The sequence below is a fragment of the Collimonas sp. GW821-FHT02H07 genome (assembly GCF_059421505.1).
This window is the reverse complement of record NZ_JBWKVC010000001.1, coordinates 676,099-731,833: the sequence shown is the minus strand read 5'-3', so window position 1 is coordinate 731,833 and position 55,735 is coordinate 676,099. Positions and strand designations below refer to the sequence as shown.

54 protein-coding genes, 1 tRNA gene and 2 pseudogenes (2 of these 57 running past the window's edge) are annotated in these 55,735 nt (G+C 58.7%); 21 read left to right on the top strand and 36 right to left on the bottom strand.

Features of this window, described 5'->3' with window-relative positions; translation table 11 throughout:
- The 4 genes from AC07V8_RS03110 to AC07V8_RS03095 all read left to right on the top strand — a co-directional run.
- On the top strand, positions 1 to 2,571 hold the 3' portion of the coding sequence (locus AC07V8_RS03110; RefSeq protein WP_494676700.1) for an ABC transporter permease. 18 nt of this gene lie to the left of the window's left edge; the window shows 2,571 of its 2,589 coding nt (coding positions 19-2,589); its start codon lies beyond the left edge, outside the window; its stop codon occupies positions 2,569 to 2,571.
- Between the two features lie 47 nt (positions 2,572 to 2,618).
- Positions 2,619 to 3,662, top strand: coding sequence for a lipocalin-like domain-containing protein (locus AC07V8_RS03105; protein WP_494677222.1), 1,044 nt, complete (start codon positions 2,619 to 2,621; stop codon positions 3,660 to 3,662).
- A 274-nt stretch (positions 3,663 to 3,936) separates the two neighbouring features.
- Positions 3,937 to 4,314, top strand: a complete 378-nt coding sequence (locus AC07V8_RS03100) for a hypothetical protein (RefSeq protein ID WP_211441043.1) — start codon at positions 3,937 to 3,939, stop codon at positions 4,312 to 4,314.
- 23 nt (positions 4,315 to 4,337) lie between these two features.
- Positions 4,338 to 4,481, top strand: coding sequence for a hypothetical protein (locus AC07V8_RS03095; protein WP_494676701.1), 144 nt, complete (start codon positions 4,338 to 4,340; stop codon positions 4,479 to 4,481).
- Positions 4,482 to 4,536: 55 nt separating this feature from the next.
- Here AC07V8_RS03095 and AC07V8_RS03090 read toward each other — a convergent pair whose 3' ends face one another.
- The 6 genes from AC07V8_RS03090 to AC07V8_RS03065 form a co-directional block, all read right to left on the bottom strand.
- The gene (locus AC07V8_RS03090; RefSeq protein ID WP_494677223.1) at positions 4,537 to 5,151 is read right to left on the bottom strand and encodes a glutathione S-transferase; all 615 of its coding nucleotides are present in this window, start codon (positions 5,149 to 5,151) and stop codon (positions 4,537 to 4,539) included.
- 169 nt (positions 5,152 to 5,320) lie between these two features.
- Complete coding sequence (locus tag AC07V8_RS03085) at positions 5,321 to 5,545, bottom strand: hypothetical protein (protein ID WP_494676702.1); 225 nt, start codon at positions 5,543 to 5,545, stop codon at positions 5,321 to 5,323.
- Between the two features lie 75 nt (positions 5,546 to 5,620).
- Positions 5,621 to 5,806 carry a hypothetical protein gene (locus AC07V8_RS03080; RefSeq protein WP_211441039.1) on the bottom strand — a complete coding sequence of 62 codons (186 nt, stop codon included), beginning with the start codon at positions 5,804 to 5,806 and terminating at the stop codon, positions 5,621 to 5,623.
- A 473-nt stretch (positions 5,807 to 6,279) separates the two neighbouring features.
- Positions 6,280 to 6,840, bottom strand: a complete 561-nt coding sequence (locus tag AC07V8_RS03075; protein ID WP_494676703.1) for a hypothetical protein — start codon at positions 6,838 to 6,840, stop codon at positions 6,280 to 6,282.
- A gap of 118 nt (positions 6,841 to 6,958) precedes the next feature.
- Positions 6,959 to 7,726 carry an anti-sigma factor family protein gene (locus AC07V8_RS03070; protein WP_494676704.1) on the bottom strand — a complete coding sequence of 256 codons (768 nt, stop codon included), beginning with the start codon at positions 7,724 to 7,726 and terminating at the stop codon, positions 6,959 to 6,961.
- Positions 7,723 to 8,277 (bottom strand): sigma-70 family RNA polymerase sigma factor, encoded by a 555-nt coding sequence (locus tag AC07V8_RS03065; protein WP_494676705.1) that lies wholly within the window; start codon positions 8,275 to 8,277, stop codon positions 7,723 to 7,725. The genes AC07V8_RS03070 and AC07V8_RS03065 overlap by 4 nt, the downstream gene beginning before the upstream one ends.
- A 153-nt stretch (positions 8,278 to 8,430) precedes the next feature.
- Here AC07V8_RS03065 and AC07V8_RS03060 point away from each other — a divergent pair, with 153 nt between their 5' ends.
- Both AC07V8_RS03060 and AC07V8_RS03055 read left to right on the top strand, forming a co-directional pair.
- Entirely contained in the window at positions 8,431 to 9,351 is a 921-nt protein-coding gene (locus tag AC07V8_RS03060; protein WP_494676706.1) for a metallophosphoesterase family protein, read from the top strand.
- Positions 9,352 to 9,353: 2 nt separating this feature from the next.
- Entirely contained in the window at positions 9,354 to 9,719 is a 366-nt protein-coding gene (locus AC07V8_RS03055) for a cupredoxin domain-containing protein (RefSeq protein WP_494676707.1), read from the top strand.
- Positions 9,720 to 9,733: 14 nt separating this feature from the next.
- Here the strand turns inward: AC07V8_RS03055 and AC07V8_RS03050 are convergent, their stop codons facing one another.
- The 4 genes from AC07V8_RS03050 to AC07V8_RS03035 form a co-directional block, all read right to left on the bottom strand.
- On the bottom strand, positions 9,734 to 10,327 hold the full coding sequence (locus AC07V8_RS03050) for a YdeI/OmpD-associated family protein (RefSeq protein ID WP_494676708.1): 594 nt from the start codon (positions 10,325 to 10,327) through the stop codon (positions 9,734 to 9,736).
- Positions 10,328 to 10,594: 267 nt separating this feature from the next.
- Entirely contained in the window at positions 10,595 to 11,059 is a 465-nt protein-coding gene (locus tag AC07V8_RS03045; protein ID WP_494676709.1) for a transposase, read from the bottom strand.
- Positions 11,060 to 11,127: 68 nt separating this feature from the next.
- Positions 11,128 to 12,351 carry an AraC family transcriptional regulator gene (locus tag AC07V8_RS03040; protein ID WP_494676710.1) on the bottom strand — a complete coding sequence of 408 codons (1,224 nt, stop codon included), beginning with the start codon at positions 12,349 to 12,351 and terminating at the stop codon, positions 11,128 to 11,130.
- Between the two features lie 261 nt (positions 12,352 to 12,612).
- A complete protein-coding gene (locus tag AC07V8_RS03035) occupies positions 12,613 to 13,287 on the bottom strand; it encodes a haloacid dehalogenase type II (RefSeq protein WP_494676711.1) in 675 nt (224 codons plus the stop codon).
- Between the two features lie 82 nt (positions 13,288 to 13,369).
- On the opposite strand from AC07V8_RS03035, the gene AC07V8_RS03030 reads away from it, so the two are divergent.
- The 5 genes from AC07V8_RS03030 to AC07V8_RS03010 all read left to right on the top strand — a co-directional run bounded on the left by AC07V8_RS03030 (position 13,370) and on the right by AC07V8_RS03010 (position 19,283).
- Entirely contained in the window at positions 13,370 to 13,894 is a 525-nt protein-coding gene (locus AC07V8_RS03030; RefSeq protein ID WP_494676712.1) for a thermonuclease family protein, read from the top strand.
- Positions 13,895 to 13,971: 77 nt separating this feature from the next.
- On the top strand, positions 13,972 to 15,111 hold the full coding sequence (locus AC07V8_RS03025) for an NHL repeat-containing protein (protein ID WP_494676713.1): 1,140 nt from the start codon (positions 13,972 to 13,974) through the stop codon (positions 15,109 to 15,111).
- 420 nt (positions 15,112 to 15,531) lie between these two features.
- Entirely contained in the window at positions 15,532 to 16,023 is a 492-nt protein-coding gene (locus AC07V8_RS03020) for an Hcp family type VI secretion system effector (RefSeq protein ID WP_211441025.1), read from the top strand.
- A 373-nt stretch (positions 16,024 to 16,396) separates the two neighbouring features.
- Positions 16,397 to 17,257, top strand: coding sequence for a hypothetical protein (locus AC07V8_RS03015; RefSeq protein WP_494676714.1), 861 nt, complete (start codon positions 16,397 to 16,399; stop codon positions 17,255 to 17,257).
- A 67-nt stretch (positions 17,258 to 17,324) separates the two neighbouring features.
- The gene (locus tag AC07V8_RS03010) at positions 17,325 to 19,283 is read left to right on the top strand and encodes an exotoxin A binding domain-containing protein (RefSeq protein WP_494676715.1); all 1,959 of its coding nucleotides are present in this window, start codon (positions 17,325 to 17,327) and stop codon (positions 19,281 to 19,283) included.
- Positions 19,284 to 19,286: 3 nt separating this feature from the next.
- Here the strand turns inward: AC07V8_RS03010 and AC07V8_RS03005 are convergent, their stop codons facing one another.
- The 5 genes from AC07V8_RS03005 to AC07V8_RS02985 form a co-directional block, all read right to left on the bottom strand.
- Positions 19,287 to 21,374 (bottom strand): TonB-dependent copper receptor, encoded by a 2,088-nt coding sequence (locus tag AC07V8_RS03005; protein ID WP_494676716.1) that lies wholly within the window; start codon positions 21,372 to 21,374, stop codon positions 19,287 to 19,289.
- A gap of 123 nt (positions 21,375 to 21,497) precedes the next feature.
- Positions 21,498 to 21,911: a PPC domain-containing DNA-binding protein gene (locus AC07V8_RS03000; protein WP_494676717.1), complete on the bottom strand. Its 414-nt coding sequence runs from the start codon at positions 21,909 to 21,911 to the stop codon at positions 21,498 to 21,500.
- Between the two features lie 175 nt (positions 21,912 to 22,086).
- The gene (locus AC07V8_RS02995) at positions 22,087 to 23,691 is read right to left on the bottom strand and encodes a flavin monoamine oxidase family protein (RefSeq protein WP_494676718.1); all 1,605 of its coding nucleotides are present in this window, start codon (positions 23,689 to 23,691) and stop codon (positions 22,087 to 22,089) included.
- A 113-nt stretch (positions 23,692 to 23,804) separates the two neighbouring features.
- Positions 23,805 to 25,742 carry a thiamine pyrophosphate-binding protein gene (locus AC07V8_RS02990; protein ID WP_494676719.1) on the bottom strand — a complete coding sequence of 646 codons (1,938 nt, stop codon included), beginning with the start codon at positions 25,740 to 25,742 and terminating at the stop codon, positions 23,805 to 23,807.
- A gap of 427 nt (positions 25,743 to 26,169) precedes the next feature.
- A complete protein-coding gene (locus tag AC07V8_RS02985) occupies positions 26,170 to 26,646 on the bottom strand; it encodes an Lrp/AsnC family transcriptional regulator (RefSeq protein WP_494676720.1) in 477 nt (158 codons plus the stop codon).
- 196 nt (positions 26,647 to 26,842) lie between these two features.
- Between AC07V8_RS02985 and AC07V8_RS02980 the strand changes: the two genes are divergently transcribed.
- From AC07V8_RS02980 to AC07V8_RS02960, 5 genes are all read left to right on the top strand, one after another.
- Entirely contained in the window at positions 26,843 to 28,063 is a 1,221-nt protein-coding gene (locus tag AC07V8_RS02980; protein WP_494676721.1) for an amino acid aminotransferase, read from the top strand.
- A gap of 23 nt (positions 28,064 to 28,086) precedes the next feature.
- A complete protein-coding gene (locus tag AC07V8_RS02975; RefSeq protein WP_494676722.1) occupies positions 28,087 to 28,485 on the top strand; it encodes a RidA family protein in 399 nt (132 codons plus the stop codon).
- 77 nt (positions 28,486 to 28,562) lie between these two features.
- On the top strand, positions 28,563 to 29,681 hold the full coding sequence (locus AC07V8_RS02970; RefSeq protein WP_494676723.1) for a porin: 1,119 nt from the start codon (positions 28,563 to 28,565) through the stop codon (positions 29,679 to 29,681).
- 72 nt (positions 29,682 to 29,753) lie between these two features.
- A complete protein-coding gene (locus tag AC07V8_RS02965) occupies positions 29,754 to 30,899 on the top strand; it encodes a branched-chain amino acid ABC transporter substrate-binding protein (protein WP_494676724.1) in 1,146 nt (381 codons plus the stop codon).
- Between the two features lie 152 nt (positions 30,900 to 31,051).
- Positions 31,052 to 31,573 (top strand): anthranilate 1,2-dioxygenase, encoded by a 522-nt coding sequence (locus AC07V8_RS02960; protein ID WP_494676725.1) that lies wholly within the window; start codon positions 31,052 to 31,054, stop codon positions 31,571 to 31,573.
- Here AC07V8_RS02960 and AC07V8_RS02955 read toward each other — a convergent pair.
- Both AC07V8_RS02955 and AC07V8_RS02950 read right to left on the bottom strand, forming a co-directional pair.
- Entirely contained in the window at positions 31,560 to 31,931 is a 372-nt protein-coding gene (locus AC07V8_RS02955) for a hypothetical protein (protein ID WP_494676726.1), read from the bottom strand. The genes AC07V8_RS02960 and AC07V8_RS02955 overlap by 14 nt on opposite strands.
- A 318-nt stretch (positions 31,932 to 32,249) precedes the next feature.
- A complete protein-coding gene (locus AC07V8_RS02950) occupies positions 32,250 to 32,618 on the bottom strand; it encodes a LecA/PA-IL family lectin (protein WP_494676727.1) in 369 nt (122 codons plus the stop codon).
- Between the two features lie 249 nt (positions 32,619 to 32,867).
- On the opposite strand from AC07V8_RS02950, the pseudogene AC07V8_RS02945 reads away from it, so the two are divergent.
- Positions 32,868 to 33,200, top strand: a pseudogene (locus AC07V8_RS02945) (LysE family translocator); the annotation flags it as partial.
- Here the strand turns inward: AC07V8_RS02945 and AC07V8_RS02940 are convergent.
- Genes AC07V8_RS02940 through AC07V8_RS02920 form a run of 5 tightly spaced genes read right to left on the bottom strand, consistent with a single transcriptional unit; the run spans position 33,197 to position 43,712 of the window.
- Complete coding sequence (locus AC07V8_RS02940; protein ID WP_494676728.1) at positions 33,197 to 35,305, bottom strand: YehQ C-terminal OB-fold domain-containing protein; 2,109 nt, start codon at positions 35,303 to 35,305, stop codon at positions 33,197 to 33,199. The pseudogene AC07V8_RS02945 and the gene AC07V8_RS02940 sit on opposite strands and share 4 nt — an antisense overlap.
- Positions 35,302 to 36,423, bottom strand: a complete 1,122-nt coding sequence (locus tag AC07V8_RS02935; RefSeq protein WP_494676729.1) for a VWA domain-containing protein — start codon at positions 36,421 to 36,423, stop codon at positions 35,302 to 35,304. Before AC07V8_RS02935 ends, AC07V8_RS02940 begins: the two co-directional genes overlap by 4 nt.
- Entirely contained in the window at positions 36,420 to 38,867 is a 2,448-nt protein-coding gene (locus AC07V8_RS02930) for a DUF5682 family protein (RefSeq protein WP_494676730.1), read from the bottom strand. The genes AC07V8_RS02935 and AC07V8_RS02930 overlap by 4 nt, the downstream gene beginning before the upstream one ends.
- 14 nt (positions 38,868 to 38,881) lie before the next feature.
- A complete protein-coding gene (locus tag AC07V8_RS02925) occupies positions 38,882 to 40,018 on the bottom strand; it encodes an ATP-binding protein (RefSeq protein WP_494676731.1) in 1,137 nt (378 codons plus the stop codon).
- Positions 39,984 to 43,712: a DUF4132 domain-containing protein gene (locus tag AC07V8_RS02920; protein WP_494676732.1), complete on the bottom strand. Its 3,729-nt coding sequence runs from the start codon at positions 43,710 to 43,712 to the stop codon at positions 39,984 to 39,986. Before AC07V8_RS02920 ends, AC07V8_RS02925 begins: the two co-directional genes overlap by 35 nt.
- Positions 43,713 to 43,830: 118 nt before the next feature.
- On the opposite strand from AC07V8_RS02920, the pseudogene AC07V8_RS02915 reads away from it, so the two are divergent.
- A pseudogene (locus AC07V8_RS02915) lies at positions 43,831 to 43,982 on the top strand (IS21 family transposase); the annotation flags it as partial.
- Positions 43,983 to 44,026: 44 nt separating this feature from the next.
- Here AC07V8_RS02915 and AC07V8_RS02910 read toward each other — a convergent pair.
- The 9 genes from AC07V8_RS02910 to mltG all read right to left on the bottom strand — a co-directional run bounded on the left by AC07V8_RS02910 (position 44,027) and on the right by mltG (position 50,913).
- The gene (locus AC07V8_RS02910; RefSeq protein ID WP_494676733.1) at positions 44,027 to 44,968 is read right to left on the bottom strand and encodes a cupin-like domain-containing protein; all 942 of its coding nucleotides are present in this window, start codon (positions 44,966 to 44,968) and stop codon (positions 44,027 to 44,029) included.
- A 98-nt stretch (positions 44,969 to 45,066) separates the two neighbouring features.
- Positions 45,067 to 45,156 (bottom strand) — tRNA-Ser (locus tag AC07V8_RS02905).
- Positions 45,157 to 45,248: 92 nt separating this feature from the next.
- Entirely contained in the window at positions 45,249 to 46,505 is a 1,257-nt protein-coding gene (gene hemW, locus AC07V8_RS02900) for a radical SAM family heme chaperone HemW (protein WP_494676734.1), read from the bottom strand.
- Complete coding sequence (rdgB, locus tag AC07V8_RS02895; RefSeq protein ID WP_494676735.1) at positions 46,502 to 47,095, bottom strand: RdgB/HAM1 family non-canonical purine NTP pyrophosphatase; 594 nt, start codon at positions 47,093 to 47,095, stop codon at positions 46,502 to 46,504. Before rdgB ends, hemW begins: the two co-directional genes overlap by 4 nt.
- A gap of 96 nt (positions 47,096 to 47,191) precedes the next feature.
- Positions 47,192 to 47,704 (bottom strand): GNAT family N-acetyltransferase, encoded by a 513-nt coding sequence (locus AC07V8_RS02890; protein WP_494676736.1) that lies wholly within the window; start codon positions 47,702 to 47,704, stop codon positions 47,192 to 47,194.
- A 21-nt stretch (positions 47,705 to 47,725) separates the two neighbouring features.
- Positions 47,726 to 48,106 carry a PilZ domain-containing protein gene (locus AC07V8_RS02885; protein ID WP_098497988.1) on the bottom strand — a complete coding sequence of 127 codons (381 nt, stop codon included), beginning with the start codon at positions 48,104 to 48,106 and terminating at the stop codon, positions 47,726 to 47,728.
- A 20-nt stretch (positions 48,107 to 48,126) separates the two neighbouring features.
- Entirely contained in the window at positions 48,127 to 49,170 is a 1,044-nt protein-coding gene (locus tag AC07V8_RS02880; RefSeq protein ID WP_494676737.1) for a DNA polymerase III subunit delta', read from the bottom strand.
- A 28-nt stretch (positions 49,171 to 49,198) separates the two neighbouring features.
- A complete protein-coding gene (gene tmk / locus AC07V8_RS02875) occupies positions 49,199 to 49,828 on the bottom strand; it encodes a dTMP kinase (RefSeq protein ID WP_494676738.1) in 630 nt (209 codons plus the stop codon).
- A gap of 104 nt (positions 49,829 to 49,932) precedes the next feature.
- Positions 49,933 to 50,913 (bottom strand): endolytic transglycosylase MltG, encoded by a 981-nt coding sequence (gene mltG / locus AC07V8_RS02870; protein WP_494676739.1) that lies wholly within the window; start codon positions 50,911 to 50,913, stop codon positions 49,933 to 49,935.
- A gap of 120 nt (positions 50,914 to 51,033) precedes the next feature.
- Between mltG and ygfZ the strand changes: the two genes are divergently transcribed.
- The 3 genes from ygfZ to AC07V8_RS02855 are packed head-to-tail and all read left to right on the top strand — an operon-like array spanning position 51,034 to position 53,145.
- Positions 51,034 to 52,077: a CAF17-like 4Fe-4S cluster assembly/insertion protein YgfZ gene (ygfZ, locus tag AC07V8_RS02865; protein WP_494676740.1), complete on the top strand. Its 1,044-nt coding sequence runs from the start codon at positions 51,034 to 51,036 to the stop codon at positions 52,075 to 52,077.
- A 7-nt stretch (positions 52,078 to 52,084) separates the two neighbouring features.
- Positions 52,085 to 52,378, top strand: coding sequence for a DUF4936 family protein (locus tag AC07V8_RS02860; RefSeq protein WP_494676741.1), 294 nt, complete (start codon positions 52,085 to 52,087; stop codon positions 52,376 to 52,378).
- Entirely contained in the window at positions 52,369 to 53,145 is a 777-nt protein-coding gene (locus tag AC07V8_RS02855) for an NRDE family protein (RefSeq protein WP_494676742.1), read from the top strand. Before AC07V8_RS02860 ends, AC07V8_RS02855 begins: the two co-directional genes overlap by 10 nt.
- A 15-nt stretch (positions 53,146 to 53,160) precedes the next feature.
- On the opposite strand, the gene AC07V8_RS02850 is transcribed toward AC07V8_RS02855, so the two are convergent.
- The 5 genes from AC07V8_RS02850 to AC07V8_RS02830 all read right to left on the bottom strand — a co-directional run.
- Positions 53,161 to 53,586, bottom strand: coding sequence for a GNAT family N-acetyltransferase (locus tag AC07V8_RS02850; RefSeq protein WP_494676743.1), 426 nt, complete (start codon positions 53,584 to 53,586; stop codon positions 53,161 to 53,163).
- A gap of 27 nt (positions 53,587 to 53,613) precedes the next feature.
- Positions 53,614 to 54,042 (bottom strand): PaaI family thioesterase, encoded by a 429-nt coding sequence (locus AC07V8_RS02845; RefSeq protein ID WP_211440990.1) that lies wholly within the window; start codon positions 54,040 to 54,042, stop codon positions 53,614 to 53,616.
- Between the two features lie 9 nt (positions 54,043 to 54,051).
- Positions 54,052 to 54,363: a Dabb family protein gene (locus AC07V8_RS02840; protein ID WP_494676744.1), complete on the bottom strand. Its 312-nt coding sequence runs from the start codon at positions 54,361 to 54,363 to the stop codon at positions 54,052 to 54,054.
- A 104-nt stretch (positions 54,364 to 54,467) separates the two neighbouring features.
- Positions 54,468 to 55,067 (bottom strand): LysE/ArgO family amino acid transporter, encoded by a 600-nt coding sequence (locus AC07V8_RS02835; protein WP_494676745.1) that lies wholly within the window; start codon positions 55,065 to 55,067, stop codon positions 54,468 to 54,470.
- Positions 55,068 to 55,161: 94 nt separating this feature from the next.
- Positions 55,162 to 55,735 carry the final stretch of a putative bifunctional diguanylate cyclase/phosphodiesterase gene (locus AC07V8_RS02830; RefSeq protein WP_494676746.1) on the bottom strand. The gene runs 2,396 nt beyond the window's last position, so only the last 574 of its 2,970 coding nucleotides appear in the window; its start codon lies off the right edge, out of view — the gene reads right to left on this strand; it ends in the stop codon at positions 55,162 to 55,164.

The window sequence follows — 55,735 nt, the reverse complement described above, 5'->3', positions numbered from 1 at the left end:
GCTGCAGTCCCGCGCCAAGGCGGCAAGCCGCTGCGCACCCTGTCGCGCTGGCTCCTGCTGGGCGAATGGCGCGCACATCCGGTGCGGGCGCTGGTAGCGATTGCCGCCATCGCGCTCGGCGTCGCCCTCGGCTACGCGGTCGACCTGATCAACGATGCTGCCTTCAACGAATTTTCCGCCGCCACCCGCAGCCTGTCCGGCCAGTCCGACCTGCAGGTGCGCGGCGTCCAGGCCTGGTTCGACGAGGCGCTCTATCCGCAGCTGGCGCAACGGCCAGGAGTGGCTGTCGCCAGTCCGGTGCTGGAACTCAACGTCACCGTGCCGGGTCAGCAAAGCGCCCTGAAAGTGCTCGGCATCGACGTCTTTCGCGCCGCGCACATTGCGCCCGACCTGGTCGGCGTGCCAGCGCCGGAACGGCCCTTCGATACGCTCTCCGACGACGCCATTTTCCTGTCGACGGCAGCGCAGGAATGGTTGCAGGTGCGGCCGGGAGAGCAGCTGGCGCTGCGCAACGGCACCGGCCTGGTCCATCTGCGGGTGGCCGGCGGCCTGGCAAGTGCGCGCGCCGGACAGCGCGTGGCCGTGATGGATATCGGCGCCGCGCAATGGCGCTTCGACCGCATCGGCAAACTGTCGCACATCGATCTCAAGCTGCAGCCCGGCGTCAACCGCGCCGCATTCAGGGAACAGCTCGGCAAGCAGTTGCCGGCCAGCGTACAAGTAGCGGCAAGCCAGGATCAGGACAGCCGCAACAATAATATGTCGCGCGCCTATCGCATCAATCTGAACGTGCTGGCGCTGGTGGCGCTGTTTACCGGCGCCTTCCTGGTGTTCTCGACGCAGGCGCTGTCGGTCATCCGGCGCCGCCCGCAATTTGCCCTGCTGCGCGTGATGGGCTTGCGCCGGGCTCAGCTGCTGCGCCAGGTGCTGCTGGAAGGCGCTCTGCTCGGCTGTCTGGGGGCGTTGCTGGGGCTGGCGCTGGGATACGCTCTGGCCGCGGCCGCCCTGCATTTCCTCGGCGGCGACCTCGGCGGCGGCTATTTCCGCGGCGTGCAGGCCAGCGTCCGCTTCGACTTGCCGGCCGCGCTGGTTTTCTTTGCCCTGGGCAGCGGCATCGCCCTGCTCGGCAGCCTGGCGCCGGCGCTGGAAGCGGCCAGGGCTAAGCCCGCGGCAGCGCTCAAATCCGGCAGCGAGGAAAGCGCGCTGGCGCGGCTGGCGACGCCATGGCCGGCGCTGGCCTGCCTGCTGCTGGGCGCCCTGCTGACCCGCTTGCCGCCGCTGTTCGGCTTGCCGGTGTTCGGCTATCTGGCCGTGGCCCTGCTGCTGATCGGCGGCATCACGCTGATGCCGCGGCTCGCTGCGCTGGCGTTTTCCGCGCTGCAGAGATTCAGCCTGGGCCGCCGCATCGGCATCGTCCAGACGCTGGTGCTGGCGCGCCTGGCCAACGTCCCGGGGCAGGCTTCGATTGCGCTAGGCGGCGTGCTTTCCAGCTTTAGCCTGATCGTGGCGATGGCCATCATGGTGGCTAGCTTCCGCGTCTCGGTCGATGACTGGATGCAGCAGTTATTGTCGGCCGACCTCTATGTACGCTCCGCCAGCAGCGGCGAAACCGGCGCCATGCGCCCTGCCGAGCAACGCCAGCTGGCGGCGGCGCCCGGCGTCGCGCGCGCCGATTTCCTGCGCAGCTCGCCGCTGACGCTGGACCCGGCGCGGCCGCCGGTGATACTGCTCGCCCGCGGCATCGACGCTGCCGATCCCGGCCGCACCCTGCCGCTGATCGGCCCGGTGCTGCCAGCGTCTGCCGTGGCCGCGGCCATTGCCGCCAACGAGCTGCCGATATGGGTGTCGGAAGCCATGGTCGATATCTATCGCTACCGCTTGGGCCAGCGCCTCATGCTGCCGCTGGCCGGCCGCAGTTATCCGGCGGTGGTGGCCGGCATCTGGCGCGACTATGCGCGGCAATCAGGCGCGATCCAGTTGCGCCTGGCGGATTACCAGCGCCTCAGCGGCGATAACGACGTCACCGACGCCGCTCTCAGCCTGCAGCGCGGCGTCGATCCCGAGACCGTGATCGCGGCGCTGCGCAAACTGCCGTTCGGCGCGGCGCTGGAGTTTTCCCAGCCGGGAGAAATCCGCGCCCTCACCTTGAAGATTTTCGACCGCAGCTTCGCCATCACCTATCTGCTGGAAATCGTCGCCATCGTGATCGGCCTGTTCGGCGTTGCCGCTACTTTCTCGGCGCAGACCCTGGCGCGCGCCAGGGAATTCGGCATGCTGCGCCATGTCGGCGTCACCCGGCGCCAGATCCTGTCCATGCTGGCGCTGGAAGGCGGCCTGCTGACGGCGCTGGGCATGGCGGTGGGCTTTCTGCTGGGCTGGGTGATCAGCCTGATCCTGGTGTTCATCGTCAATCCGCAATCGTTTCACTGGACCATGGATTTGCATATGCCCTGGTTCGGCCTCGCCATCGTGGCGTTGCTGTTGCTGGTTTCCGCCGGCGCCACGGCTTTGCTGGCGGGTCTGCGCGCGGTGTCTATCGATGTATTGCAAGCGGTGCGGGAGGATTGGTGATGTTGCAGAGAATATTCACATGGCTGCCCGGCTGCCTTCTATGCGCCATGCTGTCGTGGGCGCCGCCGTCATTCGCCGCAGCGCCAGAGTTTGTTCAGGTCGTCCCGGAAAAGGCGTTGGCGCTGCCGCGAGATACCGGCGCCCATCCTGGTTTCCGCACCGAGTGGTGGTATGCCACCGGCTGGCTGGCCCTGCCCGACGGCAAGCCGCTCGGCTTCCAGATCACGTTCTTCCGCTCCGCCACCGAACATGACCGCGCCAATCCCAGCGCCTTTGCGCCCAGCCAATTGATCATCGCCCACGCAGCGCTGTCCGATCCGAGCCTCGGCAAACTGCTGCACGATCAGAAAAGCGCCCGCGCCGGCTTCGGCCTGGCGTATGCCAAAGAGGGCAACACCGACGTCGCCCTGGATGACTGGCGGCTGCTGCGCCAGGCCGACGGCAGCTACCTGGTCAGCGCCGCCGCCCGTGACTTCACGCTGGAGCTCAGCCTGGCGCCGACCCAGCCGCCCTTGCTGCAAGGCGACGGCGGCTATTCGCGCAAAGGGCCGCTGGCAGCGCAAGCCAGCTACTACTACAGCGAACCGCAGTTGCAGGTGAGCGGCAAAGTGAGCCGCGCCGGCCAGGCCCAGGCTGTCAGCGGCAGCGCCTGGCTGGATCATGAATGGTCAACCAGCGTGCTGGCGGCCGACGCCGTCGGCTGGGACTGGCTGGGCGCCAACCTGGACGATGGCTCCGCGCTGATGGGGTTCCAGATCCGCAGTCGCGGCGGCGACAAGGTGTGGGCGCATGCGGTCTTGCGCGATGCGCACGGCCAGGTCACCCAATACGGACCGGAGCAGGTCAGCTTCGTGCCGCAACGCAGCTGGCGTTCGCCACGCACCGACGCCAGCTATCCGGTGCAAGCCGTCTTGCACACCGGCGCAATCGCATGGTCGCTGCAGCCGTTGCAGGACGATCAGGAACTCGATTCGCGGCAATCGACGGGATCAGTCTATTGGGAAGGCGCGGTCACGGTAAACCGGGACGGCAAGCGCGCCGGCCGCGGCTACCTGGAACTGACCGGCTATCTCAAGGCCTTGAAATTCTGAAATAGCCGCCTGCCGTTCGCCTTCGGCGCCATCAACCTGGCTTATGGCGCTGCCGTACTGCTGGCGTGGCGCTTCATCAGGAATCTGGCGCAATCGCGCAGTGTGCGAGCCTGATGGCAATCGATCAGCCCGGCGCTTGGTCTCAATGCTGTCCGATCGGCGCCAGGCTTCCATTTCCGTCAACGCAGGCTACACTTAGAGCCAGGACCAAAAGATGATACATTTAACCTCGATAGCTTAAATTCAACTCGCAGCATTTTTTATCGGGAGACGCATGAAAAGTCCATTGACAGGTCCATTTCTATTTCTCGCCACCATCCTCCTCGCCGGCTGCAGCATGATGCAGCCCAACGTGCGCAGCTATACGCCACCGCCGCGCAGCGCCGCGCCGGCGCCCGCACCGGTGTCGCTGTCGGAATCGCTGAGCCCGTCGGAACAGATCGTCGACATGCCGCAAGCAAGCGCGGCGCCGAAACGCGGCGAATTGTCCGACGTGGTGGAACGCATGGCGCGCCGCAACGCGTGCGCACCGGCCGCCAATGCCACGCTGATCGCCAAGACCAGTGCGGTCGAAACCTACCAGGTCAGTTGCCAGGATGGCCAGCAACAGCTATACAAGTGTGAGCTGCGGCAGTGCCGCTTGATGAATTAAAACCAGACCGACAGGTGGTTTTCATGAAAACTGCACTAGGCGTACTTGCACTCATTTCATTGCTGGCCGGCTGCGCCTATCCGCATCTGAAATGCGACGATCCCGATGCGCGCCCTAGCTGGTGCGATGATACCGGCGGCATGCGCGGCGCCAAGCATCCACAATAAGGCGCGGCCGTTTCCTCATCCGAAAACGGCCACCTGCACGGATGGCAATCGGCAGCTATAGCGGCGGCGCGGCGATGAATTCGGCAAGATGCTCCGCTTTTTCCGAAAACGCCTGCAGCGCCGGATAATCCGAGGCGATGACGATTTCCGGCAGCATCATCTGCGTGAAATTCCAGGCAACCGCGGTCGTCAGCCCAGCCTGATTCATGGTCCGGCTCGTCACTGCCAGCGGCTTTTTGCGCAATTCAAGCTCCAGCGCCTGGTAAGCCGCGAACAGCTGGCCCTGGACCCGCGCCACCCACGGCTCATGCTGCTTTTCCGGCGGCCGCAAGTTGCGCTCGTAGACGATCTGCACGCTCTTCTCGCATGCCGCCAGACCCAGGCCGATAAGCCGCAAGGCATGCAGGCGTTCGCCGATCTCTGCCGGCATCAGGCTTTTTCCCGGCGCCGCCAGCGCTTCGGCGTATTCCAGGATCAGCGTGGAATCCATCAGCACTCCGCCATCGTCGCACACCAGCGAAGGCGCCTTGACTACCGGATTGATCTGGCGGAATTGTTCAAAAGTGCTGAATACCGAAATCGATTGATGCTCGAAGGGGATGCCAAGCAATTGCAGGGAAATCGAGACGCGACGGACGTACGGTGAATCAAGCATACCGATGAGCTGCATGGTTTCTCCTGTTGAAGATGCGATAGGGCCGACGGCCGCGTCCGGCAGGTCGCGTTGCGGCGATGGAAATCGTAGCATGAAACCGCGCCAGCGCATGACGCATACCGGCGCGATGTATACCAACTTGCGGGAATGTAGGTGGCCGGCAGGCGCATGCCGCCGGAGCGGGCTAGGATTGCGAGTCAATCCAGATCTTTGCCCATTCACTGCCGAGATATTGTGCTTCAGTCTCGCTGGCCGCCGCGATCGGGGGCTTGAAGACCACTTCGATTTCCCTGTCCGGACCTGATATCGCTACCATCAGAATCACTGCTTCGAAGCTGCCGTTGGCAAGGGCATTGATTTTCAGCGAGTACCTGAAATTACCGTATTCACGCTGTGCCGCAAATAACATAAAACCTTGATCAAGAAAAATTTCAAACGCGTTTGATGCCTACTGCTTTACAACACCATCCTCGGGCTCAGCGCCTCAAGCTTCTTCCACCTCGCGCTTGGCGGGCGTCGCATAGATGTCGATGCACTTGAAGATATCCGCATAGCGCTTCGGGTCACCGCCGGATTCCAGGACTTTCTTGAATTCCGCCGCTTCGGCAGTACTGTCGAACTCGTAAGCCAATCCTTTAAAAATAACGGTCGCCTCATTCAGTCTAACCATTGCAATCTCCTTGGATTTTATTTGAAAGGAAGTGCCATCCTAGCATCGCTGAAAGTATCCTTTTTCCCCTTATCGCAAGAAAAGGTAACGACACTTGTCTTGCCGCACACACTGCGGCAGGAACGCCAAAGTCAGCGCCGCCGGTACAGGCGGCCTGCTCGGATCAGATTGATATTACGCTTTTGAAGTTCCCTGATGAACTGTCAATAGTGGCAGCAATTCCCATCCGCGCGGCGACGTCTTCAGGACTGGCCGACAAGGTTCCGCGCTGCTACCGCCCCAGACTCATTCACTGTCGTCGACGAAACGGCATCTGTCAAACAGCCAAATGTTATGGAATTGTAGATTCCCATCAAAAAATGCTAATGAACGCTCTACTGTTCGAAAAATAATGCGCGGCAAAAGAAAAAGCCCCGACATCATCAGGGCTAGTTCTCTACCACTTGCTGCGCCGCAGCAGCACCGGTAACCGGTTACTGCATTTTTTCCGGCGTCACTTCAGGCGTGGCTACAGGCGCGGCCTCCGCCTCTTTCGGCGCCGCTTCGTCCACTATCTGATAGGACGGATCGTGCACCCAGCGGCTCAAGTCCTTGCCGATGGCGACTGCGCTGCGGTCAAGAATGGTGCAAGTGCCTTTGAAGGCGCCGAACATGCCGCCCATCGACCAGCGGTTGATCTTGGTATGACGCAACACCTTGCCGCTAGGGTCCAGCAGGTCAGCGTTAACGGTGATGGCTTTCGGTCCGCTGAAAGCGCCGCCGCCGACACCCAGCACATGGGTGATCTGCAAGCGCAGCAAGGTAGCGCCAGCGCTATCGGCGCCGGCGGCAATGGTGCCGTCGCCGCCCTTGTTCAGCTTGGCCAGCGCCGGGCCGACCCGGTGCTGCAACATGTTTTCAATCTGGCACTCTTGCTTGACTTTTTCCACCACGCCGGCCTCGGGGTGATAGGTGACTGGCACTTCCAGCAAGGTGGAGCTGGCAAAAGCCGCTGTGCCGTAGCTTAACAGGCCGATCAACAACAATTTTTTCATCAATATTTCCTGAAGGGTGAGAGAAAAGAGAACATCTTGCCGAGAAGACAGCGCCAGCATTGTACATTGTTGCAAGATGAACATTTGTTCCAAAAGGAAATAAAATCCCTCCCGCCCTTTATTGCCTCGCCATGGACCGCACCATGCCCGCGAACCGCTCCAGGTCTTTGGCCGCCAGGTCCGACACCGTCCAGTAATTCATGCCGTCCCAGGTCCAGCGCACCATGTGATAGCCTTGCCGGTTTTGCAACTGCGGCGCCACGTCCCTGTCAGTCGTGGGCCAGATGTACAGATTGATCGGATGCTGCGCATGCCGGTAGATCAGCGCCGCGACAGGCTGGCCGCCGAGATAGTCAAGGCGGCCGCCGATCAGCGGAAAGCCCTGTGACGCCAGGTCGACCACCGGCGGCGAAAAATTGAGCTTGCCGTTAAACCAGGGCTTGACCGTGTGCTGGTCGGTCGAGACCACGTCCGACAGATGATCGACCTGCAGCGAGCGCACATGGCTGGCGACCACTTCATCAGTGAGCTTGTCCTGGTCCGACGGCAGATTGAGATAGAGGCCGACGCTCCAGGCCAGCGCCAGCATTGTGGCCAGCGCCGCGCCGGCATGGCGCCAGCTGATGCCCCAGTTGAAACGCCAGAAACCAGCGCTGGCGGCATCCTGCGGCAAAGCATCGATGATGCGTTGCCTCAGATGCGCCGGCGCTTCGAAATAGACGGCGCCCTTCTTGAAGCGCGCGCTGACGATGCGCTGCGCCGCGTACTCGCGCTGGCAATCGGCGCAACCTTCCAGATGACGCTGGATCTCAAGCGTCTCGACGATGCCGAGTTCCTGGTCGGCATAGGCGGGCAACAGTTCCAGTACTTCCTGATGGTCCATCATCGCTCCTGCGGTGCAGTGTCCGGCGCCAGAACCGCCGCCAGCAATTTACGGCCGCGTCCGAGGCGCGACATGACGGTGCCGATCGGTATGCCGACAATGCCGGCGATTTGCTTGTAAGACAGTTCTTCCAGTTCGCGCATCACCATCACCTCTCGGAATTCCAGCGGCAAGGCTTGCAGCGCCTGTTGCAGCTGCCGTTCGCTGTCCTTGCTGATCAGCAGCGCCTCCGGATTGTTGTCCGCCGCCATCTGGCCGATGCAGTCGCCGGCCTCGGCTTGATGCAGTTCCTCGTCGAACGAGGTCTCCTGGCGCAGCTTCTGGCGCTCCTGATGCCAGTTGTAAAAGGTATTGCGCACGATCGTCAGCAGCCAGGCGCGGCCGTCATCGCCGTGAAAGCCGTCGAAAAACCTGTAAGCCCGCAAATAAGCCTCTTGCACTACATCCTCCGCATCTTGGTGGTTGCGCGTCAGCCAGCACGCCAGGTTGAACGCCGAGTTCAGGTGCGGCAGCACGACAGCTTGGAATCGTTTCTTTTTTATCGAATCGCTCATTCACGCGTTTCCATGGTTCATGCAACACTAGACCGCCGATATGCAGAATATATTCCCGAAAAGACGATTAAAACAAAAAAACGGGAATAAATAACAGGGTACACCGGTATAGGATTTTGTCGATCAAGTGATCGCGATAGTCACGGAGGGATCATGAAACAAGCCCATGCCGGCGCCCACGCCATCAACCGCCGCAGCTTTCTCCGGCTGGCGGGATTAGGCGGCGCCATCTATGTCTCCGGCCTGAGCGGCTGGTCCAGCGCCGCCGCCCTGCCAGGGGGGGCGAACGAAGACTTCTTTTTCGTCCAGCTGTCCGATACCCACTGGGGTTTTGAGGGAGCGCCCAATCCGGATGCCCGCGGCACCTTGCAGAAGGCGGTGACGGCAGTCAACAGCCTGGAGCAGATCCCGGATTTCATCGTCTTCACCGGCGACCTGACGCATACCACCGACGATCCGCAGGAACGCCGCCGGCGTTTGCGCGAGTTCAAGGACATCGCGGCCGGACTGAAGGTAAAGAATGTGCACTTCATGCCCGGCGAGCATGATGCTTCGCTGGACCACGGCGAAGCCTATCAGGAATTTTTCGGCAAAACCCACTACAGCTTCGCCCACAAAGGCGTCAACTTCATCGTCATCGACAATGTCTCCGATCCCACCGGCGCCATCGGCGAGACCCAGCTGGCGTGGCTGGCCGATGAGCTGCAGCAGCTGCCGCCGCAAGCCCGCATCGTGGTCTTCACGCACCGCCCCTTGTTCGATCTCTATCCGCAATGGGACTGGGCCACGCGCGACGGCGCCAAGGCCGTCGAGCTGCTGCAGGCACATGCCAACGTGACCGTGTTCTACGGCCATATCCATCAGGAGCATCACCACATGACCGGCCATATTGCCCATCATGCGGCGAAGTCGCTGATTTTCCCGCTGCCGGCGCCGGGTTCTCAACCCAAACGCACGCCCCTGCCTTGGGATGACGCTTATCCCTATCGCGGCCTCGGTTACCGCCAAGTGGCGACAGAGAGCGCCCGGCCGACGGACTACAAACTGACTGAACTGCCGGTACTGAAAGGCTAATCATGGATCTCCTCTACAAACGCCGCCTGCTGCTGGCAGGCGTAGCTGCCGGCAGCCTGGCCGCAGTCACCCGGCTGGCGCTGGCGCAAACGCCGGAACGGGTCATCAAGATCGTCGCCAAGAAATTCGACTACACGCCGAGCGTAATCCGCCTGAAAAAGAATGTGCCGGTGACGCTGGAGTTCACCGCGCTGGACGCCGTCATGGGCTTCAATCTGCCGGACTTCGCCATTCGCACCGATATTCTTCCCGGCGCCGCCTCGCGCCTGCGCTTCACGCCCGACAAGAGCGGTGAATTTGCCTTTCACTGCGATGTGTTCTGCGGCTCCGGCCACGAAACCATGACCGGTTCCGTGATCGTGACCTGAAGGCGGGAGCGCTGTCAGGGATGCAGCTTCTTGCGTTCGCTCAGCATCTGGGTGAAGGCCGCGATCCGTTTGGCGCGAGTTTCGGTCTTCTTCGCGGTCTGGATCCGGAACAGGACGGCATAGCGGTTCTGGGCATCGAGCGCGGCAAAAAATGCCCGCGCCGCGGGATTGGCGTCGAGCGCCGCCTGCAGATCATCGGGGATCGCTGAGGTGCGCGCCGAATCGTAGGCGGCCTCCCAGCGGCCATCGCTTTTTGCCCGGTCCACTTCCTGCAGTCCCGCCGGCTGCATCTGGCCCGAGGCGATCAGCGCCAGCGCCTTGTCCCTATTGATCTTGGACCAGATGCTGCGCGCCGAACGCGGCGTAAATCGTTGCAGCCAGTATTGCATGTCGTCGCTTTTCTTCTGGCCGTCGATCCAGCCGTAGCATAGGGCCAGCTCCAGCGCTTCCGGATGGGATATGGAGCTGCATTCAGCATTTTTCTTGGCGAACCTCAGCCATACGCCGGGCGACTTGCCGTGGTTCTTCTTCAACCATGCCGCCCAGGCCTTCCTGTCGTCAAACAGCAGTATCGATGCATCCTCAGTCGGCTTGCGATCCAGGCTCATGGGCTTTTCCGCGGCAAAAGAGAGGTGTCTATTATTGCCGCTCATTTCCCTTAAAGCAATATCCTCACAAAATCTCAGCCCTGACCGGACAGGACTTCGAAGCCTTGTTCTCGCTTCGTTGCCAGTTGCGAAAACTTATGAAGAACAAAAGCACGAACAGTCATTGCACGAATCTTGATTTGCCAGCATTTCATCGGCGAGTTGCCGCGCCAGCTTGCGTTTCATAGCAACACCCGGAGTTCGACTCCGTCATGCATGCGCCTCCTCTCATTTGCTGTTGACTCCTTGCTGCATGGATCCCATTATCAACCGCAGCCAGTCTGAACCCGCTTCAATCTTGCCGTTATATGGCTTTCCTTCGTTGCCGCCTTTCGGCGCGGGCAAGCCATGAGCATTACGCATGCTCTTTTTGTTTGCTTTTTTCTCTGCCTTCCGCCGGATATCATCGGCTTGGGCGACGATCTTTTCGAACTGCACCAACAATTCAGGATCGTCCTTCACTTCTTCCTTCAAGCGATGCCAGAGGCCGCTCAGATTCCAGCGCCGAAAGCGCATGTATGCCGTATTCCATTTGCCGAATTCAGGCGGCAGATTGCGCCATTGGCGCGCGTCGGCATACCAGAATACCGCTTCGACGAACAGCCTGTTGTCGCGCCCCCGCATGCCTGAATCCCCCTCTCTGCCAAGCAGCAGCGGCTCCAGCTTTTCCCATTGATCATCTCTAAGAATCATTTTTTACACCCGTGATGGTTATCAATAAAATTTCCCTGCGGCGGCGCTGGGAACGCCGCCCGTGCGCGCTAGGGCATCCCTGCCCGCGCCTCTGCCCTGAGCATCTCTACATAAGCGCCGGGGGACATTTTTTTCTGCTGGCGAAACACCCGGCAAAAATGCGACTGCTCGGCAAAACCGCAGCGCCAGCCAATCTCAGCCAAAGACATGGCCTGCACATCTTTTTCCGCCAGCAGGCGAATCGCGGCATCCAGCCGGATATCGCGCAACATGGAATGGAAACTGCTGTCATTGCCGGCATTCAGGAAAACATGATGAACATTGCGCACCGACATCCGGAACGCATCAGCCATGGTTTGCGCCGTCACGCTTGCATCGTGGTAGTTCTGCCTTAGCCACAACACCATGCCGCGGAGCAGTTCGCCGCGCTGCCGCAGATTGCGCGCCTGGCTGCTTTCCGCTTTTGGCAGACCCGCCTCCTTGAAAGCGAAACGCATGAGGGACGCGATATGGTCGGCGATCAATGCCTGTTCATAAAAACTTACCGGCGCTTGCAAAATTTCGGCGTTGAGATTGCGGAGATAGGCGGACAACACCGCACCCCAGCCACTGCTCCCTTTCAGTACATGGGCGACGCAATGCTCGACTTGCGGAATCCAGTGATTGACGAATGCTTCGGACAAGGAAATCACCCGCGCGTCAGTCACTTGTTCTTTCACGCTGGACGACAGCAGGTGCGAATCGATCAGCACCATGTCGCCGCTGGCTATGTCGACCGTGCGGCCCAGCTGGTTCAGCACGTGGCGCCCGTCCTCCGTCAGCACCAGATGGAAACGCAGCGACGGCACGTCCCGCAATAAAGTTTCAGTCCGCGCGATGGTGACCGCCGGCCCGAAATAGCGCGTCACGGCAATCGGCCCCATGGATATCGACTCGACGCCGCCGTAAAATTCCGCCTGCTGCTGGCAACTCACTTCCACCGCGTGCAGGCGGCGGCTTAGCTCCTTGGTCCAGTATTCAAGCTTAAGGTGCTCAGGCAGGTTCTCTGTCGTAAAAACATGGGTTTTTGGGTTTTCCATTTTTTCTCCAGCAATGCAGTAACGAATTTCGGCATGGTTGATCCAGGTTGGCAGTGATCGTAAAAATGCATGGTTGTCAAACTTGACAATACAAACTCGCCCCCAGAACCTGCCCTTCATACGCGTCGACCGGAGTTGCTGCGCCAGCGTCACGACAGGCAAACGCAGGCCGCTCCTTGAGTTGGCGCGAACAGGGAAGATCGGGTTTTGCATCCGGCAGGATTGCTCGTTATTCAGCGTGACGGGAGAGTTGCAGGAACACGACCAGCTGTGGCTCCTGCATCGGGTAACGAGGGCGGACAGAAGTCCGCCGCGTTACCGAAAGTAATCCTCACACAGATTCTGTGAGCGATACGTGAACGAGATGAAATTTGACATTGCCTTGACAATTCACGACAGGCGAATTGCCGCGCGCGCCGCTTCCGGCCGGCAATCGATACGGAAGGAAGTGATAGCTTGGTCGGGTATTTGACCCTAGGTTTCGACCCAGTCCGCCAGTTGCTCCAGTCCTTGCGCGACGTGATCAGGAGATTGGCCCAACTCGTCGAAGGTATTGCCTGCACGGTTGATCCAGCACACGGGATAACCGAAATGGCGCGCTCCCGATGCGTCCCAGGCGTTCGAAGAAACAAACAAGAGCTCGGAGCGGTGACGCTGCATCTGTTGTTCAGCCAACTGGTAAACGCTGTCATGCGGCTTGAAGATCCGGACGTTGTCGGCGCTGATCAGATGGGCGAAGCGATGTTCCAGCTGCGACGCCGCGACCACGCTGCGGATCGAATTGACCGAGCCGTTGGAAAGAATCGCGAGCGGTATCGCCATCGCCTGCAGCCTGGCGAGCGCGGCCGGCACCTCGGGAAAGGGCTGGATCCTGAGATATTCCCGGCACAGCGCGGAGCAGGCCGCCTGGTCCAGCGGCAGTTTCAAGTGGCGCGATGCAAACACCAAGGCGTCATGCGTGACCTGTTCGAAATCGACATATGCCCCCATCAGGCTGCGCAGCCAGGTGTATTCAAGCTGCTTTTGCCGCCACACGGCGCTCATCTCTCGACCTCGGCCAGGATGGTAGATGTCGCACGGCGCCGCGACCGAATGCACATCGTAAAGCGTGCCGTAGAGATCGAATACGATACCTCTTATATTTTTCATTGCCGTTCCTCTGTAAGCTCGTTTATGACAGCAATCCAGGCCGGCATCTCCTGCCGCCATAGAGATCACCTCTGCAGCGTAAATGAAAAAAATCCTTGCCGCTTTCCTTTTGCTCGCACCGCTGATCGTGCATGCGCACAAGATCGTCCACATAGCCGACGGCGACAGCCTGACGCTGCAGGCTGGCCGCAAACTGCTCAAGCTGCGCCTGGCCGGCATCGACGCGCCGGAGATAAAGCAAGCGTTCGGCCCGCAGGCCAGGCAATCACTGTACCAGCTGTGCTGGGGCAAAGATGTGCGATACACCGCCAAAGCGATCGATCAATTCGGCCGTACCGTGGGGACGCTGCGTTGCGACGGCATTGACGTCAGCCGGGCCCAGGTGGAACGCGGCATGGCCTGGGCTGCTCCGCGCAGCGCAAACGGCAGCCGTCTGAAGATACTGGAGACAGCCGCCCGCAACGCAAGGACAGGATTATGGTCAGACCCGCGTCCGCTCGCCCCTTGGCATTTCCGCCACGGAACAGCCACCGGCGCCACCTGCCAGGTCGGGCCACGCGGCGGCCGCTATCAATGGATTAACGGACGCAAAGTATACGGCTGCTAAATCATGTTAAATTTGCTTTGTCTTGAATCCGAATCTCGCTCGCCCGTTTCGCCCGGGCTCAACCGATGCAAATCTTAATGCGACTACAAAAACTGCCCGCCGGACTTTCCCTCTGCCTGCTTGGCCTGATGCTGGCCGGCTGCTGCAAGAATAATCAGACGACCTCCTGCGACAACGCCGCCAGCAGTAACACCAGCGCCGGCAGCAGCGATGGCAGCGGCAATCATGTGCGCTTTAACCAGCCCACCGGGATTGCAGTCGACGCCGGCGGCAACCTGTTCGTCAGCGACACCGGCAATAACACCATCCGCAAAATCACTGCAGCCGGCGTCGCCACTACCGTCGCCGGAAGCGCAGGCAATGTCGGCAGTACGGATGGCGCCGCTCTGAGCGCGTTGTTCAACCAGCCCGGCGGCATTGCGGTTGATGGCGCGGGCAACCTGTATGTGGCAGACACCCGGAACAACACCATCCGCAAGGTGAGCGCGACCGGCATCGTCTCGACCCTGGCCGGCAGCGCTGGGCAAAGCGGCCAGGCTGACGGCATTGCGGGAAATGCCCGCTTCAACCAACCTTGGGGCGTCGTGCTAGACCCGGCCGGCAACCTGTATGTCGCCGACACCGGCAACGATACCGTGCGCAAGGTCAGTCCGGCGGGCCAGGTCACGACGCTGGCGGGCGCCGCCGGCAACGCCGGCAGCCAGGATGGCGCCGGCAGCAATGCTCAGTTCAATTTACCGCAAGGCATCGCCATCGACAGCGCGGCGAATCTGTATGTCGCCGACACCAGCAACAACACGATCCGTAAATTGACCCAGGCCGGCGTCGTCAGCACGCTGGCCGGTACTGCCGGCAACAGCGGCGGCAGCGACGGCAGCGGCCAACGCGCCAGCTTCAGCCAGCCGAACGGCATCGTAGTGGATAGCTCGGGCAATATCCGTGTGGCGGACAGCGGCAACCAGCTGATACGCAGCGTCTCCGCTTCCGGCGTCGTCAGCACCCTAGCGGGGGCAGCCGGCAATGCCGGCGCCACGGACGGCAGCGGCAACAAAGCCCGCTTCAGCCTGCCCAAGGGCATCGCCAGCGATGCCGCCAACAACATGTATATTGCCGACACCGGCAACAACCTGCTACGCAAGGTGACGCCGGACGGCCAGGTCACCACCTTGCTATCCGGCGGCAACGGCTCGTCGTGCCTGTGCCTTTTCAATTTCTGATCTATATCGGCAAGCGCTGCGTACCCTGCGTCATTTCTTGCTATCCCGCTCAGTTACTTGCAATAAAACCATCCATCCTGTGAATTTGTGGAAAAATTGCCAAATGAACAGCGCAAGTCGGCGGGATTTATTGGACATTCGCTGAAATTGATGCGATAGTTGCATAATAGAAACTAATTAATTGCCCAAAAGATACAATTGTTTGCAATTGAACATGCCAGACTGATATAAAGTCAATGTTGCATGTGTGAATTAAACACTCAATCTGGCGCCGCTATCCAAAAGTCCCGGCAGTCATTTTAGTGACTGGAATTTTGTCCTGCGCTTGATCCTCATCAGACAGAACATTCTGTTTTAACTCGTCTGGCGGCGGCACGGCCAGCATCACTTAAGTCTCAATCTCAATAAGGGAGCATTACCATGGCAATCGACGTATACCTGCAAATCAACGGCATCAAAGGCGAATCGACCGACAGCGCCCACAAGGACTGGATCGAATGCAAATCGGTGCAATGGGAAGTGCTGCAGCCGAAGTCGGCTACGGCATCGACCGGCGGCGGCCACACAGCCGAGCGCTGCGAGCACAAGGACATCGTGATCACCAAGATCGCCGACCTGGCTACGCCTTTGCTGCTGCAGAACTGCTCGTCCGGCAAGACCATCGACAGCGCCAAGTTCGAATTCCTGCGCGCCGACGGCAAGGGCGACCGCATCAAGTATTTCGAAATCGAGCTGTCGAACCTGCTGATTTCCGATGTCACGCCATCCGTCACTGAAGGCGACGTGCTGAGCGAAACAGTCAGCCTGAAGTACTCCAAGGTCAAATGGAAGTACACCCAGCAAAAAATCGGCGGCGGCTCCGGCGGCAACACTTCCGGCGGCTGGGATCTGTCGACCAACAAGATCGTATAATTCCCGATACCGGCAAACAGAACCGCAGCATCTCGACGCTGCGGTTTTTTTTCGTCCATATTGCAAGGCGCACTTGCATCTCTTGCTGCCAGCGGCAACTCAGTCCGCTCTAGTTTCAAGTCCCACTACGCGTAACTTGCCATCGCGAGCAACTAGCGACGCTACGCCTTTAATCGAATTTATCGACATCACCATTGATAATGATTATCGTTTGCGATAAAATAGAGACAATTCGACTTCGCTGATTTATCCGCTTCTTGCCGGCGCTGCAGGTATCCGCCGCATCAACGCGCGCTACGCCGTTATCTGACAATCTCGCCGTTAGATAACGTGCCGCATGCACAGTGAGCATCACGCCAGATGCTCATCTTCGATGTTCATCCAAAATCATTTTTTGCCAGCCGCGCCGCCAGCAAGGACTTCACTCTGCGGCGCAGGCCCGCGCAACGACGCGCCCTTCCCCGCAAATATCGTTTCTTTTTTTACAGGGATTCCCATGAGAAAACGCTTGCCTTATTTTTTTCGCACAACATCCATTGTTGTTGCTGGATTACTCGTTGCGCCGGCATCGGCTATCGAAACAAATTCCGAATCTTCTGACACCGAAGACCAAGTGCACGTGAGGCGTGCATTCGATGCCTTGAGTCACTCCAAGGCAAGACGCGCTCTCGATGCCTTATCGCCCATGGAACGCAAGAAACTGTTTTCGTCGCGGACTGCAAAGATTGCACCGAAGCCGGCCAGGCGTTTTCTTCAGGACGACAGCGACGACTGCATCAGCGTAGAGGACTACAGCGAGAATAGCGTCGGATTCAGAATGGGAGTGCATCCTGACGGCGTGAAATTCAACGGCGGGATTGATAACAAAGGGAATGGCAGCGAATCATTCGGGTCTCCTGCACCGGCCTCCCGCAAGCACTCAGCCTTTTGCGCATTGTCATCTCCCGAAACAACATCGACACGCCAGCCAAATCCGCTTGAATATCCAGGTCACGTGCATGACCTGGATACCTTGCCACCTTTCAACGATCGTCATTTACCCGCTTCAGAACTGGGCGAATCACTGCGCAGGCAGCGATATGCAGACGACCAGCCGCGACAGCCGGCGCCCCCTCCCTCGATGCCGGTGACGGTGGACACCTATCGCGAAGGCAGGTCAAGCCGCAGCCCTGAGCTGCCTGGCAGAGTGATCGTCACCACCCCTGGCGGAGGTCTGAAAATGAAAATGCAGTAGCCGCGGTCCTGCCCTCCCTTCCCGGGCCGCTTGCTTTAACAATGTTTTCACCATGTGAGGTAATTCCATGTCCAAATTCATGTCGCAATACTGGATCTATCTGCTCGGATGGCTTTTCCTGCTCGGAACCGGCAGCGCCAGGGCGAATACGATAGAGGGAAATTTCAGGCTTTGGGACGATTGCAGCAGCTACTGCCTGGTTTACGCCGCCCCCCATGCAATCTATCAGTCCCCGTTGGCCCTGCAGGCTGCGCTGGATTCTCCCGGCAAGGAAGGCGTACTGCATTACTCCATGATGATGAAAGACTATGTGGGCGACGGCCAGGTTCTGGCCTTGCGCCTTGACGATGTCGCCACCGTCTTTGTCGAACAAGAAAACCTGAGGCTGAGCCTGGTTGGCTCCGACGGCAAGCCCAGGAATTTCAAGTATGCGCGCCAAGGCGCAAACCATTGGTCGCTTAACTGGCTGGTGCCCGTTGGCGATGATGCTCCCACCAGCATCAAGGTCTTCTTCAAGAATCTTGATGGCCAGAACAAGGTCCTCTCCATCTCGCCTCTTTACAGCGTGGAGGTGGACGACAAAACACTCGCGCGCTGGCCCGCATTCGCCACCTTCTCTGTCACTCAGGAGAATGTCACTCAGGGCCAGGGCCTGCTTGGGATACGACGCGCAGGCGTCAGTTACGTCGCCGCTCCTGCGAGCCATGACCGCCAAAAACGCTGGAGCGAGTGGCACAGCGGCAAGCTGCTCTGCCTGCTCGACCCGTTGGATGCCATTTACAACTACGTCACCCAGAACCGCTGCAGTCTGGGAGAAACCTGGGAAGGCGCAATCTATCAAACCCTGGCAGGCAGGCCTGTCGACCAGTACGCGCCACCGGCGAGCAAGCCGGCTATCAGCCAACGCATCCATTTTGCCAAGGGCAACGCTCTGGAAGCGCTGGCAAGCCACCGGGTATGCGGCATCCCTCTTGAGTCCTTGGCGCGCAGACGCAAGCCGAGAGGATGGGAAGAATGGTCTTCGTGCGGCAACCCCACGGCCAATTTGATAGCCCTTTACATCGCCACCCGCTTGCCGCTGGACCAATTCCGTCAGGTGATTCATAACCTGGTTCATGGGCAAGCGGTTGCCGCGCCTGATCCGGTGCCTCTGGATGCCCTGAGAAGCGCGGTCCTTGAACGCCCGGAACTGGCCCGCCAAAGCATCGCCCAGGCCGCCGACATCTTCAGGAACTACCAGGCAGCCAATCCTGGCGCCAGTGCCGCCAACGCACAACAGGCCGATGTGCTGGCCGTCACCTGTCCGGCCGACGCGCGCCCGTGCGGCTCCGGCGCAAGCAGCGGCGTGCTGGTCCAGCATGAAAGTCCCACCGGAGCGCACTTTTTGAATGACGGGGAGCCGCCAAGCTTTACCGTGCAAGGCACGCAAAACTGGAATTTGAACCGCCTGCAGGCTGCTCACCGGCGCCTGCTGGCGCAGGGATACGTTTTTGCGGGTTATCACGGCACCTCCCTGGAGGGCGCACAGAGTATCGTGTTTGGCGGAATCCACAACCGGCAGCAGGACCTGGAGGAAATCTGGAAAGGCCTGTACGTTGCCGGAGATCCCGCGGTTGCCTACGGCTACGCGCAGGATGCGGAAGGAGATGCGCGCGGCCGCATCCGCAACGGCACGATGTTGCGCATCTATGTCCCGCGCAACGCTCTCCCGCGACTCTTTGCCACCAGTCTGGCGCTGGATCATCCGGGCGCTTCGCAAGAGGTTGCGCGTTTGATCGGCCACCCGCTGCCCTTGCAGTATGAATCGATCACCGGACCGGAAGCAGCAGGCGGCAATCGCCTCGAAACGATCCTGGGCTGGCCGCTCGCTGAACAGGCCGTCGCGATTCCCTCGATGATCCCGACCAACAGCCGCACCGTCGGCAACCCCCTCGATCCCGCCACCGTCGCGCTTGAAGAAAAGCAGATCAGCAGCTTGCCGGGCTATGCCACAAAACCCGCGAAAGACGACAGGACGGAACTATGAGCCTTAGTACATTACCCCCAGCTTCACCCAGGCAGTACGGCCCTGGTCATTGATGGCAGTATTGGCCGCATAGCCAAAGCCGGTATTGCCCGCCAGATTGAGATGTTCTGCATACGCCTTGTTAAAAACGTTATCGATGCCGGCAACGATTTGCACCGATTTGGAAAATGCATAAGCTGCATTCATCGACAAGACGCCAAAGCCCGCGCTCGGGCCGAAATCCTTGCCGACGACATTGCCTTCATTGATAGCGACCCGGTTTTGCGCTGACACGAGGCGCCACAGCGCGCCGAACGACCAGCGCGCATCGTTGTAGTTCAAGGTAAGCCGTGCATCAAGCGGCGGCATTTGCGGCAAGGCCTTGCCATCGCTGCGGTTGCGGCCCCAGGCATAGGCCAGCGAACTGTCGATCTTCCAATGCGGAGCGAAACCATAGGATGCGCCGAGCTCGCCACCCATGATCTGTGCATCGATATTGTTAGCTTGCGATGTTGCGCCCATCGCTCCCGGCAGATAGGAAAACAAGATGTAGTCGTTGACCACGCCGACGTAGGCCGATGCCCAGGACTGCCATGCGCCGGCTTTATATTGCGCGCCTATATCAAGCTGCGTGGTTTTTTCCGGACGAATGCCGGCAAAGGCGTTGGGCGATCCGGCCGGCGCCATTTTCGGCGAGAACAATTCCCAATAGTCGGGAAAGCGCTCGGCATGGCCCAGTCCCGCGTAAAGCGTGCCAGCTTTCGACGGCAGATCGTATTCGTAACGGGCAAAGCCGCTAGGCAAGGTAACCCGGCGCACCATATCGGCGGTAGGATTGGGCGGCGCCATCATGCCCTGCCCCAGCGTGCCGCGCTCATCTTTTACCGTCGCGTAATCGATGCGCGCGCCGCTGATGACCCGCTGCCGCGGCGCTGCAGACCAGGTCGCCTCGCCAAACATGCCGACATTGCTGAAAGCGGCATCCTTGTTCCACGGTTTTTGCGCATAGGTGCCGATGCCCATGCCGCTGCGCGCGCGGTGCGCGTTCTGTTGCATGTCAAAGCCGGTGACCAGGCTCAGCGCATCGTCCCACGCCAGCGTCGCGGCAATCCTGGCGCCGACGGTACGCCGGTCGACTTCCGACGCCATCGGCATTTTCATCATGCCGGCTTTGGGATCCGGCTTGCGCAGGGTGTAGTTATCCATCAAGTGATCGGCATAGTTGTAATACGCCATCGCCTCGATCTTCGCGACGTGCTGGCTGATATTGCGCTTTTCGAACTTTGCGTTGAAACTGTGGCGCTTGAAACTGACGCCATCCATCCCGCGTCCGGCGTAAGCCGCCGAGCCGTCGCCAACGCCGGCGTTCAATTCCAGCAGGGTATCGGCATCCGGCGTAAAGCCGAGCGCAGCGTCTACATTCCACTTATCCCAGCGCGACGCCACCGTTTGATTGTTGCCATCCTTGTAGTCATTGGCCTTGCCGTGATTGGCGATGACACGCGCATAGACATCCGGCGTGCCGGCAGTCAGATCCGCTCTCTGCTCATTGCGGCCGTACGATCCGGTCGTCAGCCCGCCGTCAAAGCGGACGGGATTTTCAGTTTCTGAAAACCGTTCCGTCTTGCGTTCAAACAGCACCGTCCCGGCCGATGCTCCCGGTCCCCAGATCACGCTTTGCGGCCCTTTGATGACAGTCAGCTTGTCGAAACTCTCCGGCGAAATATAAGAAGTCGGCGCATCCATGCGGCCGGGGCAAGCGCCCAGGATGGTGGTGCCGTCGTTCAGAATATTGATGCGCGAGCCGAACATGCCGCGCAAGACAGGATCGCCATTGGTGCCGCCGTTGCGCACGGCGGAAAAGCCCGGGATGGTTTTCAGGTAATCGGCGCCGTCGCTGGCCGGTATCGGCTGCCGCGGCGCTTTCGGGTCGACTACGATGGTCAGAGGTGAAGTCTCTTGCGCAGCCGTGATGACGACTGTCGGCAGTACAGCTTCGTTCGTCGCCACATCGCTGGCAACGGCGCCGGCGGTCAGCGCGCTGGAACTGACGACGGCTGCATGGATCAGCGCAGGCAGGAATTGAGGGCGGGCGTTTGGAACATAAAGCATGGGCATCCTATAAATGGCTGAGAAAAATTCCCGCCGAGTATAGAAGCGCATCCCTTCAAAAAGAATGCGGCTAATTGTCGCACCCTGTGGCGGCAAGCGACTGACATTTGATGCCTGCTGGGCTCAAATGCCATCGGGACGTCGTTGCGGCGATATCACCAACTCGTCGAAACCTGAAACCGCATCCGGTTCGCGGACAAAACGATGCTCCGGCAATAACGCCACCAGCAGCTCGGCTGTCGTGCGCACAATGCATCCGGGCGCTACGTGGCCGCCCAGCACGCTACCTTGCGCATCGGCTACCGTCATGTGGAGATGAGCGCCATCGGCCGAGAGCGATCCGGCAAGTGTCAGCATCTCCAGGTCACCGCGAAGTTCGGTAGCTTGTTTTGCCCCGGCAAACCGCAGATGCGCATGGGATAAACTGCCAATACCCTGCAGCACAAAAGCGGCGCTGACGCCATGTTCGATCAGTACAGTTTCCAGAACCGAGCGTAGATCCTGTCCGGGAGTGAGACGTAGAGGTAGGGTTTGCATGGGGGATCATTAGGCTAGGCTTGGGAAAGATATTACATTGAATGGCGCATGACCGGAGAGCCCGCAACGCTGATCGAGCAGGACGTGTAATATTCAATCAATCAGCAATTCCCGCCCGCCCTCAGTCGCGTCCATGAAAAAAAACCCGGAATTTTCCGGGTTTTCCTTGCCTGATTTAGGGATTCTCTAATTTGTCCAGCCCAAATTTCTCCAGCATCATATCCGCGGTTTGCAACGCCCCCTCGACCCAACCCTGGGCATCGGAATAGGCCTCGCCGCAAATATACAAGGGCTGCCGGCCGATCGGCTGGATGATCTTTTGTTTCACTTCCCAGCTCTTTACGCCGATGTTCCAGCTATTCCAGCCGCCGCCGAAGGGATCATCGCCCCAATCGCGGAAACAGGCATCTTGCACCTTCGGGGTATAGCTCAAGCCGTGCATGGTCGCCAACTGGCGCGCCACTTCGGTCACCATGCGGTATGGCGCCTGGTGCTGGTCCCATTCCAGTTCCGGATTCGGTTTACGGTTTTCGGCAACGAACGGTTCACTCACTTTGGCGACATCCTGCCCCCTGGCCTTGTGTTGATGCCTCTGCGGCCGCAGGCCGTCCCAGAATCCGGTATTGTCGCCATCGTCATAACTGGCCAGTAACATCGCGGGGCCAGTCTTGACGGACGTGCCATCGCTTTTCGGCCAGTAATAGGTTTGCCGTACCGGAATATCAGTCACGCTGCGGCCGGCTTCTACCGGCACTACGCTGCCGTCAGGCTTGCTATATCCGGCTGCGCGCCACCATGGATTGGCATAGGTGGTAAATAATTTAAACAGCGGACGCGGCGTCACGGAAGCGATCAAGCCACTGGCCTCTTGCAAGATCGGGCTGCTGTCAGCCAGCAGATCCAGTGAGCGGCGCGGCATGGCCAGGATCACGGAATTGGCGCGGATCGACTTGCCGTCGGCCTGGAATTCAACTGCGCCATCCAGACTTGCAAGCGCCGACACGCTGCTGTTCAAACGTACCTCGCCGCCTGCCTCGGTGAATAATTTTGCCAAAAGCCGAGGCACTTCCTGGAAACCTTTGGTGAACCCTTTGTAAACCGGCTGAACGCCGAAGTCAGACAAATACCAGGGGATGGCGTCGGCGGCGTTCCAATTGCTCATGGTGGAGTCATACCCGCCCGCGTCCAATGAATATTGATACGATTCACCGTTAATGACGCGCATCAGCACATTCCAGAATCCCTGTTGATACAGAGGCTTGCCGGAGAAACTGGCTTGCTGCGCCATTTCGCGACGCTGGTCTTCGGTGAGATCCGGATTGGTAATGCCCGGCACAATCTGCTCAATTGCATTGATCATGACGGAACCGGCGGTTTGCCCGTGATTCGGAAAGCCGAGCCGGTACGGAACCTTGTCCGGATTGGTAGTGAATTCGGACAAGCGCAAATAAGTGCCGCGCAGATAAGCGATGTTTTGCGGTTCGTCAACAGGGAAAGGATACAGCTTGATTTTCTCGCTATCCGGCAGTAAATGATTCAGCACATCGATCAGGGTGCTGATCAGCGGTTGTACTTTGGGCAGAATCCGCATGCCGCCCAGTTCCGCCACCATGTCGGGAATCCCGGGTGGCGTCACCGACAGCAAGCGCCCGCCGATATGATCGCTTCCTTCGAACACCACGATTTTTTGTTTCGGGTTGGCTCGTTTCAGCCGCCATGCGCTATATACGCCGGAAACCCCGCCGCCGACGATGGCGATATCAATTTTTTCATCTGCCATGATGCGTAATCCCCTTTTTTGCAAGTAAGTGGAAGAACGAATCCCTGGACCTAGCCGGACAGCATGTCAAAACCCGGTTGCGCCCTGGGCACCGCATTTGCTGCCAACGCCGCTTAGAAAATCACCGGTGTATTCTGATTATCGCCAAGCCCTGCGGCAGCAAGCAGCGGTCCTTGCTGGTGGAAAAAATTCAAGGCAGGCTGCAGCGGGGCTCTTGCTTGTCTTGCTTGTTTGCCGGTGTCGTCATCCGTGCTGGGCGGCGGTGGCGGATTCTGGGCGGTACGCATATCCAGAACATAGGCTTGCTGATGCTGCAGGACATGATCCATGCCGCGCCGCACGGCTGCTTTGACGCCTTCCGGAGTGTCGACCACTTCACCGCTTAGGCCTCCCAGTGCTTTTGCAATGGCGACAAAATCCATCACCGGACTTTGTATGCGCAGATAGGACGGGTCCGTATTGTTGTCTTTGGGATGCCATTCATAGCCAGGCGCGGCTCCATACGCTGCGACCAGCTGTTGCAAGCCGTTTTGCAGGGTGTGGTATTCATGATTATTGGTGATGATGTACAGCACCGCCAATTTGCGATGCGCCGCGGTCCACCAGGTTTGCGGATAAAACAGCGACGAACCGTCGCCCACCGCCGCCACCACAAACTCGGCATCGATCTGTTGCCAGCCTTGCGGGCTAAGCTTGATGCCAAGCGACGCCGGCATCGACCAGCCCAGCGACCCGCCGCCAACGCAGTAATAACTGATCGGCGCGGCGCCTTCCGTGCCGAACGGCAGCAGGTACTGGAAAGGTGCAGGATCGGAAACCGCCTCGTGCACATAGACAAATTTCCGGTTCAGATTGCGTTGCTTGATTTCTTCACGCAAAGCCTGGGCAATGACTACCGCCAAAATATTCGGCGCCGCCAGTGCTTCAACAAAATACTTATCCCATTGCACCCGCCGCTGCGCCGCCAGCACGGCCAGCTTCGCATTGCGCGCCGCGGCCGGTGCAGACGGTTCGCTGCCTACCTGTGCATTGATCAGCGGCAGCGTTGCTTTAATGTCGCCAAACACTGCCGCTTCGCCATAATAATTTTTGCCTATATCCCACATATTATTGCTGAGGTAAACCTGCCTGACAGCTGGGGGAATCAGAGCGCCATCCGAATATTTGAAAATCGTGATCTGCGCCTGGTTGCTAAAACCGCACAGAAATGCCACGTCATGATCCTTGAATACACTTTGCACGCCGGCTTGCGTACCCGGCAGCTCACCCTGCCAATGGCTATCGTCATTCGGGAAATTCGCCACGGCGCTGAAGGTTTGCAGCAATACGGGCGCGCCGATCAACTCCGCCATTTGCTGCAGTTCCGGCCAGGCGTTGGCATAGCCGACCGCATCGCCAGCGATGATGATGGGGTTTCTTGCTTCCTTGAGCGCATTGGCAACCTGGGTAATCGACTCCGGTGCGCCGGTGAAATGCGGCGAAATGCGCGTTACGCCTTTGATCTTGTCGTCAGCGCCGATTTCGCGCATGGTGAATTCCCACGGAATCGATACGAACACCGGGCCGTTCGGCGCCGCCATCGCTTCTTTAAAGGCCCGTTGCAGCACCAGCGGAAGTTCTTCGGCAGCGCGTACTTCGTGCGCCCATTTGGTGTATTGCCTGGCTAAATCAACCAGATTGGATGCCAGCAGCGGCTCCTGGGTCACCAGTTCATTTTGCTGCTGGCAGCACAGAATCACCAGCGGCACCTGTGAGCGAGAAGCATTGAATAAATTGCCGATGCTGTGCGCAATACCCGGCGTGACGTGCACTACCAGCACCCCAGGCAAACCGGTCATGCGCGCGGACCCCATGGCCGCACCGAGCGCAATGTTTTCATGCAGGCACTCAATGTACTCCACCTTGTTTTCCGGATAGGAGGTGCCATCGATAATTGGAATCTCGTTGGTTCCCGGCACACCGAAAATATAGTGAATGCCAAGTTCGCTCAAGATATCGAAAACGTAGTCGCGCGCCCAGCGCGTCGGTGCCTGCCCAAGCTTATCCGCCATTTTCTCCCCCTATGTAGACCAAGTTATCCAGCTAAAAAAGACCGGACCGCACATGCATCTATTCCTACTGTTCAAGCGACGACAGCCTGCCCTGCTTCTTTGTCTCGATACCGTGATGAACTGTTGGCAAAGCTCCCCGCCGATCCGGGCCAGTGTCCGCGGATATCGGCAAACGCGGTCTTCTCGTTCGTCAACTACGCCGCTACCGCTGCGGAGATGTCGTCAGGCGATGAATGAAGGGAGCGGGAAGCGATGCAGACAATTGTATGCCGGTATTTCCGCAGGGAAACCTGCCACAATTGATAGGTGGACAATCTTTGATATTGTGCTTCTCCGAAGAGCAATCACGGACAGGCAATAGCAGCGGCAAGTAAAAGGACAATTGAGCCCTTATCTCAACACGTTCTTCAACGACATTGCCGATTTCTCATGAGGACGGCTTGATCAAGTCAAGCACCGATCCGTCCTTCTTCAGCGTCGCCAGCACGATGCTGGAATCCGTCGACATGACGCCAGGCGTCTTATGCAATTTGTGCTGCACAAAATCGGAATAATGATCGAGATTTCTGACGCGGACGGTCAACACATAGTTGGTGGTGCCGGTCACGATGCGCGCCTCCACCACCTCCGGCCAGCGGCTCAGCGAACTCACGAAATTCTCATGCCAGCGCTCAACATCATGCCGCATGGACACATTTACCAATGCCTCGAACTCCAGTCCGACTTCTTTCGACGAAATCACACATCGATACCCGGCAATTACGCCGGCGTCTTCCATTAATTTCACGCGCCTGAAGCAGGCGGAGGCGGACAAATTCACCGCTTCGGCCAGCTCCTGGTTGGTGATTTTTGCATTTTGTTCCAGGTGACGGAGGATGCGCAGATCTATGGGGTCAAGATTCATATTGAAAATTCCACCGAAAAACCAACGATAAACGGAATTATTTTGCGTATTCCGCTCAATTCGCGCTGCAAAGAGGAGAAATATTAAGCGCCCTCCTTGATACCATATTTTTCAATAAAAGACATGCCCGCAGACGGAAAAGAAGTCGATCCGAGCACGCGGCAGACACATCCATCATCCACGGAGACCGTAAGCAATGTTCAAGCACATCCCCCCATACCCGGGCGACCCGATCATGTCCCTGTTCGAGGCGTTCCAGGCCGATCCGCGCGCCAGCAAGGTCAATCTGAGCATCGGCCTGTATTACGACAACAGCAACAGCATCCCGGTGCTCGACAGCGTGCGCCAGGCGAAAGCCATGCTGGCGAACGAGGACAGGCCGCACGCCTACTTGCCGATTGAAGGCATGGCGCAATACAGGCAGCTGTTGCAGGAAATCGTGTTCGGCAAGGATAGCCAGGCGCTGCGCGACGGGCGTGTGGCCACCATCCAGTCAGTCGGCGGCTCCGGCGCTTTACGGGTGGGCGCCGAATTCCTGAAGACCTATTTTCCCGGCAGCGCGGTCTGGGTCAGCGATCCGACATGGGACAACCATCAAGTGCTGTTTGCCGGCGCCGGCCTGGAGATCCACAGTTATCCGTACTACGACGCCGTCACCAACAGCCTCAAGTTCGAGCAGATGCTGGCCTGCATAGCGACCCTGCCGGCGCATGCCATCGTACTGCTGCAACCTTGCTGTCATAACCCGACCGGGATCGATCTCTCGCGGGAGCAATGGCAGCAACTGATCCCGCTGCTGCAACGGCGCCAGCTGATCCCTTTCATGGACATGGCCTACCAAGGCTTCGGCGACGGTGTCGAGGAAGACGCCTGGGCGATCCGGGCGATGGCCGATGCCGGCCTGTCGTTCGTGGTCAGCAATTCCTTCTCGAAGAATTTTTCCCTGTATGGCGAGCGCTGCGGCGGCTTGTCCTTCGTCGCCGCCAACGCAAGCGAAGCAGCGACCGTGCTGGGACAGCTGAAGGCAACCGTGCGCAGGATGTATTCCAGCCCGCCGCTGTATGGCGCGCGGCTGATTGCGACCGTGCTCGGCAGCCCAGGACTGGCGGCCAACTGGAGCGCCGAAGTCGGCCAGATGCGGACTCGCATCAAGCATATGCGGAGCAAGCTTCAGGAACTGCTGCAACAACAGCTGCCGCCGGCCGAGCTCGCCTACCTGACTGCGCAGCGCGGCATGTTCAGCTACACCGGCCTGACGCCGGCGGAAGTCGATCTGTTGCGCGAACGGCAAGGCGTGTACCTGCTGCGTTCCGGCCGCATGTGCGTAGCCGGACTCAACGACGCCAATCTCGAACATGTCGCCGCCTCGCTTGCCGATGTACTGCGGACACGCGCGCAGCAGCGGGCGCTTGCCTGATAACGAAGCTGGAGAGAATTTACATGCCAGACACCATTGAAACCGGCTTGCCGAAGCCGGCACAGCCCTTCTCCTGGGCCACCCACGCCAATGGCGTGATGTTCACCACCCACGGCCCGGTCGACGCCGGCGGCAGAATTGCCGGCGCCGACATCAGCGCGCAAACCCGGCTGACGCTGGACAACCTGGCGACCACGGTCGCGGCCGCCGGCAGCAGCCTGGAAGACGTGCTGCAAGTCCTGATCTACATGGATTCCGCGCAAGACATGCCGGTCATCGACGCCATTTACCGCGAGTATTTTTACGCCCCGCATCCGAATCGCAGCAGCATCGCGGTCAAGGGCTTCGCCCATCCAGACATGCTGATCGAAATGGTTGCCTATGTACGGATACCGGACCAGGCGGCGCCCGCGGCGGGCTGACAACACCTTTTCCGTCTCTCCACACAAAAAAACATAGGGAGAGACTTTATTCGACGTAAACCAAGGAGGAGATAAATATGAGGAAATTCCCAATGCAGCTGGCGGCAGGCATGCTGATCGCCGGCAGCGCCACAGCGCAAACGTCCGTGACCATCTACGGCATCGCCGACATGTCGCTCGACCGCTTTTCCGGCAGCAACGGCGGCTTGCAATCCCATCCCGCAGTAGTCCGCCTCGACTCGAACGCCAGCAACAATCTGGCCGGCAGCCGCCTCGGCTTCAAGGGCAAGGAAGATCTGGGCGGCGGACTCAGCGCCGATTTCAAGCTGGAAATGGGGATCCGCATGGATACCGGCGCCTCTGAACAAGGCGGCGTGATGTTTGGCCGTGCATCCAACGTCGGTTTAAACGGCGGCTTCGGCTCGGTCCATCTCGGACGCCAGGATACGCCGGCATTCGAGCTGCTCAACAATGTCGACCCGATGGGCGTCGGCCTGGCCGGTTCGGCCGGCAATATTCAAATCGGCAACAAGGCATTGTTCCCGGTCGGCGGATTGAAAGGCGTACCGGAACAGGGCTGGATCGGCTTGGGGGCAATCCGCTCCAACAACAGCATCCGTTATGATTCACCGAACCTCAGCGGCTTTAGCGGCAGCCTGCTGTATAGCCTGGGCGAAGTGGCCGGGTCCAGCCAGGGCAACGTCGCCGTGGCCGGCTTGAGTTACAAGCACGGTCCGCTGTACCTCGGCTACGTCCACATCACCGATCACGGCGCCGGGGTCGTGAGTCCAGGCACGCTCGGCTTCCATCAACGGAGCGATGCCCTTGGCCTCACCTATGACTTCGGGCCAGCCAAGCTGTACACTTTAGCCGCAACCAAGACAGCCGACTCCGCAGGTATTGTCGACAAGGCCAACTATTATTTGCTTGGCGTTAGCGCTCCGCTTGGGCAGAGCGGTCAAGTGATGGCAAGCTGGAATCGCTCCGCCGGCCGCAACTCCAATGCGAACAGCGCTGATCAGTACGGCCTGGGCTATCTGTATTCCCTGTCGAAACGGACCACTTTCTATACTTCGGTCGCCAAGATCATCAATAAAGGCAGCGCCGCTTTCGGTATCGACGGCTACGACGGTCACGATGGCAGCGCTTTCGATTACTCAACGCTGTTCAACGTAGGCATCACCCATTCTTTCTAATTTTTGACGATAGCGCCGCAATGCACGCCCTTTTCAGCGGCCGGATATTTTTATAATTATCAGGAGACGTTTATGCAACGCAATACAAAAATGATTTCACTCTGCGGAACGATGGCATTTGCCTTGGCCGGCATGGCGTCGGCCCAGGAACAAGTCGTCAGGATTGGTCACGTTGGCCCGCTCACCGGCGCTATTGCCCACCTGGGAAAAGACAATGAAAACGGCGCCCGCATGGCGATCGACGAGTTGAATGCCAAAGGCATCGTGCTGGACGGCAAAAAGACAAAATTCGAACTGGCGTCGGAAGACGACAGCGCCGATCCCAAACAGGCAACCTCGGTGGCCCAGAAACTGGTCGACGCCCGCGTCAGCGGCGTGATCGGCCACATGACTTCGGGCACCACGATCCCGGCGTCGAAGATCTACTACGATGCCGGCATTCCGCAAATCTCGCCATCGGCAACCAATCCCAAATACACCCGGCAGGGTTTCAACACGACCTTCCGCGTAGTCGCCAACGACAGTCAGCTGGGCGGCGCCTTGGGCCGCTATGCCGCGCAATCCCTGAAAGCCAAAAGCGTGGCCGTCATCGATGACCGTACCGCCTATGGCCAAGGAGTTGCGGAAGAGTTCAGCAAAGCCGCAAAAGCCGCGGGGGTAACGATCGTCACAACCCAATTCACCAACGACAAGGCTACCGACTTTACCGCCATCCTGACTGCGATCAAAGCCAAGAATCCAGACATGGTGTTCTTCGGCGGCATGGATGCAGTCGGCGGTCCGATGCTGCGCCAGATGAAACAGCTGGGCATCAAGACCAAGTTCATGGGCGGCGACGGCTTGTGCAGCTCGGATCTGCCGAAATTGGCTGGCGACGGCCTGGAAGACGAGCAAGTCGTTTGCGCGGAAGCCGGCGGCGTGCCTGATTCCGAGAAAAAAGCCATGGATGACTTCAAGGCCGCCTACAAGAAGAAATTCAACCAGGACGTCGTGATCTACGCACCATATGTCTACGATTCGCTGATGACCATGGCCGATGCCATGCAAAAGGCCGGTTCCGCCGATCCGAAAAAATACCTGCCGATCCTGGCCAAGCTCAGTCACAAGGGCGTCACCGGCAATATTGCCTTCGATTCGAAAGGCGATATCAAGGATGGCTCCTTGACTTTGTACACCTACAAGGGCGGCGTGCGCACCAAGATCGCCACGGTCAAGTAGGGACTGCAAGCGGCGCTCCTGGCGCCTTTCATCCACCATGGAGCGACAGCCTTGCCGGCACGCGCAGGATTATCGGCAAGACGCCGGGAGCGGCAATATCAGCGCAGTAGATATAGATGAAAATTTGATGGGTATTTTCAGCATCCAATGACATGGACAAGACGACGTTGTGGTTCGAAATTTACCAATTGCCGCAAGGATGCGCCAATTCGGCGAACTATTACGGTCTTGAAGAATGGACCGAGTTTTTTACCGACGGTCATCTATACGAAATCATGCCACGTGATAATGCCGGCAATCCGCTGCCGATCGGAGTTCTCTATTTCGACAGCCAGTGCATGCTGCGCGACCGCTTGCTATCGCTGCAGCATGCCGATCCCCACGAGGCGCACGAAGCGCACGGGGACCGTCGCCCGGCTTCAGGGTTGATGATCAATACCGTCAATGCCGACGCCATCGATGCCGCGCCTAGCTATGTGGTGATAAGGACGCTGCAAAACGGAGAATCTTTTGTGTATAAGGCTGGACCTTACCTGGACCGGGTGGTCAAGGCTGCAGCGCGATGGCGCGGCGCAAAGCGCCGTGTGGGATATGACACGCTGCGTGGGGCGCCCGAGACGCCAACCGCGCCGATAGTGGCGCCGATGATGGTAACGGCACCTACCCCGCCATGACCTCGAGCGTCAGCTCAGGCGAAGTCAGCTCCGCCTTCATGGCGGCAATCACGCTGTAACTGAGCGTCAACGAACCGCCCGCCAGTCGATCCAGCAGATTCTTCGGCACCACAAAGCGCACCCGCCGATTGATGTCTGAACTCAAAACATCCCGGCTTTCGAAATAAGAATACGGCGTAGCGTCAGCCGCGCGCCCCAGCCAGCTCAGTCGTACTACGTCACCCGCGCTCATGCCTGGGTAGGCAGCGATCTCGATCGTCATGCCAGCAGCCGGCGTATGCGCCAGACCCAATTTCCCCTCCACGCCTTCCAGCACCAGCGGCTTGGGGAGCATGGACGACGTCGGGTAAAGATACATAGCGATGCTCCGGAAAAAAGGGACGGCCAACAGGATACGCGGGTCAAGCAAGCGGACCGGCTGCTACCGGGAGATTGACAGCGGCGACGATCGGCAAGCCGCGCAATTGTAAGTTGTTATTCATACCCTGAAACCTGTCGGAATTGATAGGTCGCGCTACGCATCCTACGGCCTGATGCGCCAGGCCCAAACCGGATATCGGGCGGTGATGGCGTCGTCGCCAGCGAGGAAAAGCAGTAGTCTTCCTACCAATGAAAACCTTGGAAAGGCCCTCGGCAAAGAAGGCCTTCTTGTCGCTCCAGCAGCTAGAGGGCGATATCAGGATGCATCTTTTCCAATGCTTACGGTGAACGAACCGGAGTTATTGCCGTAGGTATTCGGTACGTCGTTATACACGAATGTAATCAGCCCTTGCGTCTGCGCCGGAGCCGTCCAGCGGAATAATCCCGTGTTCACCGGAATGTAGCCGCTCGATCCGATTTTCATCACCAGCGCACCGCAATATGCGTCTCCGCATATCAAGCCTTGATTCGGATGAGTCTTGTCGCCTTGCGGTCCCCAGTTGGGTTGCGGACCATAGCCGGCCCATCCTGATGCAACAATCGTTATCACGTCCCCAGGATTGTAGGTGACGCTTGTTGCCTGTCCGTTTTGTGCGTTAGCAGCTACTGTGCCAGTCCAAGCCATGATTTACCTCCAGTTGTGGTTAAACATATTGGATGCATGCATTTTCGTACAATGGAACAATTGCTTTTTTTTGTCGTGGATAGCCTCCTTCTTTAACGATGGAAGGGAACAACCGGTCTGACAATTACATTAGAGCGCAATAGGAAAAGCGAGACAGCTGTCAACTTTGACGGGTACAGGCCTAGCTGTCAGCTTGCCTTCCCACGACATTGAATTCCAATCAGCCCGCGTGACTGATCTGTGGATATGGGAAGCGAGCAGCCATCTTGCCTTCAAGCTGCGGGGGACAGCGACCAGCCTGCAAGCGGCGGGAATGTGCGCAAATCGTTCTGGGTCAGCCTCAGTACGCAATTGAGCAATCCGAAGACGGCCGTTGCCTATGGCAGCATCTTTGCGGCGCTGCTTCCCCAGATCCGCCCTTGTGGTGTTATTTCGCCCTGCCGCCGCTGGTTTTTGCGGTCGAAGCCGGCTGGTACGCAGTCGTCGCCTTATGTCTTTTCAGAAAACGGCCGCGTCGCCGCCGGCGCGATCGCAACTCTTGGGCTTAGACTGTTATTTACGGCTTATAGAGCCGGCATTTAGGCATCTTCGATCAATCGCTCATACTGCATGCAAACATAATGAGCTCTCAATAATTGCGTTGTTACATGGCTATTGGGAAGCGCTACCTGGCGAAATGCCGTCAGACCCGCGGCATTGGCGCGCTCTTGCAATGCCGACCATTGATCTAGCGTCTGCGGCGCAGTCCCCTCCACCACACCACGCTCTGCCTGGCGCTGCAGCCAATGGCGACATTCCCGCAAAGCTGATGGCATTACCAAAATCGGTTTTGCGTGATCTGGCGCAGCCTTCTCAGTGCGCGCGGTAAGGCGTCGCAGCTTATCGAGCCATCCTGCCGCACGTTCCGGCTCGGGTGCAGCATCAAAATAAAGATTGTCTACCGGATTTTCGTCCGCGTCGGCATTTAGCCGCATCAGGCTCAAAGGCTCAGCAACCAGGCCGTTAACACTGCCGCGCATGCGAGCAACGAGCATGGTGCCGACCGGTAGCTGCCCTCGCTCAATCTGCTCTATACGTGCAATAGCATGCGCAGTCTGCTCGCTATAGACCAGTTCAACGTTGAGAGCTTGGTCGTTCTCGTCAAACACCGGCCATACCAGGGTCTGGCGCGCTTCGTCGAACTCGGCGTTGCCATATCTAGCTGGCTGCAATACAGCCCAATCCTTCATCGGCTGAGGCTCGGCTAGCAGACTACGCCGCACCAGGCTACGTGCTTTCATTAGTTCAGCCCAGTTCTTAGACGGCTTAAGCTGTTCGGCAAAACTAGCGCTCAACTCCAAAGTTTTCACCGACGCCGAAGTGGTTCCAGCCGCGGAGAGTCTGCCGGCGGCGTTAAGCTGGGCACCAGTCAACATAACACGTCGGCCCGTCGCCTGAGCCGGCGCCCCCAAACCATTCCAAGGTCCGACGGACTTATACCGCGCCACGGGATTGAAACTTCGCTGTTGCTCCGGGCGCGCATCGGTACAAGACAAAAACCCCTGGTCTTGCGGCGACCAGAACACCATCGTCAGTCCGACATAGCCGGAAGCCGAGCGCCACGTGTAGGCGCCAAGCCCCATCAATTCAAGCGTACCGGCTCCTTCATAGCGGCTACGAGCCTTGCCGATTAAATAACTGGGTAGCATTCCCTTTGCTTCGGCAGCATCGAGTGCGCTGACCAGACCAAAAGCCAGAGCCAGTTCGTCTAACAACCGGTGTTCATCGGCGCCGCCAGCACGTTCCAGCAACAACTCAACGTGATCAGCTAAACGACGCAGCAGGAGCGCGAGTCGATAAAACTCCGCTCCCTGCGCCCACACAGCCAGAGTCGCGTAACGGTCGCAAATGCTACGCGACAAATGCGACAAACCTAGAGCGATGCACTCCTCGATCAATTGTTTGATACTCTCTCGCAATCGGATGCGGGAATCTCTTAATGCATCTCCAACCAACTCAACCTCAGCATGATCTTTGCCTAGGTCTAAAGATGCTGAACGGTCTTTCCCAATAGATTCAGGTGCGGTGATACCGCCACCATGACTGCGTTGATATGCCAGCACAACTGCCACGCGGTATTTCTCGATCTGACTGATCTCTACATCAGCAATCAAGCTATCAAGGCCACCACCCATATACCTGAAACTCATGCGGGGATGTGTGAATTGAATGACAAGATGACGTTCGCCACTTATCCTCATCGCCTCCTCCCCCTCCAGATCATGCACAAACTGCCATGCCCAACGGTAACCGGGCTTTCCCGCATACCGAGTCAACTCATCACTTGTTACCTGCATGAGCGCTGCATGCAATTGCTCCAGGGTGTCCCCATCGGGTGCGGCGCTGGCGTTGGGGGCATCACTTGAAGTCAGCTGTTGCAGTCCGATTGCGGCAGCCAAGATATGTTGACAAATCCCTGCGGCTGGACAGCTGCATTGGGCCTGAGCCGGACCACGAATATCAAAGCGGATATTGAAGCTGTCAAAACCCAGCGTCAATGCATCAGGGGATTCGTTAACTATGCTGATATGCTGCTTTTCAAGATCCTTCTTCGCGCGCCGCAACAAGCCACGGTTGGCCAGTGCAGCAAAAGCCTCGTCGTCGAAACGACTCAACTGCATTTGCAATTGTTCCCGTAACGAATTCATGAAATCACCGTGAGCAGCCAGTGTGCGAGGCGTTGCGGTGTGAGCGCGGCAATTTCCATGCCGCAGGCTGCCAAGCGTTCGGCCATCTGACGGTCATACATCGGATGCGCCTGGCCGTCGAGAGCCGCCAAACCCAGCACTTTTACCCGCGCCTCGGCAAGTTTTGCGACAGCACGCACCAGTTCGGCAGGTGCTGCACCTTCACAAAAGTCCGTGACCAAGACCAACACCGTGCGATGGGGATTCTCCACTAATTGGGAGCAATAGCGCACTGCCTGGCCAATGTCGGTGCCGCCGCCGAGTTGCACACGCATCAGCATCTCGACAGGATCGTCGACATACTCAGAGAGGTCGACCACATTAGTGTCGAATACAACGATCTTGACCCGAAAAGCCGGCAAACCTGCCAGAATACCCGCCATTACAGCACTATGGATGACCGAGTCAGCCATGCTGCCACTCTGGTCAACGCAAAGGATGATGTCCCAAGGCAGGCGTCGCGTATTGCGCTCAAAAAACCGTAATTGCTCAATGACCAGCTGTTGACGTTGCCTATCGTAGTGTTTGAGGTTTTTCCGCAGCGTACCGATAGGATCGAAATTTCGTGCCGCCGCCATCGGCGAATGTCTAAAACGATTGAGACGACCGGATAACGTCCGCCGCACCTCAGGCTCAAGCTTGCGGCGAATTTCATCAACTACCTGCTTGACGATGCGGCGTGCCAGGTGCAGCACTTCACCGTGCAGGTGATTGCGCAAGGCAAGCAAGGTGCGCAGCAATTGTTGATTTGGTTCGAGCCGCGTCAAGGTCTGCGGGTCGGTCACCAGCTCAGTCAAGCCATAGCGGTCTAAAGCGTGCTTTTCAATGACTTCCACGGTGTCGTTAGGGAACAATTCCCGTACTTCTGACAACCAGGTCACAAGAGTCAGTTGTGAGGGATCGAGCGAGCCAGGAGCCAAATCATTGCGTAGTCCCCGCCCTTGATACTCGCGTCCATAGAGAAATTCCAGCGCCCGGTCCATGCGTCCGTACGCATCAGACAATCCGCTGCCAGATCCCTGCAAACGTTGATCGGCATACTTTCCCAGCACCAGACGCCAGCGGTCGAGCGTACTCATGCGCTTCCCCATGATTGCAAGCCGTCTGCAGTAAGGAGCTCGGACAATGCGCCCGACAAGATCAGATTAGCCTGGACCTCCGCGGCCGACAAATCATAACGAACCAGGCGGCCTAGATCCTCGGCACCATGCAACTGCGCCACGGATTCTGCGACGCGGTCAGTTTCCTTCGGCGTCATTTCAGCAAAAGCCAAACGCAACTCAGGCAATGTAGTAACAAAAGCACTCTCATCCCATTGCTGTAATAATTGATCAAGCACCCCAAGTATGGCTGGCTGCTGCCATGCCGCTTCGCGTGCCATGAATAGGAGACCACGTAAGAAGCTCACCGCCTCGGGTGGCGCCATCAAGCCGTTTACATGGCCATTCAATGCCATGCCCAATTCTGCTTCGGATAGCTTTCCTGCAGAGTACAGCAGTCCGGCGCAGGCACCGCGGACCAATGCCGCCTGGTGATGGGTGTATAACGCTAAGACCATATTCCAATAAAGATTGGCATCGAGGGTGCGACCGGCAGTGCTCAGCAATAGTTCACGCAACTGCGACAGCGCGGACAGTATCTTGCCGTCGTCACCGGGCGCAGCCGGCAATTCTCCGCCGAGGTAGACTGACCTCTCGTAGGCCGCCTGTAACAATGGCGGGATTTCAGCTACATCGCGTGTCTCCAGCGGTTCGCGCGACTCCAGCAACAGCCCTATACTGTTGGCGGCAGCCACAACTGAATCAAATGCCGCATCTTTGCCAATTGCTTCCCGTAGCGCCGTGACAACCCTTGGCAGATGGTCATGCAAACCCAATACGCAGGCATGCATCAGCAATGCGGCCGCAACCCGGGCATCACGCCTCTCACCCTGCGATTCCAGCCGTTCAATCCTGGCGCTAAAGCGATTCGCCACCGCCAGCGCTACCGTCACGCCATATACGGAATTTTCGACTAAAGCGGCTTCAGTCGATGGTGTGTACGTGTATTCCCAATGCTCTTGCAACCTCTCGAGCCCGGTGCCATTAACAAAATCAGGCCCAACCGTGCGCACGCCCATTGGCACACCCAATAAATTGAGACCATGCAAAAAACGGCTCGTAAGCCGATGTTCTGGCCGGCGGTAAATATCGAGCACGGCGCGCCTCGGCTGTGAATCGTCGATTTTCAGGCGCTGGCGACGGGCGCGATATTCAAAATCCTTGACCAGCGGCGGCGTGCCGGCACCGGGCGGCACCGTCCCCATCGCCTGGCCGCTAAAGACGCGTCGTGCTACCGCCAGCACAAGTGCGCCGTCGGCGTCGGCGTCGCCCTTGATGAAGCAACTGGTCACGGCATCGAGCACATCGTCGCGTGCTGGCGCCGGACGTTGCCGCAGGTTGGCCAACTGCAGCGCATGTTCGTATGCTGCAACCAGCGTCGGCATGGGCAGCGCCAGTTTGTGACGCTCGCGCAACTCAACGGCGATCTCGAAGAGCATCATGAGTGCCGCTTCATTCCGGATACGTGAAGCGTTCTCAGCGTCCGTCTTGCCGTATTTTAGTGTTTGTTGCCACAGCAGTTGCTGCCAGGCAGGCGATGTCATCCCCGCCGAATAACCACTCAAACGGTCAAGACGCTCGAAACTGTAGCGAATGATCGCCGAGGACTCGTCATTGATGTTGCTGCGAGAAATTGAAGGACGTATCACCGTCCCAGCCAATAAGGTTGGCATGGCAACCGCATGAAAGCCGCCAACGACTACCACCACCGGACCGTCGCCAGCCTGGCGTTGACTCAGCGCTTGTTGGATATGCCACGCCATCTCAGCTTCACGCTGCAGCGTGCCGTCTGCTCCGAGTTCGTCGTCACTGCATTCTATCCGGGCCAAATGGCAATATGCGGCCATATCCGCCACGTACGCTTCTAAGCTACGCGTCGTCGCCGGCACTTCGAATAAATGCTCCCACAACTCTTCGTGGTTACGGCAACCAAGCTGCTGCGCTAAAGCGCTCAGATAACGACTGCGCCGGAAATGATGTTCATCAAGCAAAGACTGGGCTTCTTCATCACGGCTTTGCCCATCTATTTGGCATTGCTCGGCGAAATCCAGATCGATAAACCGCACCGGCACGCCACGTCCCTGCGCCGTGCGCAAAGCGACGAGTTCCGGTGAATGATCACAAAAAGGATAGTAGGCAGCCCGGCGTAGCGCCTGCTCCTCTTTATCCACCTCCTTATTGCGTCGCACCGCATAGGTGTATATCGCCAATGGCATGCGTGCTTCGGCGTGGGTTAAGAGAGGTATGAGTGAAGTAAAGCTGCGCGGCCCCTCCACCAGCACGGCAGAGGGTGTGACGTCACCCAATAAGCGATGCAACTGCCACGCACAGGCCGGACTGTGATGCCGCACCGGAAAGACGATCAGCTCTGCGCTAACGAGCTGGGCGCCGAGGGCGCGGACGGCGTCCGAAGTCGGCAACATTTGTGGAGTATTGCTCAACGATCCAACTCGCGGCGTGCATCAAACATGCGCCGCCACTGTGCGCCGCGCTGCGCACGTTGTTTAACGACGACATCAAAGTAATGACGCAATTTCTTACCATCGTCCGGGTTATCTTTTAACACCGTACCAATCAATTGTCGTGCGATGTGCTCACCCGCCACAGCGCCATCACCGAAGTAATGGGCATCCAGGGCTGCAGCATAACCCACAGATACCGCTTCAGCCGAAGACATGACGGCGGTTGGTTTCTCTACTACGACACCGTCACTGGTGACTCCTTGGCGAAGGTCGTGAAACGCGGTCACTAGCAAATCCACTACATCCGAATGAAAATCAACGTCAACGTGCGCGCGCTTGAGTAGCGCGGCGGTCTGCTCACGCACCAGCTGCATTTCGAGTTTGCGATCCGTAATCGGGCGTACAGTCTCAAAATTGAAGCGCCGCTTCAGGGCGCTCGACATTTCGTGCACGCCCCGGTCGCGAATATTCGCAGTAGCCAGTACATTGAAGCCACGGGCTGCAAATACTGTGGCGGCCTCGCCATCAAGCTCAGGTACATGCAAGACCTTATCTGACAACAGGCTAATCAAGCAATCCTGGATTTCCGGCTGGACCCGCGTGATCTCCTCAAAGCGGCACAGGCAACCCCGTTGCATCGATTCGTAAATGGGTCCACGCACCAGTGCCCGCGGCGAAGGTCCCTCAGCCAATAGTAACGCATAGTTCCAGGTGTACTTGATCTGATCTTCCGTTGTACCTGCGGTCCCTTGGATGGTACATACCGATTGCCCGGACACTGCCGCTGCCAACAGCTCCGACAGCATCGACTTCGCTGTCCCTGGTTCACCTACAAGCAGCAAGCCACGATCACTCATCAGCGTCACAATACAACGGTCAATCAGAGCATCGTCCCCATAGAATTTACGCTTCACGCCAAGTTTCTCATCACCAAGGATGAAACTACGCACCGAGCGTGGCGATAGTTGCCAGCCGTTCGGGCGTGAGCCTTGGTCTTTCTCCGCCAAACGTGTCAATTCGTCGGCATGCACCTGCTCAGCTGGTGCACGTAGAATGGTGGTGTCATTTGCCATGATTTTAATACTCGCTTTTCTTTTGCCAGTCAGCGTCAAAGCCCGATCCTTCTGCAGCAATCAACCGCAGATCGTTATAGCATTCGGAGAGAAGGATTTTGGGCACTTTCGACAATGGCAAACAACCGCGCTGCCATGTTGTTGCGCCGGTTGTGCTGGAGAACGACAGCGACAATAAGGCTACCGTACGATTTTCTTCCGGCAGCGGATTACCTGTGAATTCAATGTCTGCGGCCAACCCCAGGGTGGGGAACCGTTTTTCAAACCTAAAATACCATCCCCCGTCCTCAGACGTGCCGCGCGTATAGCCAAGCTTGAGGGCGCGACCGCGCAAGGCATAGACTTCTAATAAATGACCTTCGAAATCCTTGATCTGCTCAGCGTTAGCCTGCCCGGTCGGCAACAAGTAAATACCCTTGCCCATCTGCTGGAACAAAGGCGTAATCTCATAATCGACCATATGTTGCTGCCACGCCGCAATTTCATCGGTACTCAGCAACGAATCGTGGGCAATACGAACCCGTGCATCAGCTGGCAGCTGCACTTCGTTGTCGTCGCAATCGGTCAGCGTACCGTCATCGAGTGGACGAAATACTTGCACTACCCTACCATCGGCCACCTGCACCCATACCAGACGCTGCACCAGGCGGCGCACGATGGCGTGTTGGTTCAGGTACAAATTCCAATCTTCAAATGGCCAGTCGCGTTCAGTACACAAAGTCTCGTACAAGCGGTCTGTCTGCAGATCGACAATGCTCTTGATTTCCTTCTTGGCGGCGCTAAAGGATTTCTTCGCTGCCTTGGCCAATTCGGCGTCGTCATCCTGGCGCGGCTCTGGCAAACTGGCAATTTTTTTGCCGTCCGGGTTGTAGAGTTCGACCTTGAAGTCCGGCAACAACCGGGCGGAGAAACTGCGCGGTCCATAACTGAGCTCCTGCGTGCCGGCCTCATCGAAGCCCGCCGATGGAATGGTCCGATCAGCCAGTTCCGACAGGGTCCACCCCTTGCGCTCTGCCAGAGCTTCGGCTTGCCTGGTGGCCTCCTCTTGGAAACTCTTGGTCCGAAAACGATTACCGATCGACAGCATCAATTGCGTAGCGCTCGGGTGTTCGATCCAGCCCAACATCACAATCAACGCCCTGCCCTGAAATGCGCGCGAGCCATACCACTCCTTCAGATAGCGTGCGACCGGCGCCGCCACGCGTTCGGCAGCACATGCGGCCACCACCGCCAATAAACCTTTGCTGCCGGTGGCCGAACCTGCCGGCTGGCGCAACAATCCAGGCAGAAAAATTGCTGTCATCTCCTCTACCGACCGCCCAAGATGGGGGTAGTTCTGGTAATACTGTGGAGATTGCGTCATTGCTCTATGCATATTTTGTGCATTATTCTGGGCTAATGTCATTGCCTCATCCGGAGAAATTGGACGTATGTCTTCGTTTAGCCAAATTTCCAGAATCCATTGGCCAAAGCGCTCACGGTCTTGGGACGCAAACATCGCACAATATTTGCGCAAGATCGCGTTAGGCTCAGGGGACTTTTGTTTGACCGCCTGTACCAGCATCCAACGCAGCACCTCAACTGGCACCTGCTCCAGGGTATCGGCCCAGCGCACTTCCGGTAGCCTATCCCAGGGAAACCACTCCAGATCCTTGGGTAGGCTCTTGGCTAAGGACCTGGTGGCCTCTGCGATCAAAGCCTTGCGATCCAAGTATTTATCAACCGACTGCCCAAGCGCCTCCAGCGCATCTAACAAGGCGCCTTTAACCAGGTCACTCTTTTCCTTGATCAGTGCCTGTTCCAACGCAGGCACTGCTTCTGCATAACGCAGTCTGTTCAACCACTGCGCCGCAACGATACGTGTTTCAGCCTTGCCGTCTGTCAGCGCATTGATAATCCGTCCTTCTTTGCCGGAATGGGCAGCCAAAGCCTCTTGCGCCGCCAGGCGGTCATTTTTGGTAACTCCCAGCGCCAAGTTAAAGAGTGCATTGACAACTGTTGCAGGCACAAACGGCAGAGTTCCAATTGCCCGAAACAATCCGCTGCGATTGAAAGTGTAGTCTTGCGCCGTACCCTGGAGGATTGCCTGGGTTAGCGTGTCTATATGGTGGGCAAAGAAAGGCCAGACCGCATCATCATCCCAGTCGCCGGCGAGCGTTTGCCCCCAGCTTTCACAGTAATTGCGAAGCAAGGTTACGCCGGATTGACCGCTCTCTTCGAGCATCTGTGACAATTCAAGTAGCGTCGGCCGGCCAGTGGCGCGGTGCATGATGTTAAACGCGGCGATGGCTGGATTGAGCAACTGGCCGCCAGGACTGCCGGCGAGATCAAAGAACAACAGCATTTTCCAGATCGCGACAGGAGTCACGCCATCAATGTTGGCGAGCTTTCGCAAGGCGGAGCCAACGAAATGCCAATTCGAACTTCTGTCGTTCGTTCTGCGCGGTATCTCCATTTGATCGGAAGCGAGATAGTCGCGAAGTAACTTTAGGTTCTCTACGGAATAAAGGGGAATTTGATTCAACCGAACTGTGCGCCCCTGTGCCAACATCCGCTCGTAGTGCTCTTGTCTTTGCTTGTTGGACTTGGCGACGCCCTCATTCATTTCACGCCACATTGGTTCCAGTTGCTTCTCTAGCGACGGAGTCAACGAACCTGACCAATCGATTTTCGGAAACTCATACTGAAAACGCTGCTCGCTATCGCTCTCGACAGCCTGCTTGGCAGCCTCCCACTCCCCAATCAGGCCGGACACGGACGCGGCCTTATCGGCCTGCGCGGTAGCACGCGCAAAATCCCGTAGAGCCTCATTCTTCTTGGTTTTTGCCAATGCGTAGATCAAGCGTAGAGCTTGCAGTCGTTGATCCGGCTTGCCCTTCAACGCCATTTCACACAATGGCGGCAAGATGGCGTCGCCGCATCGATGCACTATCGCTTCGGCGACAACGCGCACCTGCTTGCTGTTTGCCACGCTCAATTCGCACAATTCTGGCGCTAGTTTGTCGAGCGTACCGGCATTAGCTTTCTCCAACATGCTCAATACGTGCAAGCGCTGAGGCACACTTGGGGGCAACAGCAACGGGCGCACCGCCTCGACGTGACGCTCCAGATACTCTGCATACCCCACCAAGTCACTTACCACGAGCAAGCGCTGCACAAGATATCCCGCCGTGACCGGTGAAGAAAAGGAAGAAACAATCAGCCCTGAAGGAGCCAAATCGGCTTCGATCAGCAAGCGCTCCAGCATTTGCGCGGAAAGATTTTCTGCTTTCGGCCGCGGGCTAGTCCAGCCAGACAGCCCGCATCGTGCGCTGTGCATGAGCAATACCTCTGGCCAATGCGCGCCGCCAGGGATTTGCATAATGCAGCTCGCCACATTTGTCCCGGCGCATGCCTCAAGAAAACGTGCCCAACGCAGCCCTATCGGCGCGGGAACCTCATCGAAACCAACATATATATCAACCGGGTCATCACCACGTCCTCGGTACCCGTAACCGGTTAGCCGTAAAAATTCGCCAATACTTTTCCGCTGACTGACATCATGGAGAATGGACATCGACTCTCCATGGAGCACGTAGGTCAAGATGTCTTGTGACAAACCATCGCGCCCACCATTGGGCAGCTTATCCAAAGGTTTGAGCAGCATTTCCAGCTGAGAAGCCCATACTTTAGGCACGTTGTCAGGCACATTTGCGGGCGCATCACCCAACACTTTATTTAGCCACTTCAGCACAGCGTCTCCTTACGGAATTAATGTTGGCAAAAGCAGCATATTACCAAACAACAACTTCTCACTGGCACGAAAATAGAAGGATTCTTTATATGCACACCAAAGGTCTTTTAAAAGTGCTTCCTATGCGGACCGGGCTTCGGCCAGCGTTCTGGACAATACGCTCTTAAACTGTCAGCGTGGTTAAAGATGCAGGCAGCTAAATCACGGAAACAACGACGGACATTGAAACAGATGGGCATTGATCTGTGTGCGTTGGGATTTGAGGGATCGTGTGACAGTCTGGATTTGGCCAGGAGCAAACAGACTCGCTCAACTTAGCCGGCGTTGAGCGAAGCGTCCCCGCTCAATGCCAATGGCAGCGCTCTGGCCCATCGATTGGCCGAAAGCGAAAAAGTCAGCGCGCGAACCTGGTGGTACCACCCGGCTGGCACATACAGAAGCTCACCGGGTTGCATGACGCATTCGATCATTGCTGCCTGGCGGGCAAGCGGAAATTTCTCGAAATCCGGCGCCTCAGGGTTAAATGGCGAGCCGAACAGGATGGCGTTCGCCTCGCGGGGGCAAAGAAATTCGTCGTGGTGCGGCGGCGACAGGAAAATACGTTTGGCGCCCCAGATTTGCGCAAAAATATTATCGTCATAGTCGCAATGCAGCGGGGTCACTGTTCCGGAGGGGCCAAGCCAAAAGCGAGGCGGACCCATTTTTTTAAAATAGGCTGGCCAGTAGCACAGTCTATTCAATTCACGCAATTCCAGATTGCCCAGATACGGCGGCAGGTCCTGCGTGTTGTCAGCGACAAGCTCAAGGTACGCCAGCAGCGACATATCCTGCATCGCCCGGTCGGCCGCGAAAGCGGTATTGACATAGTCGCCCACCCTCGCCCGCACGTGCAGCTCGCCGAAGCGGTCGCGCAGCGTTTGTGGCGTAAGTGTGGAAAGTGGCCAACGATTGACCAGCCCGGTGATGACGAATGGCAGGCCTTCTGCTGCACGCATGTGAAACGCCGCGGCGTCGAGCGTAGCCATGCGTGGCACTGCGGAAATGGCAGGGAGATCCCGCGCCGCACGCCTGATCGCTTCACGCATTTCCTGTATTGAAGTGACGCCACGAACCAGCGCATCCTTTCGCTCTCGCGCCTGTTTTTTGACAATGGCATCTTCGGGCGACATGGATGTCGATGACGGCCGAGGCGGCAGCAATCGCGACGATAGGCGTGTCCCTTGCCCTTCTTGATTGCCGGCTGCCGGATTTTTCATATTTCCATTTTTCTATAACTGATATGAGGAAACGATTGCTGTGCAAAGGACTTGCTAGAAAAGCAAAACGGCCCGTGGAGGGCCGTTTTGCTTGGATCTGGCGGAAGCGGTGAGATTCGAACTCACGAACGGGATAAACCGTCGCTAGTTTTCAAGACTAGTGCCTTCAACCACTCGGCCACACTTCCGGAAAGGACGTAATTATACCCAATTTGCAACAACTTAACGATAGCCGCCCCGCTTTTTATGCAAATTTTCCTGGCCCAGCCAGGAAAACGGCTCAATCCAGCAGGAACATTTGCTGCAAATCATTCAAAAACCGTTGCCCCAGCACTGTCGGCTTGATGATCTTGTGGTCGCGGTACAGCAAGCCCTTGGCTTCAGCCTGGTTCAGCGATTTTTCTATCGTATTGAGCGCCAGCCCGGTCCGCTCGCTGAACAGGTTGACCTCGAAGCCGCCATTCAGGCGCAGCGCATTCAGCATGAATTCAAAACCGAGGTCGTCGCGGCCGATTTCCGCTTCTTCCTGCACCACATTGCCCAGCCGGCTGTGTTCCAGGTAAGCCTTGGGCTGCTTGTAGCGCATCTGGCGGATCACGCGGTGCGGAAACGACAGCTTGCTGTGGGCGCCGGCGCCGATGCCGAGATAGTCGCCGAACTGCCAGTAGTTGAGGTTGTGGCGCGCCTGTCGCCCGGCCTGGGCATAGGCCGATACTTCGTAGTGGCCGTAGCCGGCGGCGCCGGTGTGGGCGCTGATCATGTCTTGCATTTCGGCGCTGGCGTCGTCGTCCGGGATCACCGGCGGATACTTGGCGAAGTAGGTGTTGGGCTCCAGCGTCAGGTGGTACAGCGACAGGTGCGGCGGCGCAAAGGCGATGGCGGTGGCGACGTCTTGCTGCGCCTCTTCCAGTGTTTGCGACGGCAACGCGTACATCAGGTCGAGATTGAAATTGTCGAAGGTCGCGTGGGCGATCTCGACCGCGCGGCGCGCTTCGCCGTCGTCGTGGATCCGCCCCAGCGCCTGCAGGTGGCGGCCGTTGAAGCTTTGGATGCCGATCGACAGGCGGTTGATGCCGCTGTTGCGGTAGGACTTGAATTTCTCGACTTCAAAGGTGCCGGGATTGGCTTCCATGGTGATTTCCGCAGCGCCGTCCAGCGGCAGCAGCGAACGCACGTCCGACATCAGGCGATCCAGTCCGGCCGCCGACATCAGGCTGGGCGTGCCGCCGCCGATGAAGATGGTGTAAATCTTGCGGCCCCAGATCAACGGCAGCGAGGCTTCCAGGTCGGCGCGCAAGGCGGCCAGGTATTCCTCTTCCGGAAAACCGCCCTTGGCTTCGTGCGAATTGAAATCGCAATAGGGACACTTCTTCACGCACCAGGGGAAATGGATGTAGAGCGACAGCGGCGGCAAGGCGCTCAGGCTGAGCGCGCCTGGCTGCAGATAGGCCAGCGCAGCCTGGGCTGCGGCGGAAGGCTTGTCGGCTGGCGTACTTTTGGCCTGGCCGGGCATGCCGATGGGCTTGATCGGGATCATCGCAGTTTCTCTACCAGCGCCCGCAAGGCCTGGCCGCGATGCGAGATGGCGTTCTTTTCCGCAGCGGTGAATTCCGCTGCGGTCTTGTTGTGCTCCGTGACCAGGAAGTACGGGTCGTAGCCGAAACCGCCGGCGCCGCGCGCTTCGCTGATGATCTGGCCGTTCCAGCGGCCATCGGCGATCACCGGTTGCGGATCGTCAGCATGGCGGACAAACACCAGCACACAGTAATAATAGGCCGATTTGTCGGCATGCGAGGCCAGGTCAGCAATCAGCTTGCGGTTGTTTTCGACATCGGACTTCGGTTCGCCGGCATAGCGCGCCGACAGTACGCCAGGGGCGCCGCCGAGGGCGTTGACGCAAACCCCGGAATCGTCGGCCAGCGCCGGCAGGCCGGTCAGGCGCGAGGCGTGGCGGGCCTTGGTGAGCGCGTTTTCGACAAAGGTCAGGTACGGTTCTTCCGCCTCGGGGACGTCGAATTCACCTTGCGGACGGACGTCGAAATCGATCTGCGCCAGCAATTGGCTGAATTCTTTTAATTTTCCAGCGTTGTTGGAGGCGAGAACCAGGGTGCGTAATATCGGCGACATAAGAGGCAACTCAAAACAGAATAGGGGAAAACCGCTACTTTAGCAGCGGCAGGAAATTGCGTCGGACGGGGCGTAAATGGAGCTTAAATGCGGCCTTCAGGCGACGCGCTTGCCCAGGATCACCAGATCGCGCTCGATGCCATCCAGGGTGGCGACGCGCGGCATATTGGCCCAGCGCTCGAAGCCGAAGGCATCGAACAGCTTCAGGCTCGGCTGGTTATGGCCGAACACGAAGCCCAGCAAGGTGTGCACGCCGATGCTCGGGGCATGCGCAATGGCTTGCCCCAGCAGATAGCGGCCCATGCCCTTGCCGCGCGCATCTTCGTGGATATAGATCGACAACTCGGCAGTGCCGGCATAGGCCGGACGGCCGTAGAAATCGGAATACGACAACCAGCCTAGCAGCGACTTCCGGCCATCGGCGCCCTCCTGCTCCACCACCCATAGCGGCCGGCGTTCCGGATTGTGATGATCGAACCAGTCCTGGCGCGACGCCACGGTGACCGGCTCGGTATCTGCCGTCACTTCCCGCGAGGCGACGGTGCTGTTGTAGATGGCGACGATCGCCGGCAAATCCTGCTGCGTGGCGAGCCTGAAACTGTAGTCCATATGATCCATGCTGCTGTGTATTTAATAAGTATGGGTCGGACGCGCCGAACCCAGCGCCGACCCCAGCACTTCCTCGATCCGCTTGCGCAGCCGCTGGCCGCTGTCGTCGTCCGGGAAATGCACGCCGACGCCCTGCGCCTTGTTGTTATTGGCATTCTTCGGCGTGATCCACGCCACCTTGGCGGCGATCGGGTACTTGGTGCCGTCGTCCATCAGGCTCAGGATCAGGTAGATTTCATCGCCCAGGTGGTAGGTCTTGTTGGTCGGCACGAAGATGCCGCCATTGGTCAGGAACGGCATGTAGGCGGCGTACAGCGCCGATTTTTCCTTGATTACCAGCGACAATACCGACGGCCTGGATAATTTGACCGGCTCGGCCGCGATTGTGGTGTTCTCTGCCATCTTGATCCTATAAGCAAAATTCAAGCAAACATGCTGGCGTAATCGAGCAGCATTTCTTCAATAAACAGGCGCGCCGAGAGTGGGTGCTCTGCGACCGCGCGGCGCTCGTTGCTGCTTTTCAGGGCTCGCAGCAAAGCGCCGGTCTCGACTTTGGCGGCCAATCCGGCGAGCGCCTTTTCATACCGGGGATAATACCGGATTGTGCCGCACAATTTAAGCGAAAACAGATCGTACAGCCAGCGTTGTTGCCACGCCACCAGCTCGGCCACCGGGGTTTTCTGCAAGTGTTCGGCGCATTTCAGGGCGCCGTCGATGCCGGGCCGGGTCAGATGCTGCAAGAACTCGTCGATCAGCTCGCGCCCTTCGCTTTGCGATTGCGCAAAGGCGGTCAGGGGTGCACCGCCCTGCTCGGCCAGCCAGACATCGGCATCTTTGACATCCTGCTGGCGCAGCCAGGCCAGCGCCTGCTCGCGCGTAGGCAGCGGCATGGCAAATTTACGGCAGCGCGACAGGATGGTCGGCAAAAGCCGGTCCAGGCTGTTGGAACTGAGTAGGAACACCGTGTTCGGCGGCGGCTCCTCCAGCGTCTTCAGCAAGGCGTTGGCGGCGGCGGTATTGAGCGCCTCGGCCGGATACAGCAGCACCACGCGCTGGCCCTGGCGATGGGTGGAAATGTTCATGAAGCCGGCCAGGGCGCGGATCTGGTCGATCTTGATTTCCTTGGACGGCGCCTTGGCCGACTTGGCGGTCTTTTTAGCGTCGCCCGCCTCGCCTTCGCCGCCATCGCCCTCGCCGGCGTCGTCACCGTCCAGTATCTCGGGCCGCACACGGCGGTAATCGGGATGGTTGTACTGCACGAACCAACCGCAGGAGCCGCATGTGCCGCAGGCATGGCCGTCCGCCTGCGGTGTTTCGCACAGCAGCGATTGCGCGAACTGCTCCGCGAAGACGGTCTTGCCTATGCCTTCGGCGCCATGGAACAGAATCGCGTGCGGCAGCCGCGCGCGCATCTGCTGCAGCTGTTGCCAGACGTCGCCCTGCCATGGGAACAAGGAATTACTCATGCATTTGCCTTATCGCTTGACCGTTGACTCATGGCATCGCCTGTCTCGCACATAAAGCCGCGATGATTTTGCTGAGCGTTTGCTGCACCTCGGCGATCGTCCTGGTCGCATCGATGATCTGGAAGCGCTCTGGAAACTGGGCAGCGCGGCGCAGGTATTCGGCGCGGGTGGCGGCGAAGAAGTCCGACTTCTCCTGTTCGAACTTGTCCAGCGTACGGGTGGCGTCGAGACGGCCGCGCGCCACTTCCAGCGGCACATCGAACAGCAGGGTCAGATCCGGCTGCAGATGCGGATGCACCCATTGTTCCAGCGCTTCCAGCTTGGCCAGCGGCAGTTGGCGGCCGCCGCCCTGATAGGCGAAGGTGGCGTCGCTGAAACGGTCGGAAATCACCCAGTCGCCGCGCGCCAGCGCCGGTTCGATGACTTGCGCCAGGTGCTCGCGGCGCGCCGCAAACATCAGCATGGCCTCGGTTTCCAGGTGCATTTTCTGATGCAGCAGGACTTCGCGCAGCGCCTCTCCCAGCCCGGTGCCGCCCGGTTCGCGGCTGGTCACGACCGTCAGGCCGCGACTGCGCAGCAGATCGGCGACAAAGCCGATATGGGTCGACTTGCCGGCGCCGTCTATGCCTTCGAATGTGATGAATTTTCCTGATGCCATTGTCTTAATCTGTTTGTGAAGCTGAATCACGCTAATGAGTTGCGCTACTGAGTTGCGCTACTGCTGCGTACTATTTTTACCATTATCTCCCATCGGCGAGAAATCTAGCGCTGATACTGATTGACCGCCTGGTTATGCTCGCCGAGGCTGCTGGAGAAATGGCTGCTGCCATCGCCGCGGGCGACGAAATACAAGGCATCGGTTTGCGCCGGATGCAGCGCCGCCGCGATCGATTCGGCGCCGGGCAAGGCAATCGGCGTCGGCGGCAGGCCGGCGCGGGTGTAGGTATTGTAAGGCGTGTCGGTGGTCAGGTCGCGCTTGCGGATGATGCCCTGGTATTGCTCGCCCATACCGTAGATCACGGTCGGGTCGGTCTGCAGCAGCATGCCGATCTTCAGACGGTTGACGAAGACGCCGGCGATCGTGCTGCGGTCGGCGCGGCGGCCGGTTTCTTTTTCCACGATGGAGGCCATGATCAGGGCTTCGTAGGGAGTCTTGTAGGGCAGCGTAACGTCGCGCCCTTCCCAGGCCTGGTTGAGGCGCTTGAGCAGCAAGGCATGCGCCTGCTTGTATACCTGCAGATCGCTGGATCCCTTGGCGAACAGATAGGTGTCGGGGAAGAACAAGCCTTCCGGCATGCTGTAGTCCGGGCTGATCTTTGCCAGCAGCTCCGCATCGGACAGGTCCGCCGTATCGTGCTTGAGCGCGGCTTGCAGCGCGACCGCCTGGCGCATCTGGCGGAAAGTCCAGCCTTCGATCACGGTCAGCGATTCTTGCGCAAACTCGCCGCGCACCAGCTGCGTCAGCAGGCGCAGCGGCGTGGCGCCCGGTTTCAGCTCGTAGCTGCCGGCCTTCAGCTTGCCGCCCTTGCCGGTGACGCGCGCCAGCAATTCCAGCAGCTGCGGATTGATGCCGACGCCGGCATCGGCGATCTGTTCGACGGCACTGGCCAGGGTGCTGCCGGGCTTGATGGCGAACGGCCGTACCGGCCCGGCGTCGAATACCGGTTGCTGGGCCCAGTAAGCCACGCCGCCGGCGGCCAGGCCGCCCAACAAGATCACCCACAACAATAGTTTTTTAAACAAGACCAGTCGCTCCGAATTTATTCCAGGCAGCGCAAAAACGGCTAAATCCAACGCCTTTTTTGCGACATCACTATAATCAACCCAATATGATAATCGCTGTTTTGGGAATGCCTACAATTTATGAATGAAATAACAAGTATCTGGCCGGATTTTTTGCAGCAACAGACATTGGCAGCGCTGCCGCCGGCTGCGGCGGCCCAACCGTCTTTCTTCGCCCCGCTGCCGGAACTGGGCCTGATCGCCGTCAGCGGCGAAGACGCCGCCAGCTTCCTGCACACCCAGCTCACCAATGACGTCCAGAACCTGACCGCCGCACAGGCGCGGCTGGCCGGCTATTGCTCGCCCAAGGGCCGCCTGCAGGCGACCTTCCTGATGTGGAAGAGCGGCGACAGCATCTTCCTGCAACTGCCGCGCGAGATACAGGCGGCGTTGCAAAAACGCTTGCAGATGTTCGTCATGCGCGCCAAGGCCAAGCTGGCTGATGCAACTGCTGCGCACGCCGTCCTCGGCCTCGCCGGCAATGCCGTTGCAGCAGCGCTGGCGCAATGGTTTCCGGCATTGCCGGATGCGCCCTACGGCAAGATCGACAACCAGCACGGCAGCTTGATCCGTGTCGCCGACGCCGATGGCGCGCCGCGCTATCAATGGATTGCCAGCCCGGAAACCGCCATCGCCGCTTGGCCGCTGCTGAGCCGCAGCCTGCAAGCGTTGAGTGCGCAAGCCTGGCGCCTGAGCGAAATCCAGGCCGGCATCCCGCAGATCACGCTGGCTACGCAGGAACAGTTCGTGCCGCAGATGGTCAACTTTGAAGTGGTTGGCGGCGTCAACTTCAAGAAAGGCTGCTACCCGGGACAGGAAATCGTCGCCCGCAGCCAGTACCTGGGCAAGCTCAAGCGCCGCGCCGTACTGGCCAGCGTGCAAGCTGTCGGCATCGCCGCCGCCACTGAAGTATTTTCCAGCAACGATCCGGAGCAGCCGTGCGGCATGATCGTCAATGCCGAGGCCGACAGCGCGCACAGCAGCCGCTGCCTGCTGGAGATCAAGCTGGCCGCGCTGGAGGGCGGAGGCACCGTGCATCTGGGTTCAGTGGACGGCGCGCAACTGCAATTCCACGCGCTGCCGTATTCGATCATCGACGTCACCGACTCTGAACTGTCGGCCTGAGCCTGCGATGAGCACCAATCTGTATATCTACTACAAGGTCGCGGCCAGCCGCGCCCAGGAATTCGACTGCGCCGCCGCGGCCATGCAGGCCGACCTGTCGCTGCAGCACCAGATCAATACCGCGCTCAAGCGCAGCGCGGAGATAAAAGATGAACACCATACCTGGATGGAAGTGTATTCTTCGGTGCCGCCGGATTTCCTGCAAGTGATCGATCAGGCGGTTGCCCAGCATGGCCTCGCAGCCTTTATCGACGGCCCTCGTCATACCGAATTTTTTGTCAATATTTCATCATGTGCTTGATTGTTTTTGCGTGGCAAGTGATTCCTGGCTCTCCCTTGATAGCCGCCGCCAACCGCGATGAATTCTATGCGCGCCCGAGCGCAGCGGCCAGCTGGTGGGAAGACCAGCCCGACATCTATGCCGGCCGCGACCTGCAGGACGGCGGCACCTGGATCGGCATCACCCGCGGCGGCCGCTTTGCCGCCATCACCAATGTCCGCGCGCCGGCCGAACGGCGGCCCGATGCGCCCAGCCGCGGCGCGCTGGTGGCGGATTTCCTGGCCAGCAGAAAAACGGCGGCGGAATATGTCGCTGACATCGCTGTCGATGCCGCACGCTTCAACGGCTTCAACCTGCTGGTCGGCGATGGCAGCCAGCTGATCTGGTACTCCAACAAGGGCGAGGCAGATCCGCGCAACGGCCAGCCTTTGGCGCCTGGCGTCTACGGTTTGTCGAACGCCACGCTGGACGTCTGCTGGCCCAAGGTAGTGCGCACCAAGGCGCAATTCTCCAGCCTGCTGTGCCAGGGCGCGCCCGATGCCTGCTTTTTCGACATGCTCAGCGACACCACCCGCTCCGGCGACTGCCGCCTGCCGTCCACCGGCGTCAGCATCGAAACCGAACGCATACTGTCGGCCGTATTCATCGAATCGCCGGATTACGGTACGCGCGCTTCCACCATCGTGAGAATGAAGGCCAACGGCAGCGCCATGCTGCACGAACGGATTGCGACGCCCTCGGGCGCGCCTTGCCACACCCACGGGCCATCCGGCCGCTGTACGCGCTGACGGCGATATCAACGATCAGCCGAAAACCTGGCGCATGCAGACATGCGCAATCCCCGCTTCGTAATATTCCTCGCCATCGCGGATGAAGCCGTGGCGGCCGTAAAACGCTTCCGCCTGCGTCTGCGCATTCAGCACTACTTCGCGATCACCGCGCTGGCGCGCCTGCACCATCAAGGCTTGCAGGATGGCAGCGCCTATGCCTTGCCCGCGCCCTGCCGAACGCACCGCCATGCGGCCGATATGGCCATCCGGCAGCAAGCGTCCGGTGCCGATGGCATGGCCGTTCTCGTCATAGGCGACGGCATGCAGGCAATGCTCATCCATCTCGTCCCACTCCAGCTCGACCGGGATTTTTTGCTCGATCACGAATACGTCGAAACGCACAGCACGCGCGTCCGCCTTCTGCACCGCCCAGTTGTCGACTGTCAGATGAAATTTCATGTGTTCTACATTTCCCATTGTTGATTTTCAGCCTGGCTTGATCTTGAGCGCAGCCCGGTTGTGCCTGAGATACTTGAAGGTGCCCATCGCCTTTGCCACCAGGTGATCGCCGTGCCACAGCTCGGCATCGCAAAAGCACATGGTGGTGGATTGATGGAAGGCCCGGCCCTTGGCCACGAGCCGCGCGCCGGTGCGCCCCGCCGGCTGCAGGAAGCTGGTTTTCATTTCCACCGTGACGGCCGCTTCGGCTTGCGGATAAAGCGAACGGCCGGCCAGCGCCATCACCACGTCCAGCATGGTCATCGACACCCCGCCATGGGTCACCTGCCAGCTGTTCATGTGATGCGGCTGCAAGGTCAGGGCCAGCTCGGCCGCGCCCTCGCCCATCTCGACGAATTCAACGCCGAGATAAGTCAGGAAGGGATTATCGATCGGAAAAACGTGGGAAGGAAACATGGCGGCCGCTCAGCTCAGGTAGTCCATGCATTGACGCGCTTCGCGCACCGCGCCGAAGAAGGGCTTGATGGCGACGTGGGCCGGATGGTTCTGGTAGGCGTCCAATGCCGCCTGCGACTCGAATTCGGAATTCAGCAAGACGTCATAAGTCGCTTCCAGGCCGGGCTGGGCCACTACTGCTTCGAACCGGATCATGCCAGGCACGATGCCGGCGCAACCGTCCAGCAGGGCCTTGAGTTTCAGCGCATTGCTGGCCTTGTCGGCGCCTTCGGCGTGGTCTTTCAATTTCCACAATACGATGTGTTTGAGGGTCGCGCTCATGGGATCTCTGCTCTCTGTCTGATATGAATGAATGCCGCGCGCTCCTGCAACGCCGGTGCCGCCGCCAATCCGCCATTTTACATTCTTGGCGCGGGGCCGCCGGTTTACTCGGTCAGCAATTTATACGCAATCGTCCACATGGTAAGACCGACCACGACTTCCAATATGCGCCAGGAGACCGGCTTGGCGAAGATGGGCCGCAGCAAGGCGGCGCCATAGCCGAGCGCAAAAAAGAACACCAGCGACGCGAGCATGGCGCCACCGGCGAACCCTGCCTTGTCGTCCGGGAACTGGGTCGAGATGGAACCGATCAGCAATACCGTATCCAGATAGACGTGCGGATTGAGCCAGGTCAGCGCCGCGCAAGTGAGCAAGGTTGGCAGCAAGGCAGCCGCGCCATTTTCCGCCTGCTCCAGCACCGCCGAGGATTGCCAAGCCGTGTAGAAGCTTCTGGCGCCATACAGGAACAGGAAGGCCGCACCGCCGTAGCGCATCGCGCTGGTCAGCCACGGGGCTTGCTGGATGACGATTGCCAGGCCGGTCACGCCCAGCAGTATCAGGACGGCATCCGAGACGGCGCAGGTCAGGCAGACCCAGAACACATGCTCGCGCTTCAATCCCTGCTTGAGAACAAAGGCATTTTGCGAACCGATCGCCAGGATCAGCGACAGGGAAAGAGAAAAACCAGAAATTGCAGCAGTCATGCATCTCCAACATCAATAATTTTCAAGCGGCAGCAGCGGCCCCGGGCCAACATTTTAAACCAGCCGGACCTGGGCCTCATGACCTGGCCTGTCCTCAATGCAGGTTTGAAGACCATTTGCTGCCTTCCACCTTTTCGACAGCGCCCTTGCGGCGCTCGGCCACGAAGCGTGCGACATCCGGATCCACGATGAAACTGGCGGCGGAGCGCGCCAGCAGGATGGCGTCGGGCGATTGCGGCTTGGCCACGATAAATCCCTGCACGTAGTCGACTCCCAGCTTGGCCAGCGCTTCTATCATGGCGCAGTCTTCCACCCATTCGGCGATGCTCTTCATGCCAAGATTGCGGGCCAGCTCGACGATCGCTTCCACGATCGCTTCATTGGCGGGATGCTTGTTCATGCTTTGAATGAATGCGCCATCGATTTTCAGGGCATCCGCCGACAGGCTCTTCAGGTAGGTAAAGGAGGTATAGCCGGCGCCGAAATCGTCCAGCGCCACCTTGGCGCCCAGCGCCTGCAGCCGCTCGATGATACGGCTGGTATGGTCGAGATCGTGCAGCGCCACGCTTTCCGTGACTTCGATGCACAGCAAAGGCACCACCTGCAGATGCTTTTCCAGGATCACGAAAAGATCCTGGATGAATTTTTCATCGTTGAGCGAGGCTCCG

What these genes read in the sequence shown, in the direction of transcription:
- AC07V8_RS02860 (WP_494676741.1), top strand. Translation starts at nt 52,085, where the DNA reads ATGAGCACCAATCTGTATATCTACTACAAGGTCGCGGCCAGCCGCGCC.
- AC07V8_RS03000 (WP_494676717.1), bottom strand. Translation starts at nt 21,911, where the DNA reads ATGCAAACCCTACCTCTACGTCTCACTCCCGGACAGGATCTACGCTCG.
- AC07V8_RS02890 (WP_494676736.1), bottom strand. Translation starts at nt 47,704, where the DNA reads ATGGACTACAGTTTCAGGCTCGCCACGCAGCAGGATTTGCCGGCGATC.
- AC07V8_RS02970 (WP_494676723.1), top strand. Translation starts at nt 28,563, where the DNA reads ATGAGGAAATTCCCAATGCAGCTGGCGGCAGGCATGCTGATCGCCGGC.
- AC07V8_RS02935 (WP_494676729.1), bottom strand. Translation starts at nt 36,423, where the DNA reads ATGAGTACGCTCGACCGCTGGCGTCTGGTGCTGGGAAAGTATGCCGAT.
- AC07V8_RS02965 (WP_494676724.1), top strand. Translation starts at nt 29,754, where the DNA reads ATGCAACGCAATACAAAAATGATTTCACTCTGCGGAACGATGGCATTT.
- AC07V8_RS03065 (WP_494676705.1), bottom strand. Translation starts at nt 8,277, where the DNA reads ATGAGCGATTCGATAAAAAAGAAACGATTCCAAGCTGTCGTGCTGCCG.
- AC07V8_RS03025 (WP_494676713.1), top strand. Translation starts at nt 13,972, where the DNA reads ATGCGACTACAAAAACTGCCCGCCGGACTTTCCCTCTGCCTGCTTGGC.
- AC07V8_RS02940 (WP_494676728.1), bottom strand. Translation starts at nt 35,305, where the DNA reads ATGAATTCGTTACGGGAACAATTGCAAATGCAGTTGAGTCGTTTCGAC.
- ygfZ (WP_494676740.1), top strand. Translation starts at nt 51,034, where the DNA reads ATGAATGAAATAACAAGTATCTGGCCGGATTTTTTGCAGCAACAGACA.
- AC07V8_RS03050 (WP_494676708.1), bottom strand. Translation starts at nt 10,327, where the DNA reads ATGAGCCTGGATCGCAAGCCGACTGAGGATGCATCGATACTGCTGTTT.
- AC07V8_RS03055 (WP_494676707.1), top strand. Translation starts at nt 9,354, where the DNA reads ATGGATCTCCTCTACAAACGCCGCCTGCTGCTGGCAGGCGTAGCTGCC.
- AC07V8_RS03105 (WP_494677222.1), top strand. Translation starts at nt 2,619, where the DNA reads ATGCTGTCGTGGGCGCCGCCGTCATTCGCCGCAGCGCCAGAGTTTGTT.
- AC07V8_RS03020 (WP_211441025.1), top strand. Translation starts at nt 15,532, where the DNA reads ATGGCAATCGACGTATACCTGCAAATCAACGGCATCAAAGGCGAATCG.
- AC07V8_RS02885 (WP_098497988.1), bottom strand. Translation starts at nt 48,106, where the DNA reads ATGGCAGAGAACACCACAATCGCGGCCGAGCCGGTCAAATTATCCAGG.
- rdgB (WP_494676735.1), bottom strand. Translation starts at nt 47,095, where the DNA reads ATGTCGCCGATATTACGCACCCTGGTTCTCGCCTCCAACAACGCTGGA.
- AC07V8_RS02995 (WP_494676718.1), bottom strand. Translation starts at nt 23,691, where the DNA reads ATGGCAGATGAAAAAATTGATATCGCCATCGTCGGCGGCGGGGTTTCC.
- AC07V8_RS02835 (WP_494676745.1), bottom strand. Translation starts at nt 55,067, where the DNA reads ATGACTGCTGCAATTTCTGGTTTTTCTCTTTCCCTGTCGCTGATCCTG.
- AC07V8_RS03030 (WP_494676712.1), top strand. Translation starts at nt 13,370, where the DNA reads ATGAAAAAAATCCTTGCCGCTTTCCTTTTGCTCGCACCGCTGATCGTG.
- AC07V8_RS03095 (WP_494676701.1), top strand. Translation starts at nt 4,338, where the DNA reads ATGAAAACTGCACTAGGCGTACTTGCACTCATTTCATTGCTGGCCGGC.
- AC07V8_RS02930 (WP_494676730.1), bottom strand. Translation starts at nt 38,867, where the DNA reads ATGTTGCCGACTTCGGACGCCGTCCGCGCCCTCGGCGCCCAGCTCGTT.
- AC07V8_RS02850 (WP_494676743.1), bottom strand. Translation starts at nt 53,586, where the DNA reads ATGAAATTTCATCTGACAGTCGACAACTGGGCGGTGCAGAAGGCGGAC.
- AC07V8_RS02840 (WP_494676744.1), bottom strand. Translation starts at nt 54,363, where the DNA reads ATGAGCGCGACCCTCAAACACATCGTATTGTGGAAATTGAAAGACCAC.
- AC07V8_RS03070 (WP_494676704.1), bottom strand. Translation starts at nt 7,726, where the DNA reads ATGATGGACCATCAGGAAGTACTGGAACTGTTGCCCGCCTATGCCGAC.
- AC07V8_RS03090 (WP_494677223.1), bottom strand. Translation starts at nt 5,151, where the DNA reads ATGCAGCTCATCGGTATGCTTGATTCACCGTACGTCCGTCGCGTCTCG.
- AC07V8_RS02975 (WP_494676722.1), top strand. Translation starts at nt 28,087, where the DNA reads ATGCCAGACACCATTGAAACCGGCTTGCCGAAGCCGGCACAGCCCTTC.
- AC07V8_RS03075 (WP_494676703.1), bottom strand. Translation starts at nt 6,840, where the DNA reads ATGAAAAAATTGTTGTTGATCGGCCTGTTAAGCTACGGCACAGCGGCT.
- AC07V8_RS03010 (WP_494676715.1), top strand. Translation starts at nt 17,325, where the DNA reads ATGTCCAAATTCATGTCGCAATACTGGATCTATCTGCTCGGATGGCTT.
- AC07V8_RS02950 (WP_494676727.1), bottom strand. Translation starts at nt 32,618, where the DNA reads ATGGCTTGGACTGGCACAGTAGCTGCTAACGCACAAAACGGACAGGCA.
- hemW (WP_494676734.1), bottom strand. Translation starts at nt 46,505, where the DNA reads ATGATCCCGATCAAGCCCATCGGCATGCCCGGCCAGGCCAAAAGTACG.
- AC07V8_RS03085 (WP_494676702.1), bottom strand. Translation starts at nt 5,545, where the DNA reads ATGTTATTTGCGGCACAGCGTGAATACGGTAATTTCAGGTACTCGCTG.
- AC07V8_RS03040 (WP_494676710.1), bottom strand. Translation starts at nt 12,351, where the DNA reads ATGCAAAACCCGATCTTCCCTGTTCGCGCCAACTCAAGGAGCGGCCTG.
- AC07V8_RS02910 (WP_494676733.1), bottom strand. Translation starts at nt 44,968, where the DNA reads ATGAAAAATCCGGCAGCCGGCAATCAAGAAGGGCAAGGGACACGCCTA.
- AC07V8_RS03080 (WP_211441039.1), bottom strand. Translation starts at nt 5,806, where the DNA reads ATGGTTAGACTGAATGAGGCGACCGTTATTTTTAAAGGATTGGCTTAC.
- AC07V8_RS03045 (WP_494676709.1), bottom strand. Translation starts at nt 11,059, where the DNA reads ATGATTCTTAGAGATGATCAATGGGAAAAGCTGGAGCCGCTGCTGCTT.
- AC07V8_RS02990 (WP_494676719.1), bottom strand. Translation starts at nt 25,742, where the DNA reads ATGGCGGATAAGCTTGGGCAGGCACCGACGCGCTGGGCGCGCGACTAC.
- AC07V8_RS03005 (WP_494676716.1), bottom strand. Translation starts at nt 21,374, where the DNA reads ATGCTTTATGTTCCAAACGCCCGCCCTCAATTCCTGCCTGCGCTGATC.
- tmk (WP_494676738.1), bottom strand. Translation starts at nt 49,828, where the DNA reads ATGGCATCAGGAAAATTCATCACATTCGAAGGCATAGACGGCGCCGGC.
- AC07V8_RS03100 (WP_211441043.1), top strand. Translation starts at nt 3,937, where the DNA reads ATGAAAAGTCCATTGACAGGTCCATTTCTATTTCTCGCCACCATCCTC.
- AC07V8_RS03060 (WP_494676706.1), top strand. Translation starts at nt 8,431, where the DNA reads ATGAAACAAGCCCATGCCGGCGCCCACGCCATCAACCGCCGCAGCTTT.
- AC07V8_RS02960 (WP_494676725.1), top strand. Translation starts at nt 31,052, where the DNA reads ATGGACAAGACGACGTTGTGGTTCGAAATTTACCAATTGCCGCAAGGA.
- AC07V8_RS02880 (WP_494676737.1), bottom strand. Translation starts at nt 49,170, where the DNA reads ATGAGTAATTCCTTGTTCCCATGGCAGGGCGACGTCTGGCAACAGCTG.
- AC07V8_RS02845 (WP_211440990.1), bottom strand. Translation starts at nt 54,042, where the DNA reads ATGTTTCCTTCCCACGTTTTTCCGATCGATAATCCCTTCCTGACTTAT.
- AC07V8_RS02855 (WP_494676742.1), top strand. Translation starts at nt 52,369, where the DNA reads ATGTGCTTGATTGTTTTTGCGTGGCAAGTGATTCCTGGCTCTCCCTTG.
- AC07V8_RS03035 (WP_494676711.1), bottom strand. Translation starts at nt 13,287, where the DNA reads ATGAAAAATATAAGAGGTATCGTATTCGATCTCTACGGCACGCTTTAC.
- AC07V8_RS02980 (WP_494676721.1), top strand. Translation starts at nt 26,843, where the DNA reads ATGTTCAAGCACATCCCCCCATACCCGGGCGACCCGATCATGTCCCTG.
- AC07V8_RS02955 (WP_494676726.1), bottom strand. Translation starts at nt 31,931, where the DNA reads ATGTATCTTTACCCGACGTCGTCCATGCTCCCCAAGCCGCTGGTGCTG.
- AC07V8_RS02985 (WP_494676720.1), bottom strand. Translation starts at nt 26,646, where the DNA reads ATGAATCTTGACCCCATAGATCTGCGCATCCTCCGTCACCTGGAACAA.
- AC07V8_RS03015 (WP_494676714.1), top strand. Translation starts at nt 16,397, where the DNA reads ATGTTCATCCAAAATCATTTTTTGCCAGCCGCGCCGCCAGCAAGGACT.